Source organism: Paenibacillus sp. cl6col (genome assembly GCF_900102125.1).
In the GTDB taxonomy this organism is placed as follows: Bacteria; Bacillota; Bacilli; order Paenibacillales; family Paenibacillaceae; genus Paenibacillus_B; species Paenibacillus_B suaedae.
Genome location: NZ_FNAZ01000006.1, coordinates 393,975 through 436,283 on the forward strand (window position 1 = coordinate 393,975; position 42,309 = coordinate 436,283).

At 45.2% G+C, this 42,309-nt stretch carries 37 protein-coding genes and 1 other annotated feature; of the genes, 13 read left to right on the forward strand and 24 right to left on the reverse strand.

What is annotated here, in order from left to right:
- From BLS15_RS29595 to BLS15_RS17995, 3 genes are all read right to left on the reverse strand, one after another.
- Window positions 1-1,529 (reverse strand): collagen-like domain-containing protein (locus BLS15_RS29595; RefSeq protein ID WP_254777367.1); only part of this gene is annotated, 1,529 nt, incomplete at its 3' end.
- A 90-nt stretch (window positions 1,530-1,619) separates the two neighbouring features.
- A complete protein-coding gene (locus tag BLS15_RS17990) occupies window positions 1,620-2,069 on the reverse strand; it encodes a DUF3888 domain-containing protein (RefSeq protein ID WP_090513097.1) in 450 nt (149 codons plus the stop codon).
- 259 nt (window positions 2,070-2,328) lie between these two features.
- Entirely contained in the window at window positions 2,329-3,078 is a 750-nt protein-coding gene (locus tag BLS15_RS17995; protein WP_021254718.1) for an SDR family NAD(P)-dependent oxidoreductase, read from the reverse strand.
- 170 nt (window positions 3,079-3,248) lie between these two features.
- Here BLS15_RS17995 and BLS15_RS18000 point away from each other — a divergent pair, with 170 nt between their 5' ends.
- The 6 genes from BLS15_RS18000 (at window position 3,249) to BLS15_RS18025 (ending at window position 10,867) form a co-directional block, all read left to right on the forward strand.
- Window positions 3,249-4,133, forward strand: a complete 885-nt coding sequence (locus BLS15_RS18000; protein WP_090513108.1) for a LysR family transcriptional regulator — start codon at window positions 3,249-3,251, stop codon at window positions 4,131-4,133.
- Window positions 4,134-4,242: 109 nt separating this feature from the next.
- Window positions 4,243-4,437 (forward strand) — a binding site (T-box leader).
- Between the two features lie 98 nt (window positions 4,438-4,535).
- On the forward strand, window positions 4,536-5,960 hold the full coding sequence (gene nhaC / locus BLS15_RS18005) for a Na+/H+ antiporter NhaC (protein WP_090513113.1): 1,425 nt from the start codon (window positions 4,536-4,538) through the stop codon (window positions 5,958-5,960).
- Entirely contained in the window at window positions 5,953-6,816 is an 864-nt protein-coding gene (locus BLS15_RS18010) for an MBL fold metallo-hydrolase (protein WP_090513118.1), read from the forward strand. The genes nhaC and BLS15_RS18010 overlap by 8 nt, the downstream gene beginning before the upstream one ends.
- 256 nt (window positions 6,817-7,072) lie before the next feature.
- Entirely contained in the window at window positions 7,073-8,182 is a 1,110-nt protein-coding gene (locus tag BLS15_RS18015; protein ID WP_021254714.1) for an endospore germination permease, read from the forward strand.
- Window positions 8,169-9,680: a spore germination protein gene (locus tag BLS15_RS18020; RefSeq protein ID WP_021254713.1), complete on the forward strand. Its 1,512-nt coding sequence runs from the start codon at window positions 8,169-8,171 to the stop codon at window positions 9,678-9,680. The genes BLS15_RS18015 and BLS15_RS18020 overlap by 14 nt, the downstream gene beginning before the upstream one ends.
- Before the next feature lie 17 nt (window positions 9,681-9,697).
- Complete coding sequence (locus BLS15_RS18025) at window positions 9,698-10,867, forward strand: Ger(x)C family spore germination protein (protein ID WP_254777368.1); 1,170 nt, start codon at window positions 9,698-9,700, stop codon at window positions 10,865-10,867.
- A 45-nt stretch (window positions 10,868-10,912) separates the two neighbouring features.
- On the opposite strand, the gene BLS15_RS18030 is transcribed toward BLS15_RS18025, so the two are convergent.
- From BLS15_RS18030 to BLS15_RS28675, 7 genes are all read right to left on the reverse strand, one after another.
- Window positions 10,913-13,333 carry an endo-beta-N-acetylglucosaminidase gene (locus BLS15_RS18030; protein ID WP_021254711.1) on the reverse strand — a complete coding sequence of 807 codons (2,421 nt, stop codon included), beginning with the start codon at window positions 13,331-13,333 and terminating at the stop codon, window positions 10,913-10,915.
- A gap of 506 nt (window positions 13,334-13,839) precedes the next feature.
- Entirely contained in the window at window positions 13,840-15,054 is a 1,215-nt protein-coding gene (locus BLS15_RS18035) for an MFS transporter (RefSeq protein WP_021254710.1), read from the reverse strand.
- A 127-nt stretch (window positions 15,055-15,181) separates the two neighbouring features.
- Window positions 15,182-16,315 carry a zinc-dependent alcohol dehydrogenase gene (locus tag BLS15_RS18040; protein ID WP_021254709.1) on the reverse strand — a complete coding sequence of 378 codons (1,134 nt, stop codon included), beginning with the start codon at window positions 16,313-16,315 and terminating at the stop codon, window positions 15,182-15,184.
- Between the two features lie 167 nt (window positions 16,316-16,482).
- A complete protein-coding gene (locus tag BLS15_RS18045) occupies window positions 16,483-17,361 on the reverse strand; it encodes an endonuclease/exonuclease/phosphatase family protein (RefSeq protein WP_021254708.1) in 879 nt (292 codons plus the stop codon).
- A 327-nt stretch (window positions 17,362-17,688) separates the two neighbouring features.
- Complete coding sequence (locus BLS15_RS18050; protein ID WP_028531417.1) at window positions 17,689-18,723, reverse strand: FecCD family ABC transporter permease; 1,035 nt, start codon at window positions 18,721-18,723, stop codon at window positions 17,689-17,691.
- Between the two features lie 3 nt (window positions 18,724-18,726).
- Window positions 18,727-19,782 carry a FecCD family ABC transporter permease gene (locus BLS15_RS18055; protein ID WP_021254707.1) on the reverse strand — a complete coding sequence of 352 codons (1,056 nt, stop codon included), beginning with the start codon at window positions 19,780-19,782 and terminating at the stop codon, window positions 18,727-18,729.
- A gap of 125 nt (window positions 19,783-19,907) precedes the next feature.
- Window positions 19,908-20,006, reverse strand: a complete 99-nt coding sequence (locus tag BLS15_RS28675; protein WP_139170687.1) for a response regulator — start codon at window positions 20,004-20,006, stop codon at window positions 19,908-19,910.
- A gap of 135 nt (window positions 20,007-20,141) precedes the next feature.
- Here BLS15_RS28675 and BLS15_RS18060 point away from each other — a divergent pair, with 135 nt between their 5' ends.
- Window positions 20,142-21,806: a multicopper oxidase family protein gene (locus BLS15_RS18060; RefSeq protein WP_021254705.1), complete on the forward strand. Its 1,665-nt coding sequence runs from the start codon at window positions 20,142-20,144 to the stop codon at window positions 21,804-21,806.
- Window positions 21,807-21,901: 95 nt separating this feature from the next.
- On the opposite strand, the gene BLS15_RS18065 is transcribed toward BLS15_RS18060, so the two are convergent.
- Window positions 21,902-22,333: an Imm63 family immunity protein gene (locus tag BLS15_RS18065; RefSeq protein ID WP_021254704.1), complete on the reverse strand. Its 432-nt coding sequence runs from the start codon at window positions 22,331-22,333 to the stop codon at window positions 21,902-21,904.
- A gap of 243 nt (window positions 22,334-22,576) precedes the next feature.
- Entirely contained in the window at window positions 22,577-23,767 is a 1,191-nt protein-coding gene (locus tag BLS15_RS18070; protein WP_021254703.1) for an oxalate decarboxylase family bicupin, read from the reverse strand.
- Between the two features lie 305 nt (window positions 23,768-24,072).
- Between BLS15_RS18070 and BLS15_RS18075 the strand changes: the two genes are divergently transcribed.
- The gene (locus tag BLS15_RS18075) at window positions 24,073-24,699 is read left to right on the forward strand and encodes a hypothetical protein (protein ID WP_028531421.1); all 627 of its coding nucleotides are present in this window, start codon (window positions 24,073-24,075) and stop codon (window positions 24,697-24,699) included.
- A 53-nt stretch (window positions 24,700-24,752) separates the two neighbouring features.
- A complete protein-coding gene (locus tag BLS15_RS18080) occupies window positions 24,753-25,115 on the forward strand; it encodes a winged helix-turn-helix transcriptional regulator (protein ID WP_021254701.1) in 363 nt (120 codons plus the stop codon).
- Window positions 25,116-25,182: 67 nt separating this feature from the next.
- Here the strand turns inward: BLS15_RS18080 and BLS15_RS18085 are convergent, their stop codons facing one another.
- The 8 genes from BLS15_RS18085 to BLS15_RS18120 all read right to left on the reverse strand — a co-directional run bounded on the left by BLS15_RS18085 (window position 25,183) and on the right by BLS15_RS18120 (window position 33,516).
- Entirely contained in the window at window positions 25,183-25,707 is a 525-nt protein-coding gene (locus tag BLS15_RS18085) for an NAD(P)H-dependent oxidoreductase (protein WP_021254700.1), read from the reverse strand.
- Between the two features lie 297 nt (window positions 25,708-26,004).
- The gene (locus BLS15_RS18090; protein ID WP_028531422.1) at window positions 26,005-27,333 is read right to left on the reverse strand and encodes an ABC transporter substrate-binding protein; all 1,329 of its coding nucleotides are present in this window, start codon (window positions 27,331-27,333) and stop codon (window positions 26,005-26,007) included.
- Between the two features lie 36 nt (window positions 27,334-27,369).
- On the reverse strand, window positions 27,370-28,542 hold the full coding sequence (locus BLS15_RS18095) for an efflux RND transporter periplasmic adaptor subunit (protein WP_021254698.1): 1,173 nt from the start codon (window positions 28,540-28,542) through the stop codon (window positions 27,370-27,372).
- Between the two features lie 24 nt (window positions 28,543-28,566).
- Window positions 28,567-29,436, reverse strand: a complete 870-nt coding sequence (locus tag BLS15_RS18100; protein WP_021254697.1) for a carbohydrate ABC transporter permease — start codon at window positions 29,434-29,436, stop codon at window positions 28,567-28,569.
- Between the two features lie 49 nt (window positions 29,437-29,485).
- Window positions 29,486-30,352, reverse strand: a complete 867-nt coding sequence (locus tag BLS15_RS18105) for a carbohydrate ABC transporter permease (RefSeq protein ID WP_028531423.1) — start codon at window positions 30,350-30,352, stop codon at window positions 29,486-29,488.
- A gap of 196 nt (window positions 30,353-30,548) precedes the next feature.
- Complete coding sequence (locus BLS15_RS18110) at window positions 30,549-31,667, reverse strand: HAMP domain-containing sensor histidine kinase (protein WP_021253512.1); 1,119 nt, start codon at window positions 31,665-31,667, stop codon at window positions 30,549-30,551.
- Window positions 31,660-32,355: a response regulator transcription factor gene (locus BLS15_RS18115; RefSeq protein WP_021253513.1), complete on the reverse strand. Its 696-nt coding sequence runs from the start codon at window positions 32,353-32,355 to the stop codon at window positions 31,660-31,662. The genes BLS15_RS18110 and BLS15_RS18115 overlap by 8 nt, the downstream gene beginning before the upstream one ends.
- A gap of 171 nt (window positions 32,356-32,526) precedes the next feature.
- Window positions 32,527-33,516 (reverse strand): phosphotransferase, encoded by a 990-nt coding sequence (locus BLS15_RS18120; RefSeq protein ID WP_090513121.1) that lies wholly within the window; start codon window positions 33,514-33,516, stop codon window positions 32,527-32,529.
- Between the two features lie 197 nt (window positions 33,517-33,713).
- On the opposite strand from BLS15_RS18120, the gene BLS15_RS18125 reads away from it, so the two are divergent.
- From BLS15_RS18125 to BLS15_RS18135, 3 genes are read left to right on the forward strand one after another with little or no spacing between them, the layout of a single operon-like run.
- A complete protein-coding gene (locus BLS15_RS18125; protein ID WP_028531425.1) occupies window positions 33,714-35,006 on the forward strand; it encodes a glycosyltransferase in 1,293 nt (430 codons plus the stop codon).
- A 16-nt stretch (window positions 35,007-35,022) separates the two neighbouring features.
- Window positions 35,023-36,747: a CotS family spore coat protein gene (locus BLS15_RS18130; RefSeq protein ID WP_090513124.1), complete on the forward strand. Its 1,725-nt coding sequence runs from the start codon at window positions 35,023-35,025 to the stop codon at window positions 36,745-36,747.
- 20 nt (window positions 36,748-36,767) lie between these two features.
- The gene (locus BLS15_RS18135) at window positions 36,768-37,904 is read left to right on the forward strand and encodes a glycosyltransferase family 4 protein (RefSeq protein WP_021253517.1); all 1,137 of its coding nucleotides are present in this window, start codon (window positions 36,768-36,770) and stop codon (window positions 37,902-37,904) included.
- Between the two features lie 50 nt (window positions 37,905-37,954).
- On the opposite strand, the gene BLS15_RS18140 is transcribed toward BLS15_RS18135, so the two are convergent.
- From BLS15_RS18140 to BLS15_RS18150, 3 genes are read right to left on the reverse strand one after another with little or no spacing between them, the layout of a single operon-like run.
- Complete coding sequence (locus BLS15_RS18140; protein WP_021253518.1) at window positions 37,955-38,905, reverse strand: NAD-dependent epimerase/dehydratase family protein; 951 nt, start codon at window positions 38,903-38,905, stop codon at window positions 37,955-37,957.
- 55 nt (window positions 38,906-38,960) lie between these two features.
- The gene (locus tag BLS15_RS18145) at window positions 38,961-40,256 is read right to left on the reverse strand and encodes a UDP-glucose dehydrogenase family protein (protein ID WP_021253519.1); all 1,296 of its coding nucleotides are present in this window, start codon (window positions 40,254-40,256) and stop codon (window positions 38,961-38,963) included.
- A 5-nt stretch (window positions 40,257-40,261) separates the two neighbouring features.
- Complete coding sequence (locus BLS15_RS18150; RefSeq protein WP_028531426.1) at window positions 40,262-41,227, reverse strand: sugar phosphate nucleotidyltransferase; 966 nt, start codon at window positions 41,225-41,227, stop codon at window positions 40,262-40,264.
- A gap of 235 nt (window positions 41,228-41,462) precedes the next feature.
- On the opposite strand from BLS15_RS18150, the gene BLS15_RS29075 reads away from it, so the two are divergent.
- A complete protein-coding gene (locus BLS15_RS29075; protein ID WP_051613983.1) occupies window positions 41,463-41,918 on the forward strand; it encodes a hypothetical protein in 456 nt (151 codons plus the stop codon).
- 171 nt (window positions 41,919-42,089) lie between these two features.
- Here the strand turns inward: BLS15_RS29075 and BLS15_RS18160 are convergent.
- The coding region (locus BLS15_RS18160) for a transposase (RefSeq protein ID WP_175460800.1) at window positions 42,090-42,309 on the reverse strand (220 nt) is incomplete at its 5' end.

Below are 42,309 nucleotides of genomic sequence, written 5' to 3' on the forward strand. Positions count from 1 at the left end.
ACTCCAGTACTTCCCGTTGCTCCGGTTTCACCTACGGCACCTGTGGCTCCTGTCGTTCCAGTGCTTCCGGTTGCTCCGGTTTCACCTACGGCACCAGTGGATCCTGTCGTACCAGTGCTTCCGGTTGCTCCGGTTTCACCTACGGCACCAGTGGATCCTGTCGTACCAGTGCTTCCGGTTGCTCCGGTTTCACCTACGGTACCTGTGGCTCCTGTCGTTCCGGTACTACCCGTTGCTCCCGTTTCACCAACTGCACCTGTTTCTCCCGTCGTACCAGTACTACCCGTTGCTCCGGTTTCACCTACAGCACCTGTTGCTCCTGTCGTACCAGTACTCCCCGTTGCTCCGGTTTCACCTACAGCACCTGTTGCTCCTGTCGTACCAGTACTACCCGTTGCTCCGGTTTCACCTATCGCACCTGTTGCTCCTGTTGCTCCAGTACTACCCGTTGCTCCGGTTTCACCTACGGTACCTGTTGCTCCCGTCGCTCCCGGACTCCCTGTTGCTCCGGTTTCACCTACAGCACCCGTCGCTCCTGTCGCTCCAGTACTTCCTGTCACTCCAGTTTCACCTACTGCTCCGGTTGCTCCCGGACTCCCTGTTGCTCCGGTTTCACCTACAGCACCCGTCGCTCCAGTACTTCCCGTTGCTCCGGTTTCACCCACTGCTCCGGTTGTTCCTGTCGCTCCAGTACTTCCCGTTGCTCCGGTTTCACCTACGGCACCTGTTGCCCCTGTCACTCCAGTACTTCCCGTCGCTCCCGGACTCCCTGTTGCTCCGGTTTCACCTACAGCACCTGTTGCTCCCGTCGCACCAGTACTTCCCGTTGCTCCAGTTTCACCTGTCACTCCAGTGGATCCCGTTGGGCCAGTTGGGCCCGTCGGCCCTGTTACGCCATCAACATACCAGGATTCGGCTAATTGATAAATATCTGCAACGAAAGCAAACCCGGGAGTTCCCTCACCATGATTCATAACCTGAAACGTAAATAAAAATCGAGAGCCCGGAAAAATATCTGAAGAACGAAATGAAGCTGTAACCGAATGATATCGAATGTTCTGCTGCGGAATACCCGCTTCAATAGAATGCAAATCAGCAGGCAATGCATAGAGTTCATTATCTAAATAATCCGGCGGAATTGGCATCACAGGATTGCCTATTGCATCGATAAGAGTGATACGCATACTGCAAACTTGGTTGCAAAATAGGGTGAAAAAGATAAGGTAAGAAATCTCTTCCGTCCCCTCGAGAATTGGCAATGGTACAGACGCCGTAGCAAAACTGCAAACTTCCCCAGCCTTCGATACTTGCTTGGACCAAATAAACGTCGGATTGTTTATCTGCTTGAACCACTCATTATTGTCACTAGTGAAAGATTCTAGTTTAAGCCATATCTCATTTACATCTTCAATATTTACTGCATTCGGGGGATGCCCAGTGATTAATAATACTACAGCCTCCCCAACAGAATCAGCGACAAACACATTCTTATTGCTGCTTGTAATTCGTTGTAAAGGTGTAATTGTCATGCGCAATACCTCTCCATTCAAAACCAAACGATTATCATAACATCTTATGAAAGCAGCTCTAATTTGGAAACCGTTTTGTCTCAGAACCAATTATCGCAGTAATAGGTGCTGCCAATTGAGAGGTAACTGGTTAGTATGGACATGTTGATAGCTTGTTATTTTCACTATGTTCGTAATAAGTGGCGATATTTCTAGAGTCATCCGATCCTGCCCTACTGCAATATGTGGCCCAATGACAGGCTGAACCTCAAGCGTAAGGAGAAAGTCATACCCACGATTATTGGGGTTTTGGTCTATTCTCTCTGCCTTTACAATTTCTATTTCATATGGATACACGACAGGTTCTACCTTCAATAACTTACTGTAGTAAGAATTGACGGCCTCTTGGATTTGGGGCAGAAGCAGAAGCAACAGCATGTCGGGATACAAATCAGAATCTGCCTTTTTAAGCGTTCTATTGACCTCGGCGTTTGCCTGAATGGGCAGGGACAAGACAACTGTGATTAGAATAATGGTTGTAAGAACATGAAATTGTTTCATTTGATTCACCTCATGCAGACTATCTCCAGAATTATGTTCCTCTATACATGTTCAGGTACTATTCAGTTTTATTTGATTTTCACAATGGTTAGCCTGACGGATCTCATCATCTTGGATTGGCTCCTATTCTGTATCATTACGTCGGCATTCGCATTACAGTAACGTATATTTAATCAAAAAAGACAAGCACCTTGACTCCTAATGATAAGGATGTGAGGTGCTTGTCCGTTATTCAATGTATAATCCTACTGTTGTGATATTACTTAAACGATGCGTATCCTTCATCAGCCATGACGACACTGCCATTAATTGCGCTAGCTTCATCAAGGGAGAGCAAGTATACCGTATCGGCTACTTGTTCAGGCTGCGTCAACTTATTTCCAATAACCTTCGCCTTCATCGCATCTACCATGCCTTGATCTTTGTAGCCTTGAATAATCGGTGTGTCGACAGCACCTGGTGCAACAGCAAGTACTCGAATGCCATATGCAGAGAGTTCCAGCGCAGCGGACTTCGTCATCATGATGACAGCTCCCTTCGTTGCATGGTAGGCGAATGTCCCCGGCGAAGCCAGAAATCCGAACACCGAAGCGGTATTAATAATTACTCCACGAATACCGAGCTCTCTCATCTTGCGTCCAGCTGCGATAATTCCGTACGCAACTCCATGTTGATTCACATTAATCACATCATGGTAATCCTTCAGATTTTGGTCAAGCACAGGAGTCACGCGACCAATCCCCGCATTATTGAACATCACATCAATTCGGCCGAACGTTTCAACAGCTTTCTCTACGAGTGCTTCTACCTCTTCTAGTTTGGACACGTCAGTTTTGACAAAGATCGCTTCACCGCCCAGTTTTTCAATGAGGGCAACGACTTCTTGTCCTGCTTGTTCATTAAAGTCAGCGACAACGACACGATCCCCTTTTTTGGCGAACTTCAATGCCGTCTCTTTCCCAATTCCACTTGCCCCACCTGTAATAACCGCTACTCTTGTCTCAGCCATGCTCGATTCCTCCTCGTCGAATGTGTACGTACTTCATCATAACTGTGAGATTATTCATTGACTCTTGCTTCTTGCTATGCCTTTATTGTAACACTGTAGCTAATTAACTAAAATTTATATAAACTAATATATAATTAAGTATTACTTAAGTGTTGAATTGAGGTGTCTATATGAATATTGAGCAGCTTGAGAACATTGTTGAGGTGGCGAAGACAGGATCTTTAACGAAAGCCGCGCAACAAGCGCATGTAACCCTGTCGGCCATTAGTCAGTCCATTTCCTTGCTGGAATCAGAACTAGGCATTCGAATATTCCAGCGTTCACGTGGACAAGGAGCGGTTCCAACGCCTGAAGGTCAAGCAATTATTGGCATTGCGAGTGAAGTATTAGTGAAGATCAATGAACTAAAAGCAGAAGCACAGTCTTATACCAATACCGTCAACGGGCTATTACGAATAGCCACAATTCCCGGGCCAATGCATTTATTAATCGATGTTATATCCCGCTTTAAGCGCGATTACCCTGCTGTCAAATTCGAAATCATGGAAAAAGGCCCCAAAGAAATCGTGGATCTAATCAAGCAGGATAAGATTGATATTGGATTGATCGCTTTATCGGAAAGTCTCCTTCAACAGCAGTGCAATTTAACATTTCAGAGACTGCTCGAAGGCAAGCTTGTCGTTGGGGTGAATGAGCAATCACCACTGCGCTGGGAACATGTGATAACACCAGAGAAGCTAATCAATCAGACGTTCGTCCTCTATGATGATGAACATATTCGGAATTATATGTCACAGTTTGTTAAGGAGCATGGAGAGATTGATATTTTGTTCATCAGCAACAATACGCAAGCGATTCACAATGCGGTAAAAGAAGGAATTGCATTGACGATAGGAATCGATTATTCGTTCAAAAAGGATAGTCAGCAAATCATTCCTATAACCTTGGAATCACCTCATATAGAGCGATTTTATTATGGCTGGGTGCATGCCTCAGACAAGCAAATTTCGCACGTGGCGAAGCGCTTTCTGAATCGTTTAAAATCCGAACTCTAACACAGTCGTCAAAAAATTACTGTTGACAAACAAATGCATAGGTCTATAATGTGATTTATCACATGAAAGCCCAAAAGCAAAAAAGCAAGAAAGCAAAACAGTAGAATATCAAAAAGCGTAGAACTAATACAGTAGCTGTCTGTGGCGGAAAATCAGAGACTTGGTGAAAGGTGCGAACTAAGCCGGGACATGCAGTGAATTACAATTAGGGAGCTGACTTCGGTCCGGCAATGCCGTTAAATAGATGAGTGAACAAAAGTTATTTTGTTAATCAGGGTGGTACCGCGGAACTTCCGTCCCTATTTGGGGATGGAGGTTCTTTTTTTATATATACAGGTTGTTCATCAAGTCGACTTATGAGCATCAACCACTACAACTACGACATAAAGGAGTGAAACGAACATGAAACGACAAGTATCAATTGGCTTAGCGCTATTACCTATCCTTGCGCTTATGGCTGCGGGTGCTGCCTCGATTTCCATCTGGAAAGCAGGCATGTTCATCCCGCTTATGATTGGCATCATCGTCACCGTTATAGTAGGGGTGATTAGCGGTTATAAATGGGATGAGCTTCAGGACATGATGGTAAACGGCGTATCCAAAGCAATGCCAGCAATATTCATTTTGCTTGTCATCGGGATGATCGTTGGAACATGGATTTCTAGTGGAGTCATACCTACCATGATCTACTACGGCTTATCTTTTATTCATCCCTCATTCTTTGTTCCCGCAGTCGCTGTCGTGACTGGCATTGTTGCCATTACGCTCGGCAGCTCCTTCACTTCCATCGCTACGATTGGGTTGGCATTCATGGTCATAGGTGAAGGCATGGGATTCTCCCCCGGCTTAATTGCAGGGGCAGTCATATCAGGAGCATTCTTCGGCGATAAGCTGTCGCCGTTATCCGATACAACGAATATTGCACCAGCAATGGCTGATACAGACCTGTTCAGCCATGTACGGCACATGTTGTGGGATACGATTCCCGCATTTATTATTGCAGTTGCTTTATATGCCCTAGTTGGCACGCGCACAGTAGAAGGTTCGGTCGATACGGCCAATATCGATATGATATTGACCGGAATTCAAAATTCGTTCATTATCCATCCCTTACTGCTGTTGCTGCCTGTTCTCACCATATTCTTAATGATTAAGAAGCTTCCGGCTCTGCCGACATTGCTGTTCGTAGGCATCATTGGCGGAATAATCTCAATTGTTGTGCAAGGTGAGACCATCAGTTCCATGGTGAACACAATGACAAATGGATTCCATACCGAATCCGGCGTGAAAGCAGTTGATTCCTTATTGAATCGCGGCGGTCTAGTCTCCATGCTGAATACGATCGGACTGTTAACCATTGCAACTGCACTTGGTGGATTGCTCGAAGGAACATGCATTTTCCAAGCACTTGTTCGGCCTGTCGTATCCAGAATTAAGACTTCAAGCTCGCTTATCGCGACTACCATTGCATCAACCTTCCTTGTAGCCTTTGCAAGTGGAGCGCAATTTCTGGCGATTATATTGCCTACGCGTACATTCGTTCAGACCTACAAGGACATGAATATTGATACGAAAAATTTATCAAGATGTGTGGAAGCTGCCGGAACAGTCGGCATAACGCTAGTACCTTGGGGAGTTCCCGCTGTGTTTGCTGCAAACATGCTTGGTGTGAGTGCAGAACAATTTATTCCATATATTTTCTTCGCCTTCCTTGTTCCACTTATTAATATCCTATACGGGATCACCGGTTGGACCATTGTGAAGAAGGAATATCCTGTTAACTCGAACCGTGATCAAGTAACAGCAGGAGGAATCGGACATGAATGAGGTTATCGTCAATATTGTCGGAACAGCACAAGATGCTGGGGTACCGCACCCGAATTGTTTCTGTCAGAATTGTATGGCTGCAACGCACAATGGGACGCGCAGACGCGCCGCTTCCTTAGCCATTATCGAACTGGGGCGCAAACAATGGCATCTTATAGATGCCACACCAGATATGCGGGAGCAGATGGCTTCCGTACAGATGAAGTACCAGCTTCAAGGGAAGCTCATGAGCAGTATTTGGCTGACCCATGCCCATATTGGCCACTACCCTGGGTTGATGTTCTTGGGCAGAGAGGCCATCGGTGCTAGAGGTGTTCCTGTCTTCAGTGGGGACAAAATGAAGGAGATGCTGGAAACCAACGCCCCTTGGTCGCAATTGGTGGAATTGAATAATATTCAATTGAACAGTATTCAACACGAGCGGCAAGAGCAGTTGTCTCCTCTCGTTCGAATAACACCGATTGAAGTACCGCATCGCAATGAGTTATCGGAGACATTCGGGTTCTGGATCGAAGGCCCTTCACGCAAGCTGCTCTACATTCCGGACATCGATCGATGGAACGAATGGGATCGTGATATTTACGACATAGCGAAGGAAGCAGATATCTGCTTATTGGATGGAACATTCCATTCCATTGAAGAAATTGAGCGGATGGGACGCAATTACAAAGAAATCCCCCATCCTGTCATGACCGAAACGATGGATCGGCTGCAAGGATTGGCTGAGCACACTGAGATTTATTTTACACATTTTAATCACACGAATCCTGTCAACGACCGAACGAGTTCTTTCTCAAAGCTCGTACAGGATAGAGCGTTCTATATCGCTGAAGATGGAATGGAACTTAAATTATAAATCGTTGATCGTTCAACAGCACTGCCTTTCTGCAATGATAAGAAGGCGGTGCTGTTTTTTCTCACCTTTGCAGCGCAGGGTTCATTTTTCTGGCTAGCGAAGCTTCTGATTAGAACTTATCCTGCGGCCATATTATGGAGGACAGCACGAATGGAATACATGGATGAATTTCCTAACTTCGACTCAAAATAATGGTTATATATAATCGAATTGATTACTGAGTTGACTCGAGATCGAACAAAGGAGAACAAACCTCATGCCGCGTCATTCTATTACGTTTCTGCAAGCCTGCTTTATTATCATTATGTCTACAGGCCTAATGAATCACGTTACCGTTATTCCTCTACTGCTGCGTGAAGCTCATAAAGACGGTTGGATCAGTGTATTGATTGCACTCGTACTCGCCTTCTGCTGGATTCCGCTGCTTTTGATCACTGTTCGAGCCAAGCCGAATCGCCCCCTACCATTGTTCGCTTGGGTTCATTCGCTAGGTGGCAGCTTTGCCGCATGGATGGTTACAACTTTGATTATTGTGTATTTGTTCTTCTCGGCATTTGTGACATTAGAAGACACGGCAACTTGGACCAAAATCTCATATTTGCCAAATACCCCAACGACAGTAATCGCTGGTTCATTAATTCTCTTGTCCCTCTCCAGTGCCTTAATCGGCATACATTCGATTGCGATCTGTGCCGGCATTCTTCTTCCGATCGTCATTATTCTCGGATATGTCGTAATGAGTGCTAACTTTCAATATAAGGATTATTCGCTTATCTTCCCGATATTCGAACATGGGATTACTCCTATTATAAATGGGCTCATTCTGATTGGAGCTGGCATGGCCGAGCTGATTCTTATCATTTTCTTGCTGCCGCACATGTCAAGTAAACCAAGATTCCGGGGTATGTCTACGCTGGCGTTCATTCTTGCTGGCCTTACAATCGGCCCTTATATCGGCTCTATCGCTAACTTTGGGATTGTAAATGCTTCTTTCATGCGGTATCCGGCCTTCGAGCAGTGGAGAATTGTAACCGCAGGCAAATACATAGAGCATCTTGATTTTTTGTCAATTTATCAATGGTTATCCGGTTCTTTCATCCGAATAGCTTTGGCGATTTTCCTCATTATTGATGCCATCCCACATCGAAGCCATCATACGAGGATCGGTGTTGGCGTGGCGACGGCTGCAATCATATTCCTAGCTGTTGTTGTTTATCGAGATGACATTCAATTCGTCAATCTGTTAAGAATCATCTATTTCCCAAGCGTCACTTATTTGCTTGTATTTCTGTCCGTAATATTCGCTTTTCTCACCTACAACAGACAGCGCAGATACAAAGGAGGGATCGTCCGTGAAACCAAATAAAACGTTGAATCGGCGACCGGATGATTATCCGACAGAAAGCCAGCCGCTCACCCTTCAACAGTTATTTTGTGCATTGGAGAATTGTGCAGATGTTCAGAAGAAAACCTACTCATTTGGATCAAGCATGCGTTCGTACACTGTATCTTTCATCTATTGTGAAGGATTGGCTGACACTAAACAGTTGAATCAATATGTGATCCCCCAGTTGAAAGCCAATTTGGGGGATGCCAATTCTGTGCAGGATCTACTACACAAACATAATAGCTTATTAGCAATCCAGCCTATCGAGGCAAAGAATAGAGTACATGACATAGAGACATTATTGTTTGCTGGACATCTCATTATCGAGTTCAAAGATCTAAACGTCTACTATTCTCTCGATATCGCAGATCCGCCCAATCGAGCTCCCGAAGAATCCAATACCGAAATATCAATCAAAGGACCGAAGGATGGCTTTACGGAGAGCTGTGAAATGAACATTGCGCTTATCCGCAAGCGCTTGCGAACCCGCTCTTTGAAGTGCGAATCCTTTGTCCTCGGTACCCGAAGCCAAACCAAAGTATCTTTACTCTATATAGAGGATATTGCAAATCCAAGCATGATGCGCGATATTAAGCATCGCATCGAAGCAATCGATACAGATGCTATCGTCAGCAGTTCGCAGCTTGGTGAAGCAATTGGCGACTCAACTTATTCCCTGTTTCCTTTACTCGATTACATAGGGAGACCAGACTATGCCGTACAATCCCTAGTCAGGGGCAGATTCATCATCATTGTTGAGGGAACACCCATGGTGCTTATTGGACCTGCAAACTTGGTATTCACGTTAAAATCGCCGGAAGACATCCATTTTCCGTATTTTTTCGTGACGTTTCAAAGGCTGCTGCGGATGATCGGCTTAATGGTCTCTATCTATATGCCAGGATTTTGGATTGCGCTAATTGCGTTCAATTTAGAACAGCTTCCGTTCCCTCTCTTGGCAACTGTAACGAATTCTCGATTAGGGCTTCCACTGTCCGCTCCCATGGAAATGATATTGATGCTTGGTTTATTCGAAATATTCCGCGAAGCAGGCATTCGCCTGCCAAAGGCTGTCGGTCAGACGATTGCCGTCGTAGGTGGGCTCATTGTTGGAGATGCCTCGATTCGAGCGGGTCTTAGCTCCCCAACAACACTGGTCGTCGCGGCCGTTACTGCTGTTGCTACCTTTACTTTGGTTAACCAGTCACTAAGCGGTACGGTCAGCATATTGCGTCTGTTTGTGTTGATCGTGTCGTCCACACTTGGCATGTACGGCTTTTTCATTTCCGTTATGGCCATACTGGTTTATTTGTCGGCACTGCATTCATTCGGCATCCCCTATTTATCGCCATTGTCCCCCCCTATTTTCGGGGATATGCTGAAATCACTTATTGCATTGCCTGTCAGAATTGTGAACCGACGCCCTATCATGCTCCGAACGACTGACAAGACCCGCGAAAGAAAGGAGCCAAAATGAGCGTATTTGATCACGCAATGAACAAATCTCCGTGCAGACACGGTATAAATAAACGATGCTTACTTATCATCGTTCTTTGCCTATTTTTAATACTTACGGGCTGCTGGGACAGTAAAAATGTTCAGGATCTGAACTACGTCACGGCCTTTGGCATTGATTATGATAAAGGGAAGTATATTGTGTACACAAACTCATTGGAGTTCACGAATGTTGCTAAACAAGAAGGAACAAGAACTCCAAGCAAATCACCTACGTGGATTGGACGAGGAGAAGGATATACGCTCGACTCAGCTGTGAACGACATTTATGCCGCTTCCACGCTGCAAATTATTTGGGATCATACGACTGTAATTATTTTCAGTGAGCGTGCCTTACAAAAGGATGTGAATAAGATGGTTGATTCCCTTCTTCGTTTTTCAGGAATTCGATATACTGCGTGGGTGTACGGAACCAAAACCCCAATCGCTGATCTATTCGCGGTAACGATTCCTTTTAATTTGTCCCCCATTGCGTCTATGCTCTACTCTCCGGATGATATACTGAAACAGCAAACGAACATCCCTCCACTGCAGCTTCAGAAAATGGTCGCACAGCTGAATGAGCCGGGAAGCACCGTATTATTGCCCAGCCTTTCCCTGAACAATGAGGAATGGATGAAGGACAAAAAGATAATTAGTCAGCACGAGCTCAATGGAGTGTTCATCCTTCAAAAAGGGAAGTACAAAAGTTGGATGAAACAGGATCAAGTACTAGGCTTGCGATGGATGTCAAATCAAATTCAAAAGGTACACATAGGAGTAGGGCAATCAACTACCCCAGATGCGGTTCTTACAATTAAGAAGCCCAAATCATCAGTGAAGGTATCTCTGCAAAACGGAGTCCCTAAGTTCAACCTCGAAATCGATGTCCAAGGCTCTGTCGAAGAAATTACGGATAATGCGACCAAAGAACATATCGTCGCCTCGGCAAAGGAAAAAATAAAAAACGACATCCAACAAACATTCCAACAGGGATTGAATAGAAAGCTCGACATTTATTCGCTGCAAAATCGTGTATATCGCAAATACATCTCCTTCTGGCAAAAAAACAATAATGGTTCCTTGCTGCAGCTCACACCCAACTCTCTTAAACAGATTGACGTCCATGTCCAGATAAAGGATTCTGGGATGAATCATCTGAGCCGATAAAACAGAGCCCTGACAATTTGTCAGGGCTTGCTTGTATGATTGAAGCTACTGCCCCCACACCTCAAACTCATAGATGCGTGCTGCAGTATCAGATTCTTGTGTCGCCTTGGTTATGTTCAACTTCGCGTAACGTGCTGAAGTTGGTGCAATATTATGTGTCGTCTTGCCAGCACTATTACCGCTTACTGTCACAGCATCCACCCAGTTCACGCCATCTTCACTTAGCTGAATGTTAAAATCTCTTGTATTGAAGTTTGCCGCTTCTCCGCCTTCTTGCGCATGCTTAACGATAAATTTATCAACGGTATACATAGAGCCCAGATCGACCTGCAGCCAGTGAGGCTCAGAGCCCGTTGCACACCATTTGCTATTATTTGCTGTAGTTCCGTCAAATGCCTTGGCAGGTGTCTCACCGGGTACGAAGCGGTCTGCCGTAGCATTTTGATTAAGAGCTAAATTCATTGTTGAAGGGGCCTCTTGCCATGCAAAGCTTGCTTGAGCAGCGGAACTTCGTACCCCATTCGTTCCTAACGCCAACACTTCTAATGTTGTTTGCTGCTCCCCAGAGTTGCGACTCATCGGTTGAACATAATAGGCTGTATTCGGTGTCGCCCCTACGAACTCACGCGTTCCATCCGGCTTCACTCGATAGACTTCATAGGCTTGAACATTGCCACTGGAAGATGCGTTCCAATTCAAACGGGCATCTGCTGTGTTGCCTGAGAAATCGACTTCCTCGATAGCCAAGTTGGTTGCCGCTTCTGGAGCGGACATATCTCCTGTATTTCGAATGGATAATTGCCCAATATTGATCGCGTAGTTGTTAATTGCATTGCTGCTGTCGAACTTCAGTGAAATTGCATCAACAGTTCGACCTGCGAAGTTGCCAACGGATATCTCCTTGGTATTCCATACGCCTGGATCCCCATCCCCTACATCAAAGAACTCGAATTGACCCGGATTATCAGCGAACGAAACGCCAACTTTCATATGAGATGCAGGTTGACCTGTCTTATAGGTAACGGATATTTCCGTATCACCGGATAGCGGTAGATTCGTTCGATAGAGCTTCAGATGCGTTGCGTTCTGTGAACTCAATGAGCCAGACACCTTCAGTGAGCTTCCACCGTAATAAGCTGTACTCCAATCGAAACTCGGCTTCAACGCTGTACCGGAGCTTTCTGTAATCCAACGCCAAGTTGGCAATACATCCTGTAAGCTGCGATTGTTCCATTCCTTCATACTTAAGACGGTACCATCGACTGCAAATTGATTGCCGTGCCCCGTATTAAAGGTAGTCGTGAATGGAAGGTGCTGAATTGATGATTTATCAGCAAAGTAATTAGCGATCCCTTTCCAGCTCGAAGATGTTGTCGTATTGCGTGGGTCGCTGTTCGGACCTACCCAATATTTCATCTCCTTCGTATAGAATTCATCATTGCTTGTTGAACTGCGGTATGCCCAATCTGGCCGATAAATGCCGAGTGAGGTAGCAGGGTTCTGATTGCTTGGGAAGATTCCAGCCCAGTTGACGTTCGTGTTGTAGCCATTCGCCTCTGTATCAATGCCGGCATATAAATCATAAGGATCACGATTTAAGCTGATCGCTTTATTTTTAGAGTTCTGAAGCATCGAAGCGGACCAATTGAAGTTGAGGAACATACTGTCCGCAACCTTTTGCGCACCATTTTGCAGGAACATTTGATTTCGTGCATTTAATTCATTTTGCCAGCTGATGTTGCCGCCGTTCGTCATTGAGTCATACCACATAATCTGCATATTGGACGGCTTATGTGCTTGCAAGTATTGCATAAATTGCTGTATCTTCGTGGCGTCCGCCGAATTGCCGCCAGCTGTCTCTTGGTTGATGAACCAACCATCGAAGCCGAAGTAGCTTGCTGCTTCAATCAGTTTGTCAGCAACAGGGAAGGAACCATCCGGTTTCTGCTGCAGCATTTGTTTTACCCATTGGTATTGGCCACCATATGCAGTTGGAGGGAAGAAGATGGTTCCGAGAATCGGAACTCCATTCTTGTGTGCTGCATCAATGATATCTGCACTTGGCGGAACGATCAGGCCCTCGGAAGCTGATCCTCCCCACAGCACCATAACATCAACATATTGCCAGTAACCGAAGGCATCGGCACGGAACTGCCCTGTACCTTGAGACGGAACACCACTCGTTTTATCATTCAGTGCCGACAATGCAACAAGCCGGGATTGGTCTTGCGCATTCGGATTTACTTTCTGTCCTGTGAACCGATCTGCAAGTGAGATCGTTCCACGGTTGAACTTCGCATCCTTGTCCGTTGTTGGGCTCCACTCTAAGAGAGTAGCTGGATGCCAGTATGAGGTGTGCGGCTGCTCCGCATATGCAGTGGGAGCCATCACCGGGCCGAATGTGGAAATAGCCAGAAGCGAGGTGATGAGTAGAAGCTTCACTTTCTTTTTCATCGTGTTGACCACTGTAAGTCTCCTCCTCGCACCATGAGGTGCTATATTCAAATACAATTTAAATCTACTAGAAATAAAGCGCTTACATAAGTGTAATTAACTTATATTCAATGTATAAAGTATAGTGTGTTTGAATTGTATATCTGGTATTTATATACATTTCAATCAAAATTTAAAACATCCCTCTTTACATGTGCTTGAAAAAGAAATCTCTTGCATTGAGAGGCGATCAGTGTGCTGAAGTCAATTACGAAGATATTGATAATTTAGATATTGGGGGAGTAGCCGTTTACAGTGGTCAACTCAACTGCTTTATACTGTCTGATTTGAGTGTTTACTCTATTCGTTAATTACATGTTCTGTATAGTGCTTCGATGATGGCTAGCGAGACCAACGAGACGAATATCCCCCTGTTCTATTGGTCTCGACCTCAGTAATACCTTCCTACAGAAATTTTCCCTGGCCTGCTCTCTGACAGTCTAGCTCTGCCGAGAAACAACTGCCATACAGAATTAGCCTTACGATTGTTGTGAATCGCTTGAAGCTCTGATTGCAAACAAGCCGGAAAGTGCAGCAGCTATCCCACAAGCACATAAGACCAGAAATAAATTGATCTGTGTTTGATTCATCACCAGTGCTGCTATCATTGGGCCGGCAGCCACGCCGACAAAGCGCATACTGCTGTACAAGGAACTAATCGTACCTCTATGCTTCTTTTCAATGCTTGCGGTTATAAAGGAATCGAGACAGGGCAAGGATGCTCCTATTCCGAGGAAAGCAGCGCTTAGCCAAATGAACAGGGGTACAACAGATTTCGTTAGTATGCACATGCCAAGTCCTACTGCTGTTAAGGCCAACCCGCACACAATGATCCATTTCATTGCGATTTTATTACTTCCTATGCATTTTCCAGCAATAAAAGAGGAAGTACTCAATACAGCCAACGGTATTGCAAGCAGCAAACCCTTTACAATGCCCTTATACCCATGCTTGTCTTCCAGCGATTCCGATAAATAAAATAACGAACTGAACAGCATGAACATGCCGAGTCCCCCGATAACAAATATGGCGATTAACCAACGCGAATTCTCTCGAATCAACTTCATCACTTGTATTAAAAAGTCGCGAACGGGTATTGGTTCGGAATCAGAATCAGATTCTTTGGGCTGTTTGACAAAAAAAAGGACGAGCAGAATCGAAATTAGACACAATACTGGAATGGCCCAAAAAGGAAGATGCCAAACGATTGCTACCAGAGCGGTTCCCAAAATAGGGCTCAATACTTTGCCGCATGTATTGGCCGTTTCGATAATGCCGAGACCGCTGCTCACATCTTCTTCGCTTTTGAACATATCCCCTACCAACGGCAGAACGATGGGCATTGCTCCAGCAGCGCCAATCCCCTGCAGAACCCTTCCCAATAAAATGACAGAATAGGAATGATCCATCCAGACCGCTGCTGCACCGCACACACTACCTCCAATGCCTGTTATGATAAGGCTGGGAATAATGACTGCCTTGCGGCCAATTCGATCAGATAAATAGCCGGCAATAGGAATGAGGAAAATCGCCATTACGGAATATACGGTAATGAGCAGGCTTGTTTGGAATGAGCTAACCTTCAACTGTCTCCTGATTTCAGGCAATACGGGGATTAGCATTGAATTGCCTAAGGTCATTATCAAAGGAATTGATGAAAGTGCTAATAAGTCAAAACGTTTGTCAGCTTGCACTTGGGCACACCTCCGTGGGATATCCACGTCATTTTAGATTTATTGTACACTTCCTCAAACCTTTTATTCTCTAATTCCGATAAAATAAAACGGATTTAAACGAGGTAATGGTACATCTCAAGAACACTTATGGCTTTAATACGACCTTTACGCATTCTTCCTCATGATTATTGAAAATACGGTACGCATGGCTTGCTTGATCCAACGGCATTCGATGCGTAATGATGGCTGTGGGATCAAAACTGCCCTCCATTATTTTGTTATACAGTCCCGGCATATGATGGATCACTGGTGCCTGTCCCATTTTTAGTGTAATATTCCTTGCAAAAAAGGCACCAAGTGGAAACAAATTATAATTGCCTCCGTATACACCCGTTATCTGGACTGTGCCGCATTTGCGAACCGCTTTCGTTGATATTTGGATCGGTCCAAGCGTTCCCCCCTGCAGCTTCAGCTTCTGCTCGATATATTCAAGTGTTGATTTCTTCCCGTCCATACCAACGCAATCAATGACTACTTCGGCTCCCCCATGTGTAATTTCCTTTAAATGCTCCCCCATATCATCGTGCTTCGTGAAATCAAACGTCTCGACACGATTTATTTGCTTGGCACGTTCCATTCGATAAGTAAGATGATCAACAGCTATGACGCGTTCGGCCCCTTTCATCCAAGCAAAGCGTTGGGCCATCAATCCTACAGGACCGCATCCAAGTACAATTACGGTGTCGCCTGCTTTAACACCTGCATGTTCCACACTCCAATAGGCTGTCGGAAGCACATCAGATAGGAATAGAAGCGACTCATCTTCAAGCTCGCAGGACGGGGGGATAACGAACGGCGTAAAATTGCCAAAAGGCACTCGAAGGTATTCCGCTTGACCGCCGGGGTAATTGCCGAACTTCTCAGAATATCCGAAATAGCCGCCCGAATCATAATGGGGATTACTATTATCGCACTGGCTCTCCAAATTGTGCGTGCAGTAATGGCATTGACCACAGGCTACAGTAAAGGGGATTACAACACGATCACCCTTCTTCACTCGAGCTACTTCCGATCCTACCTCTTCCACAATTCCCATTGGTTCGTGACCGATGATATAGCCTTTTGGCAGTGGAAAATTTCCTTGATATAAATGAAGATCTGATCCGCAAATGGATGTGCTTGTAATCCGCACGATAATATCATCTTTCTTTTCAATCTTCGCGTCATCTACGTTTTTTACTTCGATTGAATTTGCTCCCTGATATGTTACGGCTTTCATCGTGATGCACCTCGCTATGGTTGTATGTTATTCCGTTATTGAGACAATATAATCATCGATATTATGTATCAGGGTCAGTAAGTTATTCAAAATAACACGGACTTCTATATTGGCATGAAAAAAGCCGCGCTGAGGCGGCCTGTATTCTATCGTATGAATATGAAAAATTAGCGCCATGTTAGGTCTACAACTACAGGCAAATGGTCGGATGGAAACTGACCGTTATCCTGATCCGAAAGAATTGCATATTGAAGAACGTCGGCATGCTCGTTCACAAATACATAGTCAATAGGCGAATCTAGCTCATCCCCGTTATCCCCTTTGAATACTGGTCCATTGTAGTATAGACAGTTGATTAATTGTGTCAACTGATAACCGTGGAACGTGAATGATGGCCCAATGTGGGAGTTCTTAGCGGCGTATCGCGAATCCCTCAGCACCGCTTTGCCGTTAGCCTTGCCCGTCGTGAGAATCTGATAGGGTTCGGACGATTCCGTGCAGTTGAAGTCTCCTGTTACTACTACCGGTCCATTACCCGCCAATTCGGGAATCCGATTCAAGATCATATAGGCACTCTGCTTCATCGCAACGGTTCCAATATGATCAAGATGCGTATTGAAATGTATGAACTTGGTTCCTGTCAGCTTGTCCAAAAACTGAACCCACGTCAGAATGCGTGGACAAGCGGCATCCCATCCGAGTTTTCCTGGGATTTCGGGTGTCTCGGATAGCCAAAACGTTCCGTACTCTAGCGGCTCAAGACGATTCTTGCGATAGAATATGGCAACGAATTCTCCTGTGTCTGCACCATCGTCCCTGCCTGCCCCAATCCAGCCGAACTCAGGAAGCATTTGTTCCAAATCAGCAACCTGATGCCTCAATGCCTCTTGTGTGCCTACCACATCTATCTGATGGTAACGAATCATGCTAGCCACCATACCTGACCTGCGGCTCCAGCTATTCTCACAATCTTGTTTGTAAGCGTTGTCATACTTGACGTTAAAAGTCATGAATCTAATATGCTGCTCTCCAACATTGCTCTTCATACTCTTCTGCACTCCTCCTGATGCTAAGCTACATATGCATTAGTCCAATTCATGGAGCTAAAAATAACTCCATAAGTATGTTCATTATCGCATGATTGAAATCGGAATGCCAGATTGCCATGTTAACGGATGAGAGGGATAGAAGTAGTGCCTGAACCCGCTGACGATAATAATAGTCTTATTGCTCATGCAACGGGTACTTGCATGGCTCTGCGTGGAGACAAGACCGAAGGAAGATAACACAGGAAAACGGCACATTCGATTAAATGTGCCGTTCATGCATTAACCTCGCAACACCTAATTCGTCATGATCTCGGCCGGTGAACTTTATGCTTTCGAGCGAGTTAATAAATACAGAAAGTAAGGGGCGCCAATTACAGCGACGACAATTCCCGTGGGCACTTCTGATGGCTGTAATATCCATCGTCCAATTGTATCTGCCGTAATCACAAGCAAGGAACCGGCTAAAGCCGAAGTCGGCAGAAGGAGTTGGTGTTTGGGACCCACAAGTCGTCTAGCTAAATGCGGTCCAATGAGCCCCACAAAGCCGATGCCACCGCTTACCGCCACACATGAGCCTGCCAATCCTACTGCCGCTGCCAACAGCAAAATTTGTTCTCTCGATACATATGCCCCCAGCCCAGTTGCCGTCTGTTCACCCAAGTTTAGAACATTCATGATTCGAGCTTTGTAGAATATGTATGGCAATAACACTACGATGAATGGAAGCAGTGCAAGTACATACTTCCAATTCGTTCCCCAGATGCTTCCGGCAAGCCATGTCGCCATCGTTTGATATTTTTCGGGACTAAGCTTCAATGTCAGTACGATCATAGCTGCACTGATGCCGGCAGCTACCGCTATACCAGTTAACAGTAATCGCGTAGGCGATATATTCTCATGCCGTTTGAAGGATAACAAGCAGATGAGCGCTGCTGTAAGTCCAGCCCCAAGCCACGCGAACACTGGCAATAAATAGATCGGAGCCTGTGCAGTTGATGGGTAAAACGAGATGAACAACATTACGGCGAGACCAGCGCCCGCATTAATGCCTAAAATGCCCGGATCAGCCAATGCATTACGCGATATGGCCTGCATGACACAGCCGGATACCGCCAGACCTGCACCGATTAGCAAAGAAATAACAATGCGCGGTAATCGGAAGTCAAATAGGATTAGCTCTTCTTTTTTTGTTCCTGTACCGAACAATGTACGCAGCAAATCCATGGGGGATAAGCGAATAAATCCTGTATTCATGCTAATGATAACCATAATGACAATAAGTACAGCTATCGTAATCATAATCGCTATGCTCCGCTGCTTCTTTCGTTTTTGAATCATCGGTAAAGATAGACTTGTCATCGTTTACAGCCCCCTCCTTTCCTTGCGTGCCAAGAAGAGGAAGAAGGGTACACCGATTAAAGCGATTAATGCCCCAACAGGTGTTTCGTATGGAGGATTCACCATGCGAGCGGCAAGATCAGCGAATATAACCAGCAAGCTGCCAAGCAAGGCTGAGCATGGGATAATCCAGCGATAATCCACGCCAACTAAATAACGGGTAACATGTGGAATAATCAAGCCTACAAAGCCAACAGCTCCAACAACAGATACGGCTGCGCCAGCCAAAATAAGCACAATGACCGTGCCTGCCAATCTTACGAGGCGTGTTCTCTGCCCCAGTCCCTTGGCGATCTCCTCTCCAAGACTGAGCATTGTAATCGAACGTGATAATACAATCGCCCCTACAAGAGCAGCTGCAATCCACGGAAACATCACTTCTAGCTGCGGCCATTTCGTGCCCGCTACTCCACCGGCGTACCAAAAAGCCAAATCCTGTCCAATTCGATAATATAATGCGATGCCTTCGCTCAGTGCGGATAAGAGAGCACTGAGCGCTGCCCCAGCCAATACCATTCGAACAGGGGTTAGTCCTCCCCTAGCTAATGAACCAATTCCATACACGAGCCCTGCGCCCAAGCCTGCGCCAAGAAAAGAATACAAAATTAAATACATGTAAGGCAGGCCTGGAAAAAATGCAAAGCATATGGCCAGCATGAACCCAGAACCCGCATTCAGGCCAAGCAAGCCTGAATCCGCCAGCGGATTGCGAGTCATGCCTTGCATAATAGCTCCGGCAACTGCGAAGCAGGCTCCTACCAACGCCCCCCCCAATACACGCGGCAGTCTAATTTCTTGAATAATTTGATGCTGTGTTACTTCTGGATTGAAGCGAAAAATCGCCTCCCATACGGTAGACATCTGAATATCTGCCGCACCGAACGATACAGATATAGCGATCCCTAACAGCAATGCGAAGGAACCGCCAATAAGAATAAGTGTTGCTGCCATTGGACGTGAGCGAAATTCAAATGCTTGCGATGCAGCTTCCTTAGGTAAAGACTTAGCCACTTGCCCCATACATGCCACCCTTGCTGTTTCTAAATTATAATGATATTGATTATCATTTGCATTAAGATATATTTTAGGACATTTTTCCTCTTGTGGCAATGGAGAAAATGAATTGATTTTTTGTACAATTGTTACTACTCATTCAGTTCATATCCGTCTTTTTTCAAATAGATGCGGACTAAATTTCCCATTTTCCAATCGTCATCCACGACCAAAAATTTGCCGCTGTGCATGGTCTCCTCCTCGATGTTCAAGCTTTGTATATTACAATACTGCATAAATTTGTGTTTTTTATAAATCTCCATCATTTCTCCATATTTGCTGTCTATACTGAGACTGAATTCTACAAGAATGATAATTCAGGAGGCATGGAATTGAAAAGCTTATTCTCAACTCGCAATCGGATGCTCCAAACCATGGTCGTCACCGGGATAATTGCATTACTTGCAAGTGGATGCTGGAACGGAGGAACTGCCAAGGATCATACCAACATGGATCATGCATCTATGTCGAACAAACAAGATTCGAAGCTTACATCGAATACTGACACAGATACAGTAAAAGAAATAGTGAAGCGTACTGTAACTACACCTACTGTTGATGGCACATCCCTAACCATTACTGCTCAACCAAGTAACTTGGAAGTATCCAATGGGGTGGTGCTGCCCGTTTGGACATTTAACAATTCTGTTCCTGGGCCGCAGATTCGAGTAAAGGTTGGCGATACTGTCAAGATTAAGCTGGAAAATGAATTGCCGGAGCCTGTATCAATCCATTGGCATGGATATCCCGTTCCCAATGGTATGGATGGTATTCCTGGCGTCACCCAAGATGCTGTTGTTCCTGGGAAGTCCTTCATCTATGAGTTCAAAGCAACGGTACCGGGAACGTATTGGTACCATTCGCATCAAGACAGTGTAAATCAAGTAGACAAAGGACTGTATGGCTCGCTCATCGTCGAAGATCCGAAGGAGCAAGTTGATCGAGATTATACGCTTGTGCTGGATGAATGGATAAGCACGGGAAAGATGGATACGGAGCGAGCAGATGAAAATCAATCGAATAATCAATCAGATATGTCAGGCATGGATCACTCCAAGATGAATATGTCGAAATCCGGCATGAGTGGCATGGATCATGGTACGATGTCAATGGGCGGGCATGATATGAGCATGTACGACCTGTTCACTATGAATGGAAAATCGGGTGATGCAATAGAACCGCTCATGGTCAAGCAAGGAGAGAAGGTTCGGATTCGCTTAATCAATGCCGGATATCTCTCACATCAGATGCACCTGCAAGGGCATGAATTCAAGGTCATCGCTATGGATGGTCAATCCGTCAACAGTCCTGCTGTCATTCAAGATCAAGTGATATCAATTGCGCCTGGCGAACGGTACGACCTTGAGTTCGTTGCTGACAACCCCGGTACGTGGCTGTTGGATGAGCACAGCAAAGAGGAACGAGCTCGCAATATGAGGGCTGTCATTCATTATGAGGACTTCACGCAGCAGGCTGCCAAATCCGATGCATGGGAAACCCTGCCTCAGTTCAATCTCGCTGCGTATGGCAAGATGGCGGAAACGGCATTCACACTCGACCAGACGTATGATCAGCAGGTCATGATGAATCTAAACACAGAGATGCGAAATGGCGAGATGGTTTATACCATTAACGGCAAGGTATTTCCGGACACAGACAAAATCAAAGTTGCCAAGGGTGACAAAGTCATGGTTACCTTCGTCAATCAATCGCCAACCGATGATCATCCCATGCATTTGCATGGACATTTCTTTCAGGTATTGAGCAGAAACGGGCAGCCTTTACAAGGCTCTCCTGTCGTCAAGGATACATTGAACGTTAAACCCGGTGAGCAGTATGTTATCGCTTTTGAAGCAGATAATCCCGGAGATTGGATGTTCCATTGCCATGACCTGCATCATGCTTCGGCAGGCATGGTGACAGATGTTACATACAAAGACTATAAGAGTACGTATGTACCTGATCCGAATGTACCCAATAAACCTGAATAATGAAGGAAATAAACACAGCCAAGCCGAATGAATCCCTTCCCATAGGCTTGGCTGTTCGTATTATGTATCCCATTATTTTAATATTTGAAGTACATTTATGATTCCAATTGCGCTCGCCTTCCTGCTTTATGCCACTCCAAGTAAACGCCTCCTATGTCTTGAAACGCTTGATCGATCATAGTTGTAAGCTCACTCCTGATCTCTTTGCTGTCAGATAAGTGGGTTTTCACATTGTCTACCTTATATTTATTCAGTAGTTTCACATAGGAGATCGTATGAATCGTATCTTCTAAGACCCAATAAATCACATCTTCGACGTCCTTCGTTGTTTTGCATAGCATTTGAACGCCTCTCTCATACATCACAATCTCATACGCAGTATCTCTTATCCTTACACAGGGAGTTAGATCACCATAATAATCGGGCTGAAACGGTTGTGTGACCATGTTGGAATAGGAATCATCGTAAATAGACGTTGATTGCAGCAAGCCGAAAATCATGCTTGTAACTTCCGATTCTGAATGCATCTTATATATACTCCTCCTCTTATTTCCTTCTATGTAAGAGGAATTCTCAAAAAATACGTTATCCTCTACCTTCTTACAGTTGCCGATTGATCAAATAAAGAAAATAGCGTCAATAAAAATGGTGTACATTACACATGATACAGGCTTCTGTTTCCTGCTGTCTCATGTGCATTATACACCCAAATGAGTCCTACTCATCCCCATTTTGTTCCCATGATATTGACTTTCGTGTGTATCCCTGCCTTATTGCTCGACAACTGGTGGGATTCCAGGATATTTCACGACTGGCCACTTCGCAGTTCGCAAGGCATTCATTAATTCAGGCGAAGCATTTACATTCGATTGGACGAGCTGCTTCGGCGTAAGCGCCATCCATTGATTGAGGGACAAGTCTGCAAACCGATCACTCTTGAACATTTCGAGGAACCATAAGCTGTCTGTCCCAGTATTCTGAATATAGTGTCCAAACGCAAAAGGAACGTATCCGACATCCCCTGCCCGATAATTAAATGTCCGCGCAGTGCCATTCCCCGAGAAGACGGTCATTCTGCCCTGTCCGGTAAGATAATATTGCCATTCATCATTGTTAGGGTGCCAATGCATCTCTCTCATGGCGCCAGGCTTAATCTCGACAAGTGCAGCCGCTATCGTTCGTGAAGCTGGAAAATTGGTTGAATCCACAATGCGAACTGTCCCGCCGGGAGTTGTGATTGGCGGCTGAGCCATCAAGCGATGTACGAAACCCGGCTCTATCGTCCCGTAAGGATCAGGCACCTGCTGACTCTCAATCGATCCCGGGACTTGTGATTGATAAATATACACCTGATCGGAAGGAATGTGCTCAAATGCACTTATAGGAACACCAAAATTAGCTGATAAAACCTCCTTCGGCGTATGCGCAAACCAATCGGAAATCGAAAGTGTATTTAGATCCGAAAAACTCCCGTCATCGAACACGAGCAGGAATTCGCAGCCCTCCTCTAGCCCCTGAATGGAATGTGGAATGCCGGGAGGGAAGTACCACAGATCGCCAGGTCTAACATCTGCGATAAAATTACGACCGTTCTGATCTACCGCGGTAACTCGGGCGCTACCCAGGATCATGAACGCCCATTCTGCCTGCTGATGCCAATGCAGCTCCCTTACCCCACCGGGAGTAAGCCGCATGTTGACACCTGCAAGCGTCTTCGCTACCGGCAGTTCTCTTACCGTGACTTCACGCGACCACCCACCCTTATTCAACTGCATGTGTGCATCGGAAAAAGAAAACTTCAAATTCGGAACAAGTCCTGCATCCGTAATCGGAGGAACAAGCATATCTGGATTCTCCATATCCCGCATGACGTCGCGTGGACCGAGATCAGTTGCCCCAGCACCGTCAATTTCGCGAATGGGCTGCGGAATATGCACCTGCTTCGGATCATGTATACCCACGATTCCACCTCTCCCTTCTCTGAACCCTATTGAACAACACTAATGAGATGTTGCGCACAAATAATGTTACCTGGTTAACAGCTCAAGGAACTGGCAACGATTCCATTGATCCTTATGAACATGATGCAGCGATTATGCGGCATTATTCGTGTTCAGCATGCAATTCAGAGCTAGGAAAATGGATATCTTTCAACAAAAAGGGTTTTCCCCTTCTCTAAGGTATATACAAGCACCTTATTTTAAATGGTATTTATTGTTATTTATCTTCTCGCACTATGGTATAGTAAACTGAAGGAGGGATCAAAGTGAAGCTCCATCGAGTACCGGCATTTGTTTTCATCCTATTGTCTTTGGTAACTGGTTGTATATCGGGATCATCGGTTCCTGAGCGGATCAATACTCCCCCAACGATAACGTTAACTCCCATTGATCCATTTCAAGGTGAAGCAGCGAAGTTAAAGCCTTTCCTCGGCTATATGACGGGGGCGTTTACCTTGAGATATGAAGGCACAAAACCAAAAGCGAACTTGGATATTGAGATCTGGAACTATGGCAAGAAAGTAAAATCCGTCGGCGGCCTTGGCGATATATTCTTCACACCGAATAAGGAGGAGCGCAAAGAGATTGAGCTTATCATATCCATTGATACCGTATCTGTCATAGGACAGGACAAAATGAATTATATCAAGATTGGCATCGTCCATGAATCAGGTACAACCCTGTACGGCTTTTCGCCACCAACGGATCATAAGATGATGGGACAAGGAATCATTTCATATCATGAGCCTCAATCCTTTATTGCACAGGGTACGGTTCGGGTATGGGGCATGCAAATGACGAGTACAAATCGCATGATTACTGCAGATTTCTCACAGGAATCACTAAGCAAAGTCGAGCAGGCGATCCTCTTCACTTTGCGGTTTGATGATTAATTTACGGTACATCATGTTTATGCTACTATCATTCACGAAGGAGTGTGTTGTTTGTGCAAGAACCATGTCTTCCTACTGGTGTGGATGTCAAAGACACCCCGTTTGGCTATACACTGTCTTTAATAGGCGGCAAATATAAAATGATCATTATGTATTGGCTGTCCGAGCATAAGGTCATGCGGCATAATGAGCTGAAGCGAAGCATCGGTACCATTTCATTCAAATCATTAAGCGTTATGTTAAAAGAGATGGAGGCAGATGGACTTATCCAACGCAAAGAATATCCACAAGTACCGCCAAAAGTCGAATATTCCTTAACTGAACGTGGTCTATCGCTCATCCCTATAGTAGATATGATGTGTGATTGGGGAGAGAAGAACAGACTATCACCCATGGAAACTGTGGAACATTCATAATGCAAAAGAAGTATCTCCTGCATGAGGAAATACTTCTTTTGCTATTAGACGGGATAAAATGAATAACTTACAGGTTGTCAATGAATTTCACGTAGTCAAGTGCACCCTGGTCCAGCTTGCTTGCTGAAGGCTCATGCTCAGCCCCGTAAAACGCATAGAACGAGCGATAATCTGCTTTACAATACTGAAAGCTTAATTCGAATGGGGATAATATTTGCTCGAATGTATAACGATATTTCCCTTCCTCGAAGTCCTCTTTTTTAATTCCGGCAGATACAGCCAATGCAGCTTTGCGATCTTTCAATTTATCGCCACTTGAACCATAGGCCCAACCATAAGTAAATACTTCATCAAGCCATTTTTTAAGAAGAGGCGGGCAATTAAACCAAAAGATTGGGAACTGCAAGACAAGATTGCCATGAGATTCAATCAACTGTTGTTCTTGCTGAACATCAATGTTGCCATCAGGGTATACCTTATACAATTCGTGAACTGTATATTTGTCCGGGTACTTCTTGAGTTCTTCGGCCAAGCGTTTATTGACAACGGACGTTTCTAAGTTCGGATGAGTTAAGATAACAAGTGTTTTCATCGATTTGACCTCCATAGATTGGTTTGCCTCTTGAGTATATGCTGTAAACTATCTATTTGTAAGTACGCACTTTTAGTTCAGGTACTTACATGTAGGTTAGTATCAAATGGTCAAAACCGACAACACTTGTGCAGTTGACTAGATGCTGGCAACCGATCCCCCGTCCACCCAAGATTGCATCCATTGATGAAAGATGCCTGTTCAGAGGCTAGTACCCGTTACAATGGAGGTGTCTATAGCGTATACCATGTGCAACATTAAAAAGAGGATCGCGCTTTGCACGTCCTCTCTTCTTCCTTACTCATTTAAATAGGTATTTACCCGATTATCTATCAATTTAGCCACTTCTTCGGCAGATTTTTGACCAGAAAAATACGATTTTGCTTCTTCCCCGACAATCGAGTATAGCTTGTCGTCACCAGACCGATAACCGCTCGCTGCTGCCAGCAGCTGCTTGGCCTTTATGAAATATCCCTCTGTCGCCTTAACAGCTTGGCCCGATTCCAGCTTAAATTCTCCACTGTCCACTTGCTTCTGGTAATAGTTAAGCTCCTGTTCATTCACCGATGCAAGTACGGAAAACTCACCTCTCTCTGGCATAGATTGCGCTTGCTCAGATGCCAAAAAGGATATCAATTTCCAAGCTTCTTCAGAAACATCCGACTTGGATGAAATTGCAAGCTGTTTTGGGGCAGAAAAAGTAACTCCGCTTGTCTGTCCTGCAGCATGCGGCTTATTCAGCAACACAGGGTTTTTATAAAGCGTATGGGGCCAAAAGATAAAGTCAGGAGGATTTACCAGTTTTATCGAACTGAACAACTGTTCTCCGTAACCTGCCTCTTTCGAAGTAGCAACTTGATGATCATACATGCTCTTGATTTGCTCCATAAGAGTAATAAAGCTTGGAGAATCGAAGTTAGCCTTTTGATTGCTGCGATCGATGAACTCGGAAGACTGATCGATGACTATGTCAAGCAGCTGCTCCTCAGGCGGTGTGTTCGCCAATGCATATCGGGAATCGCCTTCATCCCTGCTCTTCATAATCTGCTTCGCTACTTGTTCAAATTGCTGCCATGTCCATTTCTGATCATCTACCTGAACGTTAGCCTTCTCTAGTATATTGCCGTCCCCTAGGAAGGTATGCAGGTGTAAGCTGAGCGGCATCGAATAGAGCCCACCATCGATCCCCATCTCATCCACGATATTCGGGTACAAATCGCCCTTTTCCAGCAGCTTCTCTTTTTTGATAAAGTCATTCATATTGAGGATCAGCTTTTTATTGACATATTTCCCGACAGGCAGGTTGGCTACTTCAATAATATCCGCCGCTGCGCCAGATAACAGCTCCGTATTGATTTTTTGCACATACCTATCGTCATCTTGTTCCTCCCATTTCTCATTTTCTTGCTTAAACAATTGAAAACGAACTTCGATGTCTGGATTCTGTTGCTCAAATTTCTTTATTGCAGATGCATACCAGGAATTTGGATTGAACAACGACATCGTTACGATCGTCTTGCCTTCCTTCGTTTTTCGCGTCTTGTCTACTTCATTTGATGAACCGCATGCCACTGTCATTGTAACGAGCAACAAACTAGTGAAAATGATAATAATCCGCTTTTTCATAGTTAGATCTCTCCTCTATTCATTCATACTTCACAACTATTGAAGCCGTATTCGATTGCCATCTTGCAAAGGCTCGCTGCTGTCTACGATAATTAGTTGTTCATAGACATTTCCTGATGTGATTAACGTTACTTTGTCATTGCTTTCACTAGAGGTAATGGGCACCTTGCGTGCTACAAACACATTTCCAAGCGGCCCCAACTGCTCTTCAACTACATAAATGTACAGTCCTTCTCGCTCACGATGAATCGCTTTATTCGAAATGAGAATTCCCTCTTCATGAGAACGCTTCGTAATATGTACACGACCTTCCTCGCCGCCTTTCAAAGCGGAGTTCACCATTTGGAGACGAACCGTTTTCTGTGCAATGGTTGATTTCGCATTTGTCACAAGATCATCAGCAGCTGCTGATCGCCGTTCATTGTCGACGATATCCATAATCAATGCTTGAAACTCTTGTACCTTGTTCGCTTTATCTTTGTCTCCCTTGATTACAACCGGCATCTTCTCCCCTATCGATATCTCTAGTAAATCCAACAATTCAGCATCTGATGTAATGTCTAACTGATACCCTCGGCTGCTATTGGCTAGAATGATATCCGCCGCCCCAGAAGACACCACGCCTGTTACTGCGTTAATCTTCGTCACAATGCCATCGAACGGAGCTTTGATTTCCTTTTGTTGTTCCAACTTCTTTTTCAATTCGTTAATTTTACGAGTTTGTATCCCCAAATCCAGACGACGTGTTTGTATTTCGCGCGACGCGGCGCGCAGCTTCATGTCATCCCCTTCGGAAGTCGCAGATTGAATGTATTGATCCTGATAGGTTTGCAGCTCAATCTTTTGCTTCTCCAGATGGGCAATCTCATCTTGCAATTCTTGCTCGGCAGAACTGCTGTCATAAGTCAGCAGCGTCTGCCCTTTTTGGACGTAGCTTCCTTCTTTCACGTAGATCTTACTAACCCGCCATGGAACCGTATTCGTTAGTTTCACTTCGGACACAGGCCGCAGGATACCACTTGCTTCAAGCTTATAATCAAGGCTCCCAAGTAGCGCTTTCTCAGTAACAACCTTGGGGAGCGTTAACGATTCCAATGTATTGCTGAATAAGGTACAGAACACTAACAGTCCGATAAATAACCCGAACAAGATGACTATCGTTCGTTGACGCTTTTTCTCTGTAGCAGCGACTTGTCCTTCACTCCCCACTTTCAATACTCCCTTCAAACCAATCTATCCCTTGATGCCTGACAACTGGACACCTTCGATAAAGTAAGGTTCCACATATAAGAACAAGAGCACCATGGGGGCCATATACAGCATCGAAGCAGCGAATGCGACTCCCAGCGCCCCTTTATTGATGCTCGATAAATAAACGGAGAGTGGCTGCTTAAGTGCATCGTCCAGGAAAATAAGAGGCTGCTCCACCATGTTCCAATAATCCACAAATAGCAAAATGACAAGGCCCGCTATTCCTGGTTTGATTAAGGGTGCGATAATCGACCAGAAAATTCGGAGGTGACCAGCTCCATCAATCTTAGCCGCCTCGATGTAATCATACGGAATGTGCATCATGAACTGGCGAAGCATAAATACACCGAAGGCGGCAAATATCCCAGGAAGAATAATCGAGCTAGGATGATTCAGCAATCCAAGTTGATCGGCCATCATATAATTGGGAACAAGCGTAACTTGATAAGGCATTAGCGTCGTGAACAGGTAAACAAGAAATAGGAGCTCGCGACCACGAAAACGCAGTTTGGAGAATGCATATGCGGCCAGAGCTGCAACTAAGGTTTGACCAGCGATAATCGGCACCACCATAAATACAGAATTCCAGAACATAGCTATATATTTCGAGTTCTGTATCAATAACATGGAATACTGCTCTATGGACACTAGATCCGGCAGCAGCTTCAAATTCACGAACTGCTGGGCAGAAGCAGATACAGCTGAACCTACATGGCCAATCAATCCATAATTCATTTCAATTTCTTGTTCTGTCATTATTGAATTTGTGAATGTAATCACAATTGGTGACAATATCAATCCGGCAAACACTGCCATAATGGCCGTCATCACGCTTTTTTGTATTCTTCTCATACGTTGATCTCGTTACCTCCTTTCTCATGTCTGCTGCTCTATCTGTTGCTTAGTCCAACGAATGTCGAACACGACGCTCTATGAAATACATCCCCATTACGATGACTAAGATGCAAGCTGCCATTAATGATGCCGCTGCCGTAAGCTTCTGTATGTCCAGGGACACAAACATATTGTTCATATAATGCTGCAGCATATATATGCTGTCATGCGGATAGTCGCCGGCAACTAAGTACGTTTCCCGGAAGACCTTGAACGAATTCATAATCGACATGAGGACTACGAAGAACATCGTAGGTGTTAGATACACGAGGGTAATGCTTCTGAACTGATGGAAGCGACCTGCCCCTTCTATATAGGCCGTCTCATAATAGTCCTTCGGAATCTGCTGCAAGCCTGCCAAGAATAGAATCATGTTATAGCCAATGTTTTTCCATATGTATACACCGATGATTACATAGCGAGCGGCGTCAGTCTTCATCCAATCCACACGTTCAAGCATCCAAGTTCCTAACCAAGCGTTAAGGGAACCATTCCAGTCAAAGAGGATCTGCCAAATGAGCACGATAGACGCCGTAGGAACGACGAGCGGCAATACATAGGCTGTCCGCAGGATGTTACGGCCATAGATGTTTTTGTTCAACAAAATAGCGATGCCTAGGGAAAGAGCTATTAGGATCGGAACGCTTATAACGGTAAAATAAGTCGTATGTAAAAAAGCTTTGCGAAAAGAGTCGCTATCGAGCAGTTCGCGATAATTGTCAAATCCAACAAATTGTCCTTGAACAGCGTTGTTCTGAAATGAATACATGATCCCTTTCACAAAAGGGATGAAATAAAATATCGCGAATCCTAATCCACTAGGTAAAAGAAACATGAAAGCTACAGGTGTATCCTTGCGCAACCATTTTGTCATTTCACACCCCCCATCATTCCTATCCCATTTGAATTCTTCATGTAGCAATGGGGGTCGATATCAGATTCTACGTGGTATGCATCATCCACATAAACATGAAAATCCCCACTTTCTCTCAACGTTTCTCCTATCCTGCACTTAGAATAGAACAAACTGTTTAAAGAAAAAGTGGGGTAAAAATAAAATTTTTCTTAAATTAACGTTGTGATGCTTGAAGAGAATCGTCGTTATGAGAAGGCAAGCGCACTTCGAACATCGTTCGTACCGCATCACTCTGAACGGATATCGTTCCATCATGCTGTGAAATGATATTCTTCGTAATAAATAAGCCTAAGCCTGTGCTATCCCCTTGCTGGGATCGGGCTTGATCAGCGGTATAGAACATGTCAAACAAGTGAGGGATATGCTCTGGCTTGATCGGATCCCCATAATTAATGACCTTCACAATCACCTCATTCAACACGATTTGGGCTTGAATATCTACAAACTTCCCATCACTTCCGTAGCGATTCGCGTTAGACAGTAGATTCTCGAATACTCTCGCCAGCATCTTTCCATTTCCGCAAATAAACATGTGTGACGGTATATTCAATCGAACCTGTAAACCATTCTTCTCTAGTACGGGATATAGTTCCTCGGTAACCTGTATGAGAAGCTCACTTACATCCATTCGATGCCTCTCAATGGCCGCTGTACCATAGTTCATTCTCGTTACTTCAAATAACTGATCGATGAGTTTCTCCAATCGTTGCGATTTAGTATAAGCGATTTCCGTGTAATGGTTGATTTGTTCTTCAGTTAATTTTTTATCTCGAAGAATGAGATCCAGGTACCCAAGGATAGACGTAAGTGGTGTACGCAAATCATGTGCCAAATTCATGACCAATTGATCCTTGCTGTTCTCAGCAAAGTCTCCTCTCTCCACCGCCTGCTGCAGCTTAATCTTGGCCAAGTTAATGTCTTTCGCAATAACCCCGAATTCATCTTTGGATTCGATATGTACTGGACTTGCGAAATCTCCGTTGGCAAGCTGGTTAATTCCATCGGAAATCATGTTAAAGTATACTGCATACCGCTTCGTAAGCAAGAAGAAAAACAAGATCGCAAGCGGTGTGAAAATAAGTAAAAAGAAATTAATATCCCCTATATCCCTAATGAAATATCGAACGGAGGTTAATGGATGTTCGTACTTCATGGTGTGATAATACATCTGAAGAAGTTTGTATAGTAAGAAAATGATTCCTCCGGATAGAAGGATACTGACACCAAAAAGGAACAGCATTTTAGCACGGAAGCTGCGAATAATTTTACCCATTGAACGTGTAACCTACTCCCCAGACTGTTTTGATTAATTTGTTTTTCGCGGTATCTTCTTTCAACTTTTTGCGAAGTGTACGAATATGCACCATGACCGTATTCGCATTCTCATAATAAGCTTCGCCCCACACCTGTTGAAAAATATGCTCCGAGCTGAATACCTTCTTCGGGGAGCTCGCGAGCAGGTGCAAGATATCGAATTCTTTCGGTGTAAGCTCAATCGGTTCATCATACAGCCGAACCGAGCGCTGCTCGAGGTTCATAACAAGTCCGCCGTTCTCCAGTACATTGCGAGCTGATGCAGCAGAAGAATTGAACTGCATGCTGCGCCGCAGATGTGCATTCACCCGGGCAACCAACTCCATGGGGTTGAACGGCTTGGTCATATAATCATCCGCTCCTCTAACCAGACCCGTGATTTTATCCAAGTCGCTTGTCTTGGCGCTTACAAATATGATGGGCATATGGTTCTGTTCTCGGATTTGCCGGGTAACTTCATAGCCATCCAGCTTCGGCATCATAATATCGAGTATCGCCAAATCAATGGAATGGCGATGAACAGCATGTACTGCTTCCTCACCATCTGTCGCAATGATACAATGATAGCCTTCCTTCTCAAGATGATAAGCGATTAAATCAGCTATTTCCTTCTCGTCCTCTGCAATAAGTATCGTAATTTCTCTCATGCGATCTACTCCTGTGAAATGGTAACATTTCCTCCCATTGTAACAGATCCTCACTGCAATTACAGAGCTAAGCAGGCATTGAACAATGATCAACCACCTGCTTAACTAAGCTGTATTCGCTTCATGTAACGAGTACTGCCCATTTTGTGCGCTGTGACCGGATTTGTCAACCTATGCTTGAACTGCTGAAGCCAAGCTTCGAATCCTAGACTTCCCCTCTTTCTCCATCCATTCCAGAAACGGCATCTGCTTCCCATATTGATGCTTCCACTTCACATCGGGTTCTGCGGAATGAATGGATTGGCATAGGAAAAACAAACTAATTCGAGACACGGCAGCAGGGAGCAAGTATATCTCAATATCGGACAGCTTCCCATATCCAGCCAGAAAACGGGCGTCGAAGGTACTCGCATAATTCGGCAGCAGTAAGTAGATTACCCATATTGAATAGGCAATGTCGAAGAGGCGTGTTCCGTTCCGTACAAAGTCAAAATCCAGCACACAGCTCACTTCATTGCGAATGTACTTCTGATTCCAGAAATGCCAATCACCGTGGATGATTGTCCGAGGCAGCAACGATGCATCTTTGTCGTATTTATGAAGTACTCGGTTCATGACACGCGATACTTCTGCATGCTCCTTGCTAGGAATTGTCGGCAATTCTCGAAGCTGGCTCAACCGTTCCCTTAAATCGCTGCTCTTATGGTAGAATGACCACTCAGGAAGTGGTCCCGGCGGCTCATCTCCCAGAATATGATGGAATCTCCGAAGCATACTTGCACTCGAATGCACTTGCTGCTCCCGGCACAAGAACGATCTGCCTTGTACAAATGGCGTAACTTGAACCCGCTTCCCATCAAGCTCTACAAAGCTCATACCCTTCTCATCCTGAACAGGACGAGGTACAGGAATCCCTTCATTCTCTAGCTTCGCAAGCAGATTCGAGACATATTGAAGGTGAGCTTCACTTACGGATGAGCTAATAAAACGTACAACGAATTCCCCATTTGTTGTCGTTATTTTCAGATTAATATTATATGAGCCTTTTAACCTATCTCCTATGCCTACCAATTCCCCTATGGAGAAATGTTGACAAACGAAATCGATAGCTGCTGCTGTTCGCAGCGATTCGTCTGTGATCATATCGAGTGATGGCTCCATACTCACATCTCCTTCTTCTTGCTTAACCGAAGCAAGTAGACTCTGCTATTCACTATATTCGAAACTACTTCAGTTTTGGCATTACAATGGTGGAATAAGCAGGACAAATTCCAAAATATACGATTGTACCTTTCACTTTTGTTCCTATGACATATGAATATACTATACGCTAATCCCCTTATAAAGGGCGTGAACCAATGCAGAGAAAAAAACGGACACCGAATGTAACAAAGAATCAAAGAAAGCGCGAAAATCCTAGACGCAAAAAGATTTTCAATACCACACGACACTCTACTTCGGTTACCCTTTCAGAACCTGCTGCCCCCTTATATCGCCCCCCTCCTGTACAGTGGCCGCCGCGTATATTAATGATCATCGATCAATTCAATATTGGAGGAACCGAGACTTACACACTCTCATTGACGCGAGAGCTTATTCGGAGCGGGGCAGTCGTAGCGGTAGCAGGCAAGCGAGGCAAGATAATGGATTCCTTCATTGGTCTCGGCTGTCCGTACTATGAGGTTGATTTCGTGCTTGATAATTATGAGCCTGATGTCCAAAATGCAAAGCTGCATCTCGATGTATTAAAGATGATTATTTGCACGGAACGCATCCAAATTATACATGCGCATCAATACCCTTCTGGAGAGCTTGCTAAGCGCGCATCTGAAGAGATGAACATCCCCTTTGTCTTTACCGTTCATGGCTGTTATTATGATGCGTCGCACATGCAGAAGTTGAAGCCAAATACCACTTTTGTAAGTGTCAGCCCAGCGATCGAGCACTCATTGAACATGGATGGCATTACGTCCCATCTTATCCCGAATGGACTCGATGCAGTGGAATTCAGCAGTTACCCCGAAGCCTATCAGCAGTATTTGCGAAGCAAACTGGGCATTCCGAATAAAGCCTTCGTCGTCATGTATGTAGGCCGTCTAACATGGGAGAAGGCAGATATATGCAAAGACGTCATCCAAGCGACATCTGCACTACGCAAAAAATCAGGAAGCTCAATCATCCTTCTGATTGTAGGCGGCGGCATCCATCAAGAACAAGTCGAGAAGCTCGTCAAACAGGAACGTCATCGAACTGGGGATTCCTTCATCATCTATCCAGGAGAAATGCTGAATATGAGGGCTTGTTACGCCATAAGCGATTGTGTGATCGGTACGGGGCGCATCGCATTAGAAGCAATGGCCTGTCAACGTCCTCTTATTTGTTCGGGGAGTAAAGGTTATCTTGGGGTCGTAGATGCAAGCTGTTATGAACAAGCGTGGAACTCTTGGTTCGGGGATCACCATGCTGCCAACTCCGTTCCGAAGGGACTATTGACGGCACATATTGAACGAATCTGGAATATGGACTTCGAAGAAAAGAACGCGATGGTTCAGTCCGGACGAACATTCGTCATGCAAAGATTCCATGTCGCACAAATCACAAGTAAAATGCTGGATGTGTATCGTCAATTACTATTTCCTAAGCGTGACTAAAATCGATGTGGAGGGAATGCCGTTGGTTCAATTTCATATAGAACCGTGGGAACATCTTATTGATACCGTACCACCCGGCACAATTCTGGAACAATATGTGCCTCCTGAGGTTGAAGAAGCAGCTCGTCATGTCATGACGAAATATGATATGCAAGTGTCCAGCATGGTGCTGATTACCTCTAAACCTGACAAGGGCGGTGCGATCTGGCGAATTGAAACGAATCATGGGCCACGCAGCCTTAAAGTCCTTCATCGCACACCTGCTCGAAGTCTGTTCAGCATCGGTGCACAACAATATCTGGTTGAGCAAGGTGCTCGCGTACCAGCCCTCATTCAGACGGTTGAGAACGATATCTATGTTGAGACTGGCGGAAAGCTGTGGATTGTAACGGACTGGGTTGAGCCCATGCAGCCTGTGTCGAAGGTTGACTTAGAGGGAGCGGCTCTGCTCTGCTACGGTCTCGGTGAATTCCATAAGTTCTCGAAAGGATACATTCCTCCTTCAAGTGCCGGCAAGTCCTCAAGACTATACACATGGCCAGCATATTATGAGAAGATCATCGCCAAAATCGGCTGGTTCCGTGACATTGCCGCCGTTTATACCGAATTTCCTGTCAGTCAGAAACTACTCGAAGTCGTAGATAGTTTCGAAACTCAGGCCAAAGAGACATTAGATCGATTGCTGAATGTATCGAAATACTTCAAAATGGTGGCAATGGGAGAACCCTATTGGGGATTAGTGCATCAAGACTATGGATGGTCTAATGGCCAAATGGGCCCAGGTGGAATATGGGTTATTGACTTGGACGGGGTCGCATACGACCTTCCTTTTCGTGATTTACGCAAACTGATTACAAGTACGATGGATGATATGGGCTATTGGGATACAACCTGGATTCGCGGAATGATAGGCGCTTATCACGAAGCGAACCCAATGGATCGAGAAACGTTCGAGCTGCTCTGCTTGGATATGGCGTTCCCGAACGAATTCTATAAGCATGTCAAAGAGATCGTATTTGACCCAACCACCTTCATGAGCATGGAATTGGAAGGTATCCTGCAACGTGTACTTGCTACAGAGAGCACCAAATGGCAGGCACTAAACGAGCTTGCTGGCGACATCGGAAATTATGAACCCGGTGATTATTCGCAAGTTCCCGAATCATCAATGTGGCAGTTTTCCATGCCTGGTATCGAATATGCTAACGGAGAACTTGTATTCGACAAGCTTCCTTCGCTGCCCGAACAACCATCTGATCCTGCCCTTCAGCCAGACGGAGAACTTGCATCTGATGCAATATCTACTCTACTACCTAATACCGTTGGTCAATTCGAGAATGAAGCATCAAGTCTATTACCAGCTGTAGCAATTGACGCAGCTGTCCCTCAAGATGACCCAGCACAACAGCTAAACGCCGAGGAGACAGCCGTTGCCGCTTCCGCTAATGAAGCGCTTCCGCTCTTCCCTACTCTCACTCTTACACCTGATACGATCTATGCCGTCCGCCGCCGTAGAACTGCCCGCTGCAAGCGTAGAAGAATACGCCGCCACCGCTCTAGAAGAGTGCTTACGCGAAGACGTCTTGCTATTCGCCGCAAGCGCCGCCAAAAATCTTCGATCCTGCGCCGAATCAAGAGAACAAAGTTGTCCCGCTCTTTCGCCGGTCGGAAGAAGCGGATCTCTCGTTCAGCAGCGATACGCAAATCTAGAAAAAAATCACGTTCCGGTAAAACGGGATAAGACAGGAGGAAGCATACGGCATGAACATCTTAATGATCTGTACGGAGAAGCTTCCTGTCCCGAATATTAGGGGCGGCGCCATTCAGACCTATATCGGAGGAGTAAGCTCGCTGTTGAGCCGGAGTCATCACCTTACGATAGTCGGCAGATCGGATCCGGAACTGCCTGATGTTGAAGTTGTCGATGGGATTCGGTATGTTCGCATTCCTTCGGAGGGACTATTCGAGGTATATGCCGAAGGAGTTATTCGATTTCTCGCTCAGAATGGCAAACAATACGATCTGATCCATATCTTTAATCGTCCACGGCTTGTTCTCCCCGTGCGGAGTACAGCACCTCATGCCCGAATCGTCTTAAGTATGCACAATGACATGTTCCATCCTGGCAAGATCCATCCGGAAGAAGGAAGAGCCGTTGTCGAACAAACGGATGCCATTATTACCATAAGCAATTATATAGGACAGGAAATATGCAGATATCACCCTCACGCCGCAGCGAAAATACGTACAATTTATTCCGCAGCAGACCTCTCCCTATTCGCTCCTTGGGTTGAATCCGATTATGCTCGCCAGGCACGCAATAGCCTTCGTACAGAGTATCAGCTGAATTCGAAGAAAGTCATTTTATTTGTTGGGCGATTGTCTCGTAATAAAGGCCCGCATGTGCTTGTGCGTGCGATGTCACATCTGAAACATTCAGATGCTGTATTAGTCGTAGTTGGCGGCGCATGGTACAGCGATAATAAAGTCAGTGACTATATTGGATACGTAAGAGCAATTGCGGCTCGCTCTCCTGTTCCTGTGATTACAACCGGCTATGTGCAGGCGAACGAAGTCCATCGCTGGTTCTGTGCGGCAGATATATTCGTATGCACCTCAATATGGAATGAACCACTCGCGAGAGTACATTATGAAGCGATGGCAGCTGGCCTTCCATTCCTTACGACCTCTCGCGGCGGTAATCCTGAAGTGATTCTTCAGGGAAATGGTCTTCTAGTTGAAGACCCAGAGAATCCACTAGAATATGCGAATAAGCTGAATCATCTTCTTGCAAATATGGATGAATGCAGACAAATGGGGTTACGAGGAAGAAGAATTGCAGAGACACGGTTCGTGTGGCAGCGTGTCGCTCAAGAAATATTAGAGGTATGGGGTTGATTTACTGCTGTCATAACTGTGGCGCCGGCAACTCGGCGCCACCTCCTCCGTTATAGTCCGTACAATTGTCGAATCGATGCAACCTCCCGCTCTAGCCCCTGTAGCAGATCGATTTGTGGATCGTAAGCGAGCAGCTTCTGCGCCTTACTGATATCTGCCCATGTGTGGCTTGGCTCCCCATAAGTTCTTCCCATATATTGAATGCCTGCTTGATGTGGAATCAGCTGCTGCAACATATGAATGCAATCCATAATTGACGCTCGCTGCTTGCCGCCAATATTCAATATTTGTCCCAGAATACCGTCCGTATGCACAGCGGCTGCAATTCCCTCAACACAATCGGATACATAAGTAAAGTCGCGTGTTTGGCCTCCATCACCAAATAAGGTGATCGGTTCACCGTGAATCATTTGATGAATAAAGCGGTGAAAGGCCATATCAGGACGCTGTCTTGGCCCATATACAGTAAAAAAGCGAAGTATCGTTACGGGAATCCCATCATTATGCAAATATACGCGGCACAGGTTCTCCCCAGTCAATTTGCTGACGCCATACGGCGACAATGGATCCGTGATCGCCCCTTCATCCACTCTCCCCGTCTTTTCTCCATACACGGATGACGTAGAGGCATAAATAAATTTGCGTACCGGGCTCGACTTGCATGCTTCCAACAGCCGCTGTGTTGCCACGATATTGTGAGAGGCATAGTGAAGAAAATCCGGCCCCCAGCTCGATCTCACGCCCGGCATGCCTGCGAGGTGGCACACGACGTCGACATCCTTCAGCAGCAGTTCATTATTAGATTGCAATAAATTTGTTTCATGAAAGGTAAATCTATCATGAGTTCGCAATGAACTTAGATTGAGTTCCCTATGAGGGCGCGGTGTTGACGAGTCAATATAGCCATCAACGCCAATTACGTGTACATGTTCGTCCAGCAGCAGCCGTTCACAGAGATGGGAGCCGATGAACCCAGCAGCTCCCGTCACCAATATATACATATTCGATTACTCTCCTCCTTATCTATTTCTAACGGAACATTTCATACTCTTCTCTCTACTTGTGCCCCCCCACTCCTTCATAATCGTATCCAATTGCTTGCATCTCATTTGCTCTGAGCATATTTCGGCCATCTAACAGAATAGGAGTTCGCATGATAGGGAGGGCCTCACTCCAATTCATAGATTCGTATACCGCCCACTCGGTGCAAATGATAGCTGCATCCGCATTGTGCAATGCATCTAAAATATGGGAATACTGTGTCAACCGAGCTGTTGGATAGTTGGGAGGAAGTGCAGCGACGGGATCATGAACGCTTATAGTGGCACCACTGTTCCATAATTGGGTAATGATCGCTAGCGAAGGCGCTTCTCGTAAATCATCCGTTCCTGGTTTAAAGGCCAGTCCGAGGATTGCGACCTTTTTTCCATCAAGGGTGCCGAGCTTCGCGGTCAGCTTCGTAAGAAAATAAGCATACTGCGTTCGATTAATGTGAACTACTTTCTCTAACAAGCCTAGATGAATGCCATACTGTTCCGCTGTGCTCAGTAATGCATTGACGTCTTTAGGGAAGCACGAACCACCGTAGCCGATGCCTGCTCGTAAAAAGGAAGAACCGATTCGAGGATCTAACCCCATTCCTTGTGCTACATCTGTTATCGATACATCACATTGATCACACAGTCTGGCCAGTTCGTTTACATAGGAAATTTTGGTCGCGAGAAAAGCATTAGAGGCGTATTTGATGAGCTCTGCAGTAGATGGCTCTGTTCGAATGATTGGACACGTATACCTTCGGTACAGGCTGCTTACGACATCAGCCGCAGCTTGCGAATCGCTGCCTAGAATAATTCGATCAGGATGGAGCGCGTCATGAAGTGCACTGCCTTCTCGGAGGAATTCGGGATTGGATACGACGTCGAATGAGATTGGTTTGGTTTGCTTGTTAGCAACCCATTCCTTGATACGTTTCTGAGTGCCCACTGGCACTGTACTTTTGACTACAATGACTTTGTGTTCCTGCATATGTTCGCCAATCCATTCGGACACCTGCTGTATATATGTTAGATCAGCACTCCCGTCTTCTCGTGACGGTGTACCCACACAAATAAAAAGAATGTGATGCTTCTCAATCGCTTCCTTAGCATCGCTTACAAATTGGATGTTTCCCTGTTCCACATACTTCTGCAACAGATCTCCTAGACCAGGCTCGTAGAAAGGAAGATCTCCCTTCTCTAAGGAACAGAGCTTTGAATGATCCGTATCAAATCCGGCTATTTTCCAACCATTTTCAGCAAAAGCAAGAGCTGTCGTTGTTCCGACATACCCTAGACCTACTACTAAAATATCCATGCTGTTCACCCCCCGGACGGTGATGCGATAGCGTGTTGATTCGCAATCACATTGTTAAGTTGTACATTCGTGATGCTGACATCCTGAAGCACAATGCTGTTCTCGATGCTGCAGTGATTGATCTTAGCTCTTGGACCGATAGTTACATAGGGGCCTATGATACAGTCCTTCAATTCACTGGTAGAATCGATTACAACTGGTGGGATCAGGCGACATCCGGGATATCGCAACCGCAATTCATGGAGGTCTTTCTCTCCTATGTCTTCCAGTACCCATTGGTTCGCCTCCAGCCATCGTCCTATCGTTCCAATATCAGTATGGTTCTTATCCGTAATCGCATAGCCAATCGAGCATTGATGGTCTATCAACCATTGAATGGCGTGTGTAATCTCATATTCTCCTCTCGGAGAGGGAGTTATCGAACGTACAGCTTGAAATAGCTGCGCAGTGAACACATATGCCCCGAGAGAAGCTAAATTTGATTTGGGATGCTTCGGCTTCTCTTCTAGCCCTACTACTTGATCATCCCTAACTTCTACGATTCCATAATCTTGCGGCTGAGCAACCTGTCCTAGAAGCATGCATGCGTCGTGTTTTTTGTGCGCTACAACTTCCACGAGTCCTGCTAGTGACTCCGTGATTAGATTATCTCCGAGCATTAGTACGAAATCACTGCAGCCAATGTAGCTTTCCGCCTGTCTAACTGCATCTGCAATACCAAGAGGCGTAAATTGGAAAATATACGTAATCTCTACTCCCCAACGTTCCCCTCTTCCCAACTGTTCCTCGAATAACAAATGATGTCCAGGTTGAATCACGATTCCAACCTCATGTATCCCCACTTCTATAAGTTTTTCGATGCAGTAATAGAGAAGCGGAATATTGGCAACGGGAAGCAAAGGTTTAGGGGTTGTGAATGAAAATGGTTGAACCCGTGAACCCTTGCCAGCACTGAGGATTAACCCCTTCATTTTGCTCGCTCCTTTATCTGTTAACAGCCATACATCACTATATGATTCTCAACTCTCCCAAGTAAGGGCATCTGGAGCTTTATAGATGAAAATATACGGTTGCCATCTGTACTACGAACATATGAAAATTCCACACTCTAACACTTTTATTTGTCCATACCCTTGCAGGATATGAACATAGAATAGAAGGAACGCTCATAACGTTACCAATTCAATCAAGAGAGGATTGATTCGATTGAGTAAGAATGAATATATAAACAAAATAAAAAAATTGGAGGATATCGACAGCGTTGAAGTCGAATATGCCGACGGCGAGAAGGTCGAATTTAAGACAGATGAAGGCATTGACCTTGCGTCCTTTCTTGAAAAAATCGATTGGGATCAAGTTGAGGATGTCGAAGTCGAGCTAGTTAATGGTGAGAAGACTGGCATTAAATTGGGTGATGATGACGAGGACGACGATGAGTCCTATAGTGACGATGATGATGACGAGGACGATGATGAGGCCTACAGCGACGATGATGATGATGATGACGAGGACGACGATGAGTCCTATAGCGACGATGATGATGACGAGGACGACGATGAGTCCTATAGCGACGACGATGATGACGAGGACGATGATGAGGCCTACAGCGACGATGATGATGATGACGACGATGATGACAACGAAGACGATGATGATAAATAAGATTGTTTACGACATAGACAAGAAAAAGACGAGGAGCGAACTGAGGCCACTGAAGAACTAGCCATTTTCTTCAGATGCTATTTAGATAAAAGAAAAGAAGACATTCGTACCGCTTTTCGGGACGAATGTCTTCTTTTTGTGGGTCTAGCTTAGCTGTGTTTTCTAGTAACCTCAGTCCACTAGCTTCAATATTCGCTTGAGATTTACAGCAAATATCGCCATCGCGCCTTGTAATTGCATGCCAAGCAGACCCGAGGATGTGGCTACATCATACCCGTGTCCATGTTTGAGTTCGCTGTTTTTGGCTTCAATTTTGTAGCGTTCCTTAGATTTCGCCTTGAAATATTCTGTTTCCTGGAACGCTATCTGCTCCATGTGTTCATCAGACTTT

Bases quoted from the DNA above. Each gene is read 5' to 3' on its own strand.
- BLS15_RS17995 (WP_021254718.1), bottom strand. From the start codon at position 3,078: ATGGCTGAGACAAGAGTAGCGGTTATTACAGGTGGGGCAAGTGGAATT.
- BLS15_RS18015 (WP_021254714.1), top strand. From the start codon at position 7,073: ATGCCGCGTCATTCTATTACGTTTCTGCAAGCCTGCTTTATTATCATT.
- BLS15_RS18100 (WP_021254697.1), bottom strand. From the start codon at position 29,436: ATGAGAAGAATACAAAAAAGCGTGATGACGGCCATTATGGCAGTGTTT.
- BLS15_RS18090 (WP_028531422.1), bottom strand. From the start codon at position 27,333: ATGAAAAAGCGGATTATTATCATTTTCACTAGTTTGTTGCTCGTTACA.
- BLS15_RS18150 (WP_028531426.1), bottom strand. From the start codon at position 41,227: ATGAAGGGGTTAATCCTCAGTGCTGGCAAGGGTTCACGGGTTCAACCA.
- BLS15_RS18040 (WP_021254709.1), bottom strand. From the start codon at position 16,315: ATGAAAGCCGTAACATATCAGGGAGCAAATTCAATCGAAGTAAAAAAC.
- BLS15_RS18105 (WP_028531423.1), bottom strand. From the start codon at position 30,352: ATGACAAAATGGTTGCGCAAGGATACACCTGTAGCTTTCATGTTTCTT.
- BLS15_RS18085 (WP_021254700.1), bottom strand. From the start codon at position 25,707: ATGAAAACACTTGTTATCTTAACTCATCCGAACTTAGAAACGTCCGTT.
- BLS15_RS18055 (WP_021254707.1), bottom strand. From the start codon at position 19,782: ATGGGGCAAGTGGCTAAGTCTTTACCTAAGGAAGCTGCATCGCAAGCA.
- BLS15_RS18110 (WP_021253512.1), bottom strand. From the start codon at position 31,667: ATGGGTAAAATTATTCGCAGCTTCCGTGCTAAAATGCTGTTCCTTTTT.
- BLS15_RS17990 (WP_090513097.1), bottom strand. From the start codon at position 2,069: ATGAAACAATTTCATGTTCTTACAACCATTATTCTAATCACAGTTGTC.
- BLS15_RS18010 (WP_090513118.1), top strand. From the start codon at position 5,953: ATGAATGAGGTTATCGTCAATATTGTCGGAACAGCACAAGATGCTGGG.
- BLS15_RS18050 (WP_028531417.1), bottom strand. From the start codon at position 18,723: ATGACAAGTCTATCTTTACCGATGATTCAAAAACGAAAGAAGCAGCGG.
- BLS15_RS18065 (WP_021254704.1), bottom strand. From the start codon at position 22,333: ATGCATTCAGAATCGGAAGTTACAAGCATGATTTTCGGCTTGCTGCAA.
- BLS15_RS18120 (WP_090513121.1), bottom strand. From the start codon at position 33,516: ATGGAGCCATCACTCGATATGATCACAGACGAATCGCTGCGAACAGCA.
- nhaC (WP_090513113.1), top strand. From the start codon at position 4,536: ATGAAACGACAAGTATCAATTGGCTTAGCGCTATTACCTATCCTTGCG.
- BLS15_RS18135 (WP_021253517.1), top strand. From the start codon at position 36,768: ATGAACATCTTAATGATCTGTACGGAGAAGCTTCCTGTCCCGAATATT.
- BLS15_RS18130 (WP_090513124.1), top strand. From the start codon at position 35,023: ATGCCGTTGGTTCAATTTCATATAGAACCGTGGGAACATCTTATTGAT.
- BLS15_RS18025 (WP_254777368.1), top strand. From the start codon at position 9,698: ATGAACAAATCTCCGTGCAGACACGGTATAAATAAACGATGCTTACTT.
- BLS15_RS18145 (WP_021253519.1), bottom strand. From the start codon at position 40,256: ATGGATATTTTAGTAGTAGGTCTAGGGTATGTCGGAACAACGACAGCT.
- BLS15_RS18060 (WP_021254705.1), top strand. From the start codon at position 20,142: ATGGAATTGAAAAGCTTATTCTCAACTCGCAATCGGATGCTCCAAACC.
- BLS15_RS28675 (WP_139170687.1), bottom strand. From the start codon at position 20,006: ATGCACAGCGGCAAATTTTTGGTCGTGGATGACGATTGGAAAATGGGA.
- BLS15_RS18115 (WP_021253513.1), bottom strand. From the start codon at position 32,355: ATGAGAGAAATTACGATACTTATTGCAGAGGACGAGAAGGAAATAGCT.
- BLS15_RS18045 (WP_021254708.1), bottom strand. From the start codon at position 17,361: ATGAAGAGCAATGTTGGAGAGCAGCATATTAGATTCATGACTTTTAAC.
- BLS15_RS18125 (WP_028531425.1), top strand. From the start codon at position 33,714: ATGCAGAGAAAAAAACGGACACCGAATGTAACAAAGAATCAAAGAAAG.
- BLS15_RS18140 (WP_021253518.1), bottom strand. From the start codon at position 38,905: ATGTATATATTGGTGACGGGAGCTGCTGGGTTCATCGGCTCCCATCTC.
- BLS15_RS18000 (WP_090513108.1), top strand. From the start codon at position 3,249: ATGAATATTGAGCAGCTTGAGAACATTGTTGAGGTGGCGAAGACAGGA.